This is a genomic window from Novosphingobium sp. UBA6272 (genome assembly GCF_002440635.1).
GTDB lineage: Bacteria > Pseudomonadota > Alphaproteobacteria > Sphingomonadales > Sphingomonadaceae > Novosphingobium.
Map to the genome: position 1 here is coordinate 1 of NZ_DJUW01000002.1, position 54,556 is coordinate 54,556.

55 protein-coding genes, 1 tRNA gene and 1 pseudogene (1 of these 57 cut by a window edge) are annotated in these 54,556 nt (G+C 64.2%); 26 read left to right on the top strand and 31 right to left on the bottom strand.

The window, feature by feature from the left end:
- Window positions 1-217, bottom strand: a pseudogene (locus B2V17_RS00630) (cold-shock protein); the annotation flags it as partial.
- Window positions 218-518: 301 nt separating this feature from the next.
- Here B2V17_RS00630 and B2V17_RS00635 point away from each other — a divergent pair.
- The 6 genes from B2V17_RS00635 to B2V17_RS00660 all read left to right on the top strand — a co-directional run bounded on the left by B2V17_RS00635 (window position 519) and on the right by B2V17_RS00660 (window position 5,605).
- Window positions 519-950 (top strand): TIGR01244 family sulfur transferase, encoded by a 432-nt coding sequence (locus B2V17_RS00635; protein WP_292994124.1) that lies wholly within the window; start codon window positions 519-521, stop codon window positions 948-950.
- Window positions 951-954: 4 nt separating this feature from the next.
- Window positions 955-1,368 carry a hypothetical protein gene (locus tag B2V17_RS00640; protein WP_292994126.1) on the top strand — a complete coding sequence of 138 codons (414 nt, stop codon included), beginning with the start codon at window positions 955-957 and terminating at the stop codon, window positions 1,366-1,368.
- Window positions 1,361-2,257, top strand: coding sequence for a sterol desaturase family protein (locus B2V17_RS00645; RefSeq protein WP_292994128.1), 897 nt, complete (start codon window positions 1,361-1,363; stop codon window positions 2,255-2,257). Before B2V17_RS00640 ends, B2V17_RS00645 begins: the two co-directional genes overlap by 8 nt.
- Window positions 2,258-2,315: 58 nt before the next feature.
- A complete protein-coding gene (locus tag B2V17_RS00650) occupies window positions 2,316-3,902 on the top strand; it encodes a GMC family oxidoreductase (RefSeq protein WP_292994130.1) in 1,587 nt (528 codons plus the stop codon).
- Entirely contained in the window at window positions 3,899-4,363 is a 465-nt protein-coding gene (locus B2V17_RS00655; protein ID WP_292994132.1) for a GreA/GreB family elongation factor, read from the top strand. The genes B2V17_RS00650 and B2V17_RS00655 overlap by 4 nt, the downstream gene beginning before the upstream one ends.
- Window positions 4,364-4,441: 78 nt before the next feature.
- Complete coding sequence (locus B2V17_RS00660) at window positions 4,442-5,605, top strand: hypothetical protein (protein WP_292994134.1); 1,164 nt, start codon at window positions 4,442-4,444, stop codon at window positions 5,603-5,605.
- A gap of 181 nt (window positions 5,606-5,786) precedes the next feature.
- Here the strand turns inward: B2V17_RS00660 and B2V17_RS00665 are convergent, their stop codons facing one another.
- The 5 genes from B2V17_RS00665 to glpX form a co-directional block, all read right to left on the bottom strand.
- On the bottom strand, window positions 5,787-7,523 hold the full coding sequence (locus B2V17_RS00665; protein ID WP_292994136.1) for a DEAD/DEAH box helicase: 1,737 nt from the start codon (window positions 7,521-7,523) through the stop codon (window positions 5,787-5,789).
- Between the two features lie 148 nt (window positions 7,524-7,671).
- Complete coding sequence (locus B2V17_RS00670; RefSeq protein ID WP_292994138.1) at window positions 7,672-10,077, bottom strand: TonB-dependent receptor; 2,406 nt, start codon at window positions 10,075-10,077, stop codon at window positions 7,672-7,674.
- 182 nt (window positions 10,078-10,259) lie between these two features.
- Window positions 10,260-11,042, bottom strand: a complete 783-nt coding sequence (locus tag B2V17_RS00675) for an inositol monophosphatase family protein (RefSeq protein WP_292994140.1) — start codon at window positions 11,040-11,042, stop codon at window positions 10,260-10,262.
- Complete coding sequence (locus B2V17_RS00680) at window positions 11,042-11,980, bottom strand: ribose-phosphate pyrophosphokinase (protein WP_292994142.1); 939 nt, start codon at window positions 11,978-11,980, stop codon at window positions 11,042-11,044. Before B2V17_RS00680 ends, B2V17_RS00675 begins: the two co-directional genes overlap by 1 nt.
- A gap of 214 nt (window positions 11,981-12,194) precedes the next feature.
- Entirely contained in the window at window positions 12,195-13,181 is a 987-nt protein-coding gene (gene glpX, locus B2V17_RS00685; RefSeq protein ID WP_292994144.1) for a class II fructose-bisphosphatase, read from the bottom strand.
- A gap of 138 nt (window positions 13,182-13,319) precedes the next feature.
- Between glpX and B2V17_RS00690 the strand changes: the two genes are divergently transcribed.
- Window positions 13,320-13,748 (top strand): hypothetical protein, encoded by a 429-nt coding sequence (locus tag B2V17_RS00690; protein ID WP_292994146.1) that lies wholly within the window; start codon window positions 13,320-13,322, stop codon window positions 13,746-13,748.
- Here the strand turns inward: B2V17_RS00690 and B2V17_RS00695 are convergent.
- Together B2V17_RS00695 and B2V17_RS00700 are read right to left on the bottom strand one after the other, a co-directional pair.
- Window positions 13,745-15,046: a homoserine dehydrogenase gene (locus B2V17_RS00695; protein ID WP_292994148.1), complete on the bottom strand. Its 1,302-nt coding sequence runs from the start codon at window positions 15,044-15,046 to the stop codon at window positions 13,745-13,747. The two genes, B2V17_RS00690 and B2V17_RS00695, sit on opposite strands and share 4 nt — an antisense overlap.
- A gap of 63 nt (window positions 15,047-15,109) precedes the next feature.
- A complete protein-coding gene (locus B2V17_RS00700) occupies window positions 15,110-15,958 on the bottom strand; it encodes a hypothetical protein (RefSeq protein WP_292994150.1) in 849 nt (282 codons plus the stop codon).
- A 360-nt stretch (window positions 15,959-16,318) separates the two neighbouring features.
- Between B2V17_RS00700 and B2V17_RS00705 the strand changes: the two genes are divergently transcribed.
- The 5 genes from B2V17_RS00705 to B2V17_RS00725 all read left to right on the top strand — a co-directional run bounded on the left by B2V17_RS00705 (window position 16,319) and on the right by B2V17_RS00725 (window position 19,554).
- A complete protein-coding gene (locus B2V17_RS00705; RefSeq protein ID WP_292994152.1) occupies window positions 16,319-16,981 on the top strand; it encodes an energy transducer TonB in 663 nt (220 codons plus the stop codon).
- 80 nt (window positions 16,982-17,061) lie between these two features.
- Window positions 17,062-17,820: a MotA/TolQ/ExbB proton channel family protein gene (locus B2V17_RS00710; protein WP_292994154.1), complete on the top strand. Its 759-nt coding sequence runs from the start codon at window positions 17,062-17,064 to the stop codon at window positions 17,818-17,820.
- A 106-nt stretch (window positions 17,821-17,926) separates the two neighbouring features.
- Entirely contained in the window at window positions 17,927-18,460 is a 534-nt protein-coding gene (locus B2V17_RS00715; protein ID WP_292994156.1) for an ExbD/TolR family protein, read from the top strand.
- 39 nt (window positions 18,461-18,499) lie between these two features.
- Complete coding sequence (locus tag B2V17_RS00720; protein ID WP_292994158.1) at window positions 18,500-18,964, top strand: ExbD/TolR family protein; 465 nt, start codon at window positions 18,500-18,502, stop codon at window positions 18,962-18,964.
- Window positions 18,965-19,110: 146 nt separating this feature from the next.
- Window positions 19,111-19,554 carry an ExbD/TolR family protein gene (locus B2V17_RS00725; protein ID WP_292994160.1) on the top strand — a complete coding sequence of 148 codons (444 nt, stop codon included), beginning with the start codon at window positions 19,111-19,113 and terminating at the stop codon, window positions 19,552-19,554.
- On the opposite strand, the gene B2V17_RS00730 is transcribed toward B2V17_RS00725, so the two are convergent.
- A complete protein-coding gene (locus tag B2V17_RS00730; RefSeq protein WP_292994162.1) occupies window positions 19,551-22,007 on the bottom strand; it encodes a ligase-associated DNA damage response DEXH box helicase in 2,457 nt (818 codons plus the stop codon). The two genes, B2V17_RS00725 and B2V17_RS00730, sit on opposite strands and share 4 nt — an antisense overlap.
- Before the next feature lie 76 nt (window positions 22,008-22,083).
- On the opposite strand from B2V17_RS00730, the gene B2V17_RS00735 reads away from it, so the two are divergent.
- Window positions 22,084-23,349: an MgtC/SapB family protein gene (locus B2V17_RS00735; RefSeq protein ID WP_292994164.1), complete on the top strand. Its 1,266-nt coding sequence runs from the start codon at window positions 22,084-22,086 to the stop codon at window positions 23,347-23,349.
- Here the strand turns inward: B2V17_RS00735 and pgmG are convergent.
- From pgmG to B2V17_RS00750, 3 genes are read right to left on the bottom strand one after another with little or no spacing between them, the layout of a single operon-like run.
- Complete coding sequence (gene pgmG, locus B2V17_RS00740) at window positions 23,346-24,749, bottom strand: phosphoglucomutase/phosphomannomutase PgmG (RefSeq protein WP_292994166.1); 1,404 nt, start codon at window positions 24,747-24,749, stop codon at window positions 23,346-23,348. The two genes, B2V17_RS00735 and pgmG, sit on opposite strands and share 4 nt — an antisense overlap.
- Window positions 24,746-25,042 carry a J domain-containing protein gene (locus tag B2V17_RS00745; protein WP_292994168.1) on the bottom strand — a complete coding sequence of 99 codons (297 nt, stop codon included), beginning with the start codon at window positions 25,040-25,042 and terminating at the stop codon, window positions 24,746-24,748. The genes pgmG and B2V17_RS00745 overlap by 4 nt, the downstream gene beginning before the upstream one ends.
- Before the next feature lie 12 nt (window positions 25,043-25,054).
- Window positions 25,055-25,879, bottom strand: coding sequence for a division plane positioning ATPase MipZ (locus tag B2V17_RS00750; protein ID WP_292994170.1), 825 nt, complete (start codon window positions 25,877-25,879; stop codon window positions 25,055-25,057).
- Between the two features lie 104 nt (window positions 25,880-25,983).
- Between B2V17_RS00750 and panC the strand changes: the two genes are divergently transcribed.
- The gene (gene panC, locus B2V17_RS00755) at window positions 25,984-26,832 is read left to right on the top strand and encodes a pantoate--beta-alanine ligase (RefSeq protein ID WP_292994172.1); all 849 of its coding nucleotides are present in this window, start codon (window positions 25,984-25,986) and stop codon (window positions 26,830-26,832) included.
- Window positions 26,833-26,981: 149 nt separating this feature from the next.
- On the opposite strand, the gene B2V17_RS00760 is transcribed toward panC, so the two are convergent.
- Entirely contained in the window at window positions 26,982-27,995 is a 1,014-nt protein-coding gene (locus B2V17_RS00760; RefSeq protein ID WP_292994174.1) for an AraC family transcriptional regulator, read from the bottom strand.
- Between the two features lie 124 nt (window positions 27,996-28,119).
- Here B2V17_RS00760 and B2V17_RS00765 point away from each other — a divergent pair, with 124 nt between their 5' ends.
- Genes B2V17_RS00765 through B2V17_RS00785 form a run of 5 tightly spaced genes read left to right on the top strand, consistent with a single transcriptional unit; the run spans window position 28,120 to window position 32,919 of the window.
- Entirely contained in the window at window positions 28,120-29,097 is a 978-nt protein-coding gene (locus B2V17_RS00765; RefSeq protein WP_292994176.1) for a quinone oxidoreductase family protein, read from the top strand.
- A gap of 11 nt (window positions 29,098-29,108) precedes the next feature.
- The gene (locus B2V17_RS00770) at window positions 29,109-29,957 is read left to right on the top strand and encodes a TauD/TfdA dioxygenase family protein (protein WP_292994178.1); all 849 of its coding nucleotides are present in this window, start codon (window positions 29,109-29,111) and stop codon (window positions 29,955-29,957) included.
- Window positions 29,958-30,005: 48 nt separating this feature from the next.
- Window positions 30,006-31,058 carry a 3-keto-5-aminohexanoate cleavage protein gene (locus B2V17_RS00775; RefSeq protein ID WP_292994180.1) on the top strand — a complete coding sequence of 351 codons (1,053 nt, stop codon included), beginning with the start codon at window positions 30,006-30,008 and terminating at the stop codon, window positions 31,056-31,058.
- Complete coding sequence (locus B2V17_RS00780; protein WP_292994182.1) at window positions 31,055-31,606, top strand: RBBP9/YdeN family alpha/beta hydrolase; 552 nt, start codon at window positions 31,055-31,057, stop codon at window positions 31,604-31,606. Before B2V17_RS00775 ends, B2V17_RS00780 begins: the two co-directional genes overlap by 4 nt.
- A gap of 26 nt (window positions 31,607-31,632) precedes the next feature.
- Entirely contained in the window at window positions 31,633-32,919 is a 1,287-nt protein-coding gene (locus tag B2V17_RS00785; RefSeq protein ID WP_292994184.1) for an MFS transporter, read from the top strand.
- Here the strand turns inward: B2V17_RS00785 and B2V17_RS00790 are convergent.
- A tRNA-Gly gene (locus tag B2V17_RS00790) sits at window positions 32,888-32,961 on the bottom strand. The two genes, B2V17_RS00785 and B2V17_RS00790, sit on opposite strands and share 32 nt — an antisense overlap.
- A gap of 158 nt (window positions 32,962-33,119) precedes the next feature.
- On the opposite strand from B2V17_RS00790, the gene aqpZ reads away from it, so the two are divergent.
- Complete coding sequence (gene aqpZ, locus B2V17_RS00795) at window positions 33,120-33,821, top strand: aquaporin Z (RefSeq protein WP_292994186.1); 702 nt, start codon at window positions 33,120-33,122, stop codon at window positions 33,819-33,821.
- Between the two features lie 78 nt (window positions 33,822-33,899).
- Here the strand turns inward: aqpZ and B2V17_RS00800 are convergent, their stop codons facing one another.
- From B2V17_RS00800 to pepN, 5 genes are all read right to left on the bottom strand, one after another.
- Complete coding sequence (locus B2V17_RS00800) at window positions 33,900-34,739, bottom strand: cytochrome c1 (RefSeq protein WP_292994188.1); 840 nt, start codon at window positions 34,737-34,739, stop codon at window positions 33,900-33,902.
- A gap of 27 nt (window positions 34,740-34,766) precedes the next feature.
- Complete coding sequence (locus tag B2V17_RS00805) at window positions 34,767-36,047, bottom strand: cytochrome b (RefSeq protein WP_292994190.1); 1,281 nt, start codon at window positions 36,045-36,047, stop codon at window positions 34,767-34,769.
- Window positions 36,048-36,058: 11 nt separating this feature from the next.
- On the bottom strand, window positions 36,059-36,622 hold the full coding sequence (gene petA / locus B2V17_RS00810; protein WP_292994192.1) for a ubiquinol-cytochrome c reductase iron-sulfur subunit: 564 nt from the start codon (window positions 36,620-36,622) through the stop codon (window positions 36,059-36,061).
- Window positions 36,623-36,840: 218 nt separating this feature from the next.
- Window positions 36,841-37,617: a peptidoglycan editing factor PgeF gene (gene pgeF / locus B2V17_RS00815; protein WP_292994194.1), complete on the bottom strand. Its 777-nt coding sequence runs from the start codon at window positions 37,615-37,617 to the stop codon at window positions 36,841-36,843.
- The gene (gene pepN, locus B2V17_RS00820) at window positions 37,610-40,195 is read right to left on the bottom strand and encodes an aminopeptidase N (protein WP_292994196.1); all 2,586 of its coding nucleotides are present in this window, start codon (window positions 40,193-40,195) and stop codon (window positions 37,610-37,612) included. Before pepN ends, pgeF begins: the two co-directional genes overlap by 8 nt.
- A 59-nt stretch (window positions 40,196-40,254) precedes the next feature.
- Between pepN and B2V17_RS00825 the strand changes: the two genes are divergently transcribed.
- Window positions 40,255-41,049 (top strand): SDR family NAD(P)-dependent oxidoreductase, encoded by a 795-nt coding sequence (locus B2V17_RS00825; RefSeq protein WP_292994198.1) that lies wholly within the window; start codon window positions 40,255-40,257, stop codon window positions 41,047-41,049.
- On the opposite strand, the gene B2V17_RS00830 is transcribed toward B2V17_RS00825, so the two are convergent.
- On the bottom strand, window positions 41,020-41,916 hold the full coding sequence (locus B2V17_RS00830; RefSeq protein ID WP_292994199.1) for a DMT family transporter: 897 nt from the start codon (window positions 41,914-41,916) through the stop codon (window positions 41,020-41,022). The two genes, B2V17_RS00825 and B2V17_RS00830, sit on opposite strands and share 30 nt — an antisense overlap.
- A complete protein-coding gene (locus B2V17_RS00835; RefSeq protein ID WP_292994201.1) occupies window positions 41,913-42,908 on the bottom strand; it encodes a threonine aldolase family protein in 996 nt (331 codons plus the stop codon). The genes B2V17_RS00830 and B2V17_RS00835 overlap by 4 nt, the downstream gene beginning before the upstream one ends.
- A 50-nt stretch (window positions 42,909-42,958) precedes the next feature.
- On the opposite strand from B2V17_RS00835, the gene B2V17_RS00840 reads away from it, so the two are divergent.
- Together B2V17_RS00840 and B2V17_RS00845 are read left to right on the top strand one after the other, a co-directional pair.
- Window positions 42,959-43,255 carry a GNAT family N-acetyltransferase gene (locus B2V17_RS00840; protein ID WP_292994203.1) on the top strand — a complete coding sequence of 99 codons (297 nt, stop codon included), beginning with the start codon at window positions 42,959-42,961 and terminating at the stop codon, window positions 43,253-43,255.
- Window positions 43,256-43,353: 98 nt separating this feature from the next.
- On the top strand, window positions 43,354-43,482 hold the full coding sequence (locus B2V17_RS00845; RefSeq protein WP_292994205.1) for a hypothetical protein: 129 nt from the start codon (window positions 43,354-43,356) through the stop codon (window positions 43,480-43,482).
- A gap of 12 nt (window positions 43,483-43,494) precedes the next feature.
- On the opposite strand, the gene virB11 is transcribed toward B2V17_RS00845, so the two are convergent.
- From virB11 to B2V17_RS00885, 8 genes are all read right to left on the bottom strand, one after another.
- Window positions 43,495-44,460, bottom strand: coding sequence for a P-type DNA transfer ATPase VirB11 (gene virB11, locus B2V17_RS00850; RefSeq protein WP_324474678.1), 966 nt, complete (start codon window positions 44,458-44,460; stop codon window positions 43,495-43,497).
- 2 nt (window positions 44,461-44,462) lie between these two features.
- Window positions 44,463-45,104 (bottom strand): TrbI/VirB10 family protein, encoded by a 642-nt coding sequence (locus tag B2V17_RS00855; RefSeq protein ID WP_292994207.1) that lies wholly within the window; start codon window positions 45,102-45,104, stop codon window positions 44,463-44,465.
- A gap of 398 nt (window positions 45,105-45,502) precedes the next feature.
- Window positions 45,503-46,186, bottom strand: a complete 684-nt coding sequence (locus B2V17_RS00860) for a TrbG/VirB9 family P-type conjugative transfer protein (protein WP_292994209.1) — start codon at window positions 46,184-46,186, stop codon at window positions 45,503-45,505.
- 23 nt (window positions 46,187-46,209) lie between these two features.
- Window positions 46,210-47,019 carry a virB8 family protein gene (locus B2V17_RS00865; protein ID WP_292994211.1) on the bottom strand — a complete coding sequence of 270 codons (810 nt, stop codon included), beginning with the start codon at window positions 47,017-47,019 and terminating at the stop codon, window positions 46,210-46,212.
- A complete protein-coding gene (locus B2V17_RS00870; protein ID WP_292994213.1) occupies window positions 47,020-48,237 on the bottom strand; it encodes a type IV secretion system protein in 1,218 nt (405 codons plus the stop codon).
- The gene (locus tag B2V17_RS00875; protein WP_292994215.1) at window positions 48,234-50,609 is read right to left on the bottom strand and encodes a VirB4 family type IV secretion/conjugal transfer ATPase; all 2,376 of its coding nucleotides are present in this window, start codon (window positions 50,607-50,609) and stop codon (window positions 48,234-48,236) included. Before B2V17_RS00875 ends, B2V17_RS00870 begins: the two co-directional genes overlap by 4 nt.
- Entirely contained in the window at window positions 50,588-50,821 is a 234-nt protein-coding gene (locus tag B2V17_RS00880) for a type IV secretion system protein VirB3 (RefSeq protein ID WP_292994746.1), read from the bottom strand. Before B2V17_RS00880 ends, B2V17_RS00875 begins: the two co-directional genes overlap by 22 nt.
- A 54-nt stretch (window positions 50,822-50,875) precedes the next feature.
- The gene (locus tag B2V17_RS00885) at window positions 50,876-51,193 is read right to left on the bottom strand and encodes a TrbC/VirB2 family protein (RefSeq protein WP_292994217.1); all 318 of its coding nucleotides are present in this window, start codon (window positions 51,191-51,193) and stop codon (window positions 50,876-50,878) included.
- Between the two features lie 147 nt (window positions 51,194-51,340).
- Here B2V17_RS00885 and B2V17_RS00890 point away from each other — a divergent pair, with 147 nt between their 5' ends.
- Complete coding sequence (locus B2V17_RS00890; RefSeq protein ID WP_292994219.1) at window positions 51,341-51,709, top strand: TrbC/VirB2 family protein; 369 nt, start codon at window positions 51,341-51,343, stop codon at window positions 51,707-51,709.
- 32 nt (window positions 51,710-51,741) lie between these two features.
- Here the strand turns inward: B2V17_RS00890 and B2V17_RS00895 are convergent, their stop codons facing one another.
- Together B2V17_RS00895 and folE are read right to left on the bottom strand one after the other, a co-directional pair.
- On the bottom strand, window positions 51,742-52,704 hold the full coding sequence (locus B2V17_RS00895) for an NAD(P)/FAD-dependent oxidoreductase (RefSeq protein WP_292994221.1): 963 nt from the start codon (window positions 52,702-52,704) through the stop codon (window positions 51,742-51,744).
- A 17-nt stretch (window positions 52,705-52,721) separates the two neighbouring features.
- On the bottom strand, window positions 52,722-53,336 hold the full coding sequence (gene folE, locus B2V17_RS00900) for a GTP cyclohydrolase I FolE (protein WP_292994223.1): 615 nt from the start codon (window positions 53,334-53,336) through the stop codon (window positions 52,722-52,724).
- 151 nt (window positions 53,337-53,487) lie between these two features.
- Here folE and B2V17_RS00905 point away from each other — a divergent pair, with 151 nt between their 5' ends.
- Complete coding sequence (locus tag B2V17_RS00905) at window positions 53,488-54,066, top strand: PAS domain-containing protein (protein ID WP_292994225.1); 579 nt, start codon at window positions 53,488-53,490, stop codon at window positions 54,064-54,066.
- A gap of 161 nt (window positions 54,067-54,227) precedes the next feature.
- A protein-coding gene (locus B2V17_RS00910; protein ID WP_292994227.1) for an ROK family protein crosses the window boundary here: on the top strand, window positions 54,228-54,556 show its beginning. 565 nt of this gene lie beyond the right edge of the window; the window shows 329 of its 894 coding nt (coding positions 1-329); its start codon is at window positions 54,228-54,230; its stop codon lies beyond the right edge, outside the window.

Below are 54,556 nucleotides of genomic sequence, written 5' to 3' on the forward strand. Positions count from 1 at the left end.
CGCCGCCGCCGAAGCCGCCGCGATCACCTCCGCCGAAACCGCCACGATCACCGCCACCGCCGTAACCGCCGCGCGAACCGCCGCCGAAACCGCCGCGGTCGCCACCGCCGCCGCCGAAGCGGTCACCGCTGCTGCCGGCGAATGGATCGAAACTGTCTTCTCCGAAACCGTCCCGCTTGTCGCGCCCGCGTCCGCGGCGCCCTCTGTCAAAACCCATAAACCTAGTCGTACCTTCGTTTCGCCCCACTCTAGACCCCCGATGGCGCGGACGAATCGCACCGGGCGACAGGGCGAACAACCGTCAGGCTCTCTCCTCTGCACTTTTCCACATAGCCGAATTGAATCGCCATGGCGAATCGAATCACGGGAACGCGTCGCCCCGCGCCGCAGTGTGACATTTCTGCACGTAAGAATGCATCACCAACTGCCGAAATGGCATTGCATTGCTGCGTCATGGCGCGCCAAGCTTGCCAGTCCTCACAAGCCTTGGCACAGCGCAGAGCGGGAGGACCCGGGGCATGTTCCGTCAGTTGTCGCAGCAAGTTTACGCCAGCCCGCAGATCGGTCTGGACGAAGTCGCCGAGGCGGCCCGGCTGGGCGTTGGGCTGATCATCAACAATCGCCCCGAAGGCGAAAGTGACGATCAGGTTCCGGGCGATGAAATCGCGGCAGCGGCCCGCGCAGCCGGGATGGACTATGTCGCCATTCCGGTCACCCACGCCGGCTTTTCTGAATCCCAGGTCAAGGCCATGGCCGCAGCGCTGGCCTCGACCAGATCTCCGATCCTGGCCTATTGTCGCTCGGGTACGCGCTCCACTCTGCTATGGGCTTTGGCCCGAGCCAGCGAAGGCGCAAGCCCGGCCGAACTTTCGGAAGCTGCCGCAGCGGCTGGCTATGACCTTGGTCCGATCCGCGCCCTGCTCGACATGCTGGCGGCCCGGCGGGACTGACGCCGTGGTCGATGCGCTAATTCAGCTGGCTGGTTCAGTTGTCGCGATCCTGGTGATCGCCCTGATCTGCTGGAAGATGGGCCTGGGCGGCGATGTCCGGATCCGCGACGAGGCTGAGGCCCGAAATCTGGCGGACCAGGCAATCTATGGGTTTGACGCGGTCGACTGCGCGCTGGACCGTGCCGGGATCGGGGCGCTGCTCCGCGACAGAGAGGGACGGATGATGCTGTTGCGGCGCCACGGTGCGCATTTTGCCTCGCGCCTGCTCGATAGCCACGCCTTCGCGCGGTTGGATCGGAATTTCCTGACCATCGGAACCGGCGAAGGCACATTCGGCCAGGTCACCCTTGATCTCGGTGACAAGGCACAGGTCTGGGCCAGCAGCCTGCGCCATATCGGGAGCCAGAACCGTGCCTGATTTCAATCCCGTAACCTACGCGGTGCCCGGCTTCATCGTGCTGATCCTGATCGAGATGATCTGGGCCAAGCGGCGCGCGCCGGAAAAGTACGAACCGCGCGACACATTGATATCGTTGGCCATGGGCACCGGCAGCACTGCCGCTGGATTGCTGACCGCCGGCCTGATCGCCTCGCTGACCGTCTGGCTCTATCAGTTCCGGCTGGTCGAGATCGGCTGGCAATGGTGGGCCTGGGCTTTGTGCTTCGTGCTCGACGACATGGCCTATTACTGGTTCCACCGCTTCGCCCACCGGGTGCGCTGGATGTGGGCCAGCCACGTCAACCACCATTCCAGCCAGCACTACAACCTGTCGACCGCTCTGCGCCAGACCTGGACTGGCACCATTGCTCTGGGCTTCATCTTTCGCCTGCCGCTGGTCCTGATCGGCTTCCACCCGGCGATGATCCTGTTCTGCGGCGGGATCAACCTGATCTACCAGTTCTGGTTCCACACCGAGGCGATCGACAAGTTCCCGCGCTGGTTCGAAGCGGTGATGAACACCCCCAGCCACCACCGCGTCCACCACGCCACCAACCCGCTCTATCTCGACCGCAATTATGCCGGAGTCTTCATCGTCTGGGACAAGCTGTTCGGGACCTTTCAGCCCGAACTGGACAACGAGCGCATCCATTACGGGATCGTCAAGCAGCTGGGCAGTTTCAACCTGCTGTGGGTCGCCTTCCACGAATGGATCGGGATCGCCAAGGACGTCTGGAACGCGCCCTGGGGCTCCAAATTCGGCTATGTCTGGCGCCCGCCCGGCTGGAGTCATGACGGCAGCCGCGACACATCGGAGACGATCCGTGAGCGCTGGCTTGCGCGGCATGGAGAGGCTCCTGCGGAATAGGATTGCACCGGTTTAAGCGCGCGCTTAATCCCGCCCGAAGTGTTACGGAGTCGGGTAGATGGATCAGTTCGATGTGGTGGTGATTGGCGGCGGCAGCGCAGGCAGCGCGGCGGCGGCCCGGCTGACGGCTGACGGCAAGCTCAAGGTCTGCCTGCTCGAAGCCGGCGGGGCCAACACCGGCCTGCCAATCCGCACCCCGGGCCTCTTGAGCTTCGCGCCCAAGGCCAGCAACTGGGCCTATGACACCGAACCGATGGCGGGGCTGAACGGCCGGACCGGCTACCAACCGCGCGGACGCGGGATGGGCGGGTCGAGCGCGATCAACGGCATGGTCTATATCCGCGGCAACGCGTGGGACTATGACAACTGGGCGGCGCTCGGCTGCACCGGCTGGGGCTGGGACGAGGTGCTGCCGGTGTTCTGCCGCCAGGAGGACAACCAGCGTGGGGCCGATGGCTATCATGGCGCAGGCGGACCGCTCCACGTCTCCGATCAGATCGCCCCCAGCCCGGTCGGCCAGGCCTTTGTCGATGCCGCGAGCCGGCTGCAATTACCGCTCAACGCCGACTTCAACGGCGCTCGGCAAGACGGCTTCGGGCTCTACCAGGTGACCCAGTACAAGGGCGAACGCTGGTCGGCGGCGCGGGCCTTTATCGATCCCTTGGCGGGCAAGCCCAACCTCAGCGTGCGGACCGGCGCGCTGGTTGAGAAGATCGTGATCGAGCAGGGTCGCGCCACCGGCGTCGCGGTGCGCTTCGGCAACAAGCGCGAAGTGATCAAGGCCAGTGGCGGCGTGGTGCTGTCGGCCGGGGCCTTCGGCAGTCCGCAGATCCTGATGCTGTCAGGTGTGGGCCCGGGTGCGCATCTGCAGGAGCACGGGATCGATGTGCAACTCGACAAGGCCGCGGTTGGTGCTGATCTGCAGGACCACTGCGATTACCTGGTCGGCTATGAGCTTGATGACCTCAGCCTGTTCGGCGGTTCCTTGCGCGGGCTGATGAAGGTCGCCGCCGCTTTTGTCGAACACCGCCTCAAGCGTACGGGCATGCTCACCACCAATTTCGCCGAGAGCGGCGGCTTCGTGACGATCCGCCCCGATGCCCCCGCGCCCGACGTGCAGTACCACTTCATCCGCGCGATCGTGCAGAACCACGGGCGCGACAAGCTTAAGGAGCACGGCTTCTCGCTCCACGCCTGCGTGCTGCGCCCCGAAAGCCGCGGCTGGGTGAAGCTGAAGTCAGCCGATCCGGCCGCCGCCCCGGCGATCAATCCCAACTTCCTCTCCGACGAGCGCGACCTCCACCTGCTGCGCGATGCGGCCCGGCTGATGTTCCGGATCGCCGAAACCCCGCCGTTGTCAGAGCTTGGCGCGAAAGAACGCAACCCGATCGACTGGCACGACGATGCGGCGCTGGAAGCCCGGATCCGCGAAGTGTCCGACACGATCTATCACCCGGTCGGCACCTGCCGGATGGGCGGTGATGAGGCCAGCGTGGTCGACCCCAGGCTGAAAGCGCGCGGGATCGACGGGTTGTGGGTCGCCGACGCCAGCATCATGCCGCGCCTGGTCTCGGGCAACACCAACGCCCCCAGCATCATGATCGGCGAGCGCGCGGGTGAGTTCGTTTCCGCAGCCCTCCAATGAGCGTCGCCTTCCGCCGCGAGAGCGACGAGGGACATCTCGAACCGAAGTTCGAACTGCCAATCCCGCCCGGCCCGAACCTGGTGACTGCGCGGGGACTGGCCCTGCTCGAAGCGAAAGTCGCCGAGCTGGAAGCCGCACTCCCCGCGATCGCCGAAGAAGAGCCGCGCAAGAAACACCTGCGCGACCTGCGCTATTGGCGCACCCGGCTGGCGACAGCTGAGCTGAAGGAGGCGCGGACTGATGGCGTGGTCGGTTTCGGCAGCCGGGTTGAGATGCTGATGGGCGGCAAGAAGCGCGTGATTGAGCTGGTCGGGCATGACGAGGCCGATCCTGCCGCGGGCAAACTGGCCTTCACCGCCCCGCTGGCCCGCGCGGTGATGGGGGCCGAGGTGGGGGATTTGCTCGATTTTGGCGGAAAAGAAGGGGCGGTTGAGGTGGTGGGGGTTGGTGGTCTGCAGTAAGGCTAATGTAGTGTTGCGCAACCAACATTCAGACTGTGGGTGGTCGCTAAAGAATAGCTTTTCGGATAAGCTACAAAGATGGACGAGATAGGACAGACTGAAGCTGCTGGAAATGACTTAGCCAAGCGCCGCGTGCCGTGCCTAATCGCGTACCTGAATCCGTTTCGTATGGTCGAGGCTGAAACCTTGGCGCCTTGGAACGCGACGATCGCCGACATAAATGGTCAATCCTGGGATTATTCTGCCCTTCACGAAATGGCAGGAGGCCTTGAGGTCGGCCTCAATTCACCATACCATCTCGTCGTAACACGCGACGGCGCCCTAGCACTCCCGCCAATAGATCAATTGAGGTCAGACCAAAGTGCGGTTGCCTTTTTCAATCGCTGTTTGGCTGCGCTTTTGATTGGGGGCGTCTACTGTGAAGCAGTGACCCCCGATGGACTCGATTTAGGTTCGATCATCGACTGGAAATATGTGCGTAGCCACAGATACGGGCTTGCAGCGTCCAATCGTTTCCATGAGCAAATCAGGTATGGCAAAGCGAGCGCAATTGAGGCGATCACGCTCTTTCGACCGCGAACCATTGCCTTTGCAACACTTCAAAATGCGATGAAGTCAGGCCTGGAAGTCCTGAATTTGCTGCCGACCCTTCAGGGCGAATATCTTTTGAAGGGGGGCACAGGCCTGGCCCGACGAGATTGGGGTGCTGCACTCGCCAATCTTTGGATAGTTACCGAGCAGCTCGTTTCAGGTCTCTGGGCCCGCGAGGTCGTGGAACCGACGCTCAAAGACAACCCGAGTACGGCCCGCCGAAATCAGCTGAACGATACGCGTACGTGGACCGTGTCAGCCCGCCTTGAACTGTTGTATCAGAAGGGAGTTATACCTGCGGAAACGTTTGGTGCTCTGGGCAAGGCGAGAAAGGCTCGAAATAGTCTATCTCACGAGGGCAAACACCCATCGGAGAGGGACGCATATGCATCATACGAAGGCGTTCGCGGACTTCTGTCGATCGCCCTTGACGGAATGCGCCCGGCCCTTTTCGACGTTGATCTAGCAGACCACTCATTGTCCGATCCGTTCGCGCCGCCCAAGCGGCTAGAAATGCAGCCAGAATTCTGGATGGAAATCCCGAAACTGCCCGGAGAACTTGAATTAGAAAGAGCTGAAGCAAAATCGCGCATTCTTAAGCGGCGTTCGCGGCACGAAGAAAAGCCTAGCCCCGGGTCAAGCCCGGGGTGACGGGATGAGGAGTGTGTTCCAACCAGATACTCCCCCTCTGGGGGAGGTGGATCGCGTAGCGAGACGGAGGGGGGTGGAGACAGGAAAGCCGCGGTAGCGGCTGCGCGCTGCCGCGCGCTTGCTTGTTCGCCCCCCTCCACCGCTTTGCGGTTCCCCTCCCCCGGTGGGGGAGGATCTGGAGTTAGGGCCTCGGCCCCTTGGGCTTGCCCTTGTGAAAAGTCCTTGGCCCCTTGGCCCCAGAACCACCCTGCCCACGATGCGGCTTGGGGGGTGGGCCGCCGCGGGCTCTGTGCGGGGCGCCGTGCTGCGGCGGGGCCAGGCTCTGTTCGATGGTGATCCCGCTTTCATCGTCGCCTTCCACACCGGCGGTGCGCTTCACCGCGTCGGCGAATTTGCGGGCGGCGGCAGTGGGGACCTGGAAGTGGGTTTCCTGCTGGCCGATCCGGATCGCGCCGACTTCGTTGCGGGTGATGTGGCCGCGGCGGCAGAGCAGCGGCAGGATCCAGCGCGCGTCGGCGTTCTGGCGGCGGCCGACGTCCATGCGGAACCAGACCACGTCGTCGAAGCCGGGGCGATGGCGCTCGACTTGCGCGGCGCGCTGGGCTTCGTGGGTGCCGGGGATCAGTTCTTCGGGCGCGGGCATCGCGGCGCGGTGGGCGCGAACGAGGGCGGCGGCGATATCTTCCGGGCTGCGTTCGGCGAGCAGGCGTTGGGCCAGTTCGCGGTCTTCCTCGTCGAATTCGGCCGGCGCGAGCAACGCGGTGATCAGGCGTTCGCGGTCATTGCGGCGGATATCGTCGGGCGTGGGGGCTTCGCGCCATTCGGCCTCGATCCGCGCGCCGCGCAGCATCGATTCGACCCGCTTGCGGCGCGGATAGGGAACCACGATTACCGCGGTGCCCTTTTTGCCGGCGCGGCCCGTCCGGCCTGAGCGGTGCTGGAGCGCTTCGGCATCGCGCGGGATTTCGACGTGGATCACCAGGCTGAGCGTCGGCAAGTCGATCCCGCGTGCAGCAACATCGGTGGCCACGCAAACGCGCGCGCGGCGATCGCGCAGCGCCTGCAGCGCATTGTTGCGCTCGCTCTGGCTGTGCTCGCCCGACAGCGCGACCGCAGCGAACCCGCGTTCGATCAGTGCGGCGTGGAGGTGCCGGACATTGTCGCGCGTGGCGCAGAACAGCATAGCGGTTTCTGCCTCGTGAAAGCGCAGCAGGTTGATCACCGCGTGTTCGATCTGGGCCGGGGCGACCGTGACCGCCTGATATGCGATATCGCCGTGGCCGCGATCCTCGCCCACGGTCGAGATCCGCAGCGCATCGCGCTGGTAACGCCGCGCAAGCGCGACGATCGGCTTGGGCATGGTCGCCGAAAACAGCAGCGTGCGGCGGGTCTGCGGGGTGGCGTCGAGGATTTCCTCAAGGTCTTCGCGAAAGCCCATGTCGAGCATTTCGTCGGCCTCATCGAGCACCACCGCGCGCATTGTCGACAAGTCGAGCGCGCCGCGTTCGAGGTGATCGCGCAAGCGGCCGGGGGTGCCGACCACGATATGCGCGCCGTGGCTGAGCGCGCGGCGCTCCTTGCTGGGGTCCATCCCGCCGACGCAGCTGGCGATCCGCGCCCCGGCCTTGGCATAGAGCCAGATCAGCTCGCGGCTGACCTGCAGGGCGAGCTCACGGGTCGGCGCGATTACCAGCGCAAGTGGCGCGCCGGGCTGGGGCAGCTTGCCTTCGGCCAGCAGCTCGTCGGCAATCGCGAGACCAAAGGCGACAGTCTTGCCCGACCCGGTCTGCGCCGAAACCACCAGATCGCGGCCCCGCGCTTCATGTTCGAGCACCTGGGCCTGGACGGGGGTCAGCGCAGTATAGCCATGCGCGGCGAGCGCTTCGGAGAGAAGCGGGGTTACATCGGGAAAGGACATGATGCGCTGCCCCCTAGAGGATAAGGGGGCGTTTGGCTTGTATTGTTTTGCACGGGCCCTGATCTGGGCCATTGCCACCCTGCAACTGCAAAGGGCCGAAGCGCTGTTTGCGCCCCGGCCCCTTGTCACTTGCCGATCGGTGGACCGATCAGAAGCTCTTGCGGACGGTCATCCCGATCTTGCGCGGGCTGCCGATGTTGTAGCCCAGCCGTGCCCGGCCGCCGCGCTCACGATCGAGCGAGAGCAGCGGGTTTTCGTCGAACAGGTTGGTGACATAGACCGTCAGCGACAAGCCGTTGTCCCATTCCAGCCCGGTCGACAGGTTGACCAGGTTGTAGCTCGGCAGCAGGTAGGATCCGAAGTTGTAGGCTCCGGTGCCAGCCGTATTGGATACCGAATTGTACCAGACCGAGTTGGTGAAGGTACCAGCACCAGCTTCCTGATCGGCCGGCTGGGTGAAGCGATTGCCAACATGCTGGAAGCTGCCGGTAAGGTTCCAGTCAAGCCCGTCGGACACGGTGGTCGTGTACGAAGCGGTCCCGGCAATCTGGAACTTGGGCACGGTCGGAAGGCGGTTGCCGTCGCGGATCCCGGTCGCGGCCGCAAGCGGCCCCGGCAGGGTGGTGTCGAACTGCGAATCGATCACACTGCCTGCCAGGCTGAATTCAAGACCCGGAGCAGGGCGCAGCCCGATTTCGGCTTCGACGCCGGTCGAGTGGGCCTTGGGCACGTTGAACGAGATACGCGACGAGCAGCTGCCCGCGTCCAGCGTGACCTGGAGGTTGCGGATATCGTTGTAGAAGCCAGCCGCGTTGAAAGTGAAGATCCCGCCCTGGGCCTTCACACCCACTTCATAGTTCCACAGCGTTTCGTCTTCGTAGTCCTGGAAGCCGCCAAACAGCGCCAGGTCAGCCGGAGTGCAGAGACCCGCATTGAGCGGATCATTAACCCCGCCAAGGCGGAAGCCCTTCGAAGCCTGGGCGTTGATCGTCACGTTTTCGTTGACATCAAAGCTGGCGATCAGGCGCGGGCTGAAACCGTCCGAGCTGGTCTTGTCACCCCGGAAGGTATCGCTGTTGGAGAAGATCCCGCCCGAAATGAAGTCACGCGTTTCACTGAAATCATAGTAGCGGCCACCGGCGGTAAATTTGAAACCACCGACCCGGATGCTGGCTTCACCAAACAGGGCGAACTGCTCAATGTCGTAGGGCAGATCGGCGTTGTAGGGCGAATTGAGCGGGAAGCCGTTGGCGACTGCGGTCGAGGTGCCGGCACCCAGCGCGGCATCGACAAAGGCGTCGTAACCGGGGGTTGGAAGCCGCTGGGCATAGGTGCGGTTGACGTTCGAATAGAACCCGCCGATCACCCACTGGAAGGGCGCATTGCCGGTCGAACCAATCCGGATTTCCTGGGTCCACTGCTGCAGCCCGGTGGTGTCCTTGAGGTTCGAAGGCAGATTGACCACCGAGGGGTTGATCCCAAGCCCGATGAACGGCGAAACCGAAACCGAACCGGTCAAGGCCGATGCATCACGGCTGACCAGAATGTCGCGGTCGATATAGCTCGAGACCCAGGTCAACTGGAAGTTGTCGGTAAGTTCGAAGTTGCCGGTCAGATCGAACAGCGTGGTACTGTCTTCAAAGCCTTCGCGCAGCTTGAGGTACTGGGTCCGCTCGGGGAAGATCTGGGTCGGGCTGATCAGGGTGTTGTAATAGAGGTTGTACTTTTCCTGACGGTTGAAGCCGTTGACGCGCACGTTCTGGTGAATGATGCGCGGGGTGATGACCATGCCTTCGGCCGGCTCCCAGCGCAGCGTAGCGCGGAAGCCCCAGCGGCGACCGTCATTGATGTTTTCACCCGCAGCCGGGCCGATCGCGTCGATGAAGCCGCCGAAATGCTCGCCATAACCGACCACGCGCAGCGCCATCTTGTCGCTCAGCGGCAGGTTGATCGCGCCCTTGACCGAGTAGCCCAGGTCACCCCCTTCGAGGACGTTGACGTTGCCCTCGATCGCCCCTTCGGTCCGGTCGCTGGTCGGCTGCTTGGTGATGTAGCGGACGGTGCCGCCGACCGAACCCGAGCCGAACAGTGTGCCCTGCGGCCCGCGCAGGGTTTCGACGCGGTCGAGGTCGAACAGGTCAAAATCGGGGGTGAACAGCGACAGCGAAATCACCGATTCATCAAGGTAGACGCCAACCTGCTCCTTCACGCCGGGTTGGTCGCGAACGATCTGACCGGCCGAGACGCCGCGGATTGAGACCTGGCTCTGTCCCGGTCCGAGGTTCTGCACGGTCAGGCCAGCGACGTTGCGCGACAGGTCTTCAAGGTTGGTCGACCCGTTCTTGCGCATCGCATCGGCAGTCTGCGCGTTGATCGAGAACGGCACGTCCTGGATCGTTTCGTTGCGCTTGGTGGCGGTGACGACGATTTCGTTGCCGATGATTTCTTCTTCCGCGGCATCTTGAGCCATCGCCGGTGCGGCGAGCGAAACGGCGGCGATGCCGGCCAGCAGGTGGATCCGGAATCCGAACTTGGTGATCGCGGAGCGGTGCATGTTTCCTCCTAGGACTTGTTTTGGTTCGATGCCCGCCGATTGGGGCGCGGCAACTGGGCGCTAGCTGGACTTTTGGACCATTCTCGGCAAGCCCGGACCGCCCCTAGGCGGGGCGAATTAACAAGCGGTGTAACGCTTTGGCCACACCGGATTCGGACCGGATTCCAAGTCGGAAAATTGGTTTAGTGATGGCACGCTAGCGCCTCGACCACATCTTCCAGCCGGGCCGGATCACCCAGCGCCAGAACGTGTCCGCTGCTGGCAGCATGGAGCGGCTCGCCGTTCCAGTCGGCCATGGTCCCGCCGGCCCCTTCGACCACCGGAACCAGCGCAGCCCAGTCGTGCAGTTTGAGATTGGCTTCGCAGACCACGTCGAGATGCCCCGAAGCGAGCATCGCGTAGTTGTAACAATCGCCGCCCATCACCATCCGCTTGTGATCGGTCTTGGCGGCAAGGCCCATGAAGTGCTCGCCGTCATGATCGTCGAAATAGTGCGGCCCGGTGGTGGCGAGCGCCGCATCGGCCAGCTCGCGGCAGGGCCTGGTGCGGACCGGCTGGCCATTGAGCGTGGTCGGCTTCCCGGTCACCCCCAGCCAGCGCTCACTCAGGATTGCCTGATCGATCACGCCAAGCACCGGCCAGCCTTCGGTCACTAGGGCGATCAGCGTGCCGAAGATCGGCCGGCCGGCCATGAAGGCAGTAGTCCCGTCGATCGGATCGAGCACCCAGGTCCGGCCCGATGTGCCAGTCTCCGCGCCGAATTCCTCGCCGTGGATCGCGTCGCGCGGGAACTCCGACTTGATCAGCCGCCGCATCGCTTCTTCGGCAGCGCGGTCCGCTTTGGTCACGTGGGTCCGGTCACTCTTGCGTTCACTCGATACCGGGGTGCGGAACAGTGGCCGGATCGCTTCGCGCGCTGCATCGGCCAAGCTATGGGCCAGGGCGATCTCCGCGTCGAGTTTCATCAGTCGAACAGGCTCGAGACCGAGCTTTCCTCGGCAATGCGATGGATCGCTTCGCCGACCAGCGGTGCGATCGAGAGGACACGGATCTTGCTGCCGGGGGCGAGAGCCTGCTCGCTCGGCTGGATCGAATCGGTGATCACCAGTTCCTTGAGCGCAGAGCCGTTGACCCGCTCTACGGCGGTGCCGGATAGGACCCCGTGGGTCAGGTAGGCGGTGACGCTGTTGGCGCCAGCCTCCATCAAGGCCCCCGCCGCATTGCACAGGGTGCCGCCCGAATCGATGATGTCGTCGATCAGGATGCAGTCCCAGCCCTTCACATCGCCGATGATGTTCATCACTTCGGACGAACCCGGCTTGTCGCGGCGCTTGTCGACGATCGAGAGCGGGGCATTGCCCACCCGCTTGGACAGGGCCCGGGCGCGAACCACCCCGCCAACGTCGGGCGAAACGACCATCAGGTTGTCGCCGCCGGTCCGCTGCATGATGTCCGCCGCCATCACCGGCGCGGCATAGAGGTTGTCGGTCGGGATATCGAAGAAACCCTGGATCTGCCCGGCGTGGAGATCGACCGCGAGCACCCGGTCGGCCCCGGCAGTGGTGATCAGGTTGGCGACCAGCTTGGCCGAGATCGGGGTACGCGGTCCCGGTTTGCGATCTTGCCGGGCATAGCCGAAATAGGGCGTGACAGCAGTGATCCGCGCGGCCGAAGCGCGGCGCAGCGCATCGATGCAGATCAGCAATTCCAGCAGGTTGTCGTTGGCCGGAGCGGAGGTCGATTGAATTACGAAGACGTCTTCGCCGCGCACGTTCTCGTGGATCTCGACGAAGACTTCGTCATCGGCAAAGCGCCGCACATCGGCGTGGGTAAGCGGCAGTTCGAGATAACCCGCAATCGCCCGCGCCAGCGGCAGATTGGAATTTCCGGCCAGGATCTTCATTTGGATCGCCCTTCCCCGCAAGAATCAGCCTTTCGCGGCCCTTGGCCAATGGCAGGCGGGATTGCAACAGGGGGCGACGTTAAAGGATGTGGATCAGCGTATATGCCTAGTATGCAACACCGGCCCGCTCCCCCGGCCCAACCACCCGATGAGGATAACCTGTGGGTGGTTGGGCCGGGGGAGCGGGCCGGTGTTGCAAGGCTTGATAATTGTCTCAGCTCTTGTTGCGGTGCTCGCCGGCAACCCAGCGGACCGTGCCGGAGCTGGCGCGCATCACCACCGAATGGGTCGTGATCAGGCCGTCCTTGAGCCGCTTGACGCCCTTGAGCAGCGAACCGTCGGTCACTCCGGTGGCGGCAAAGATGCAGTCGCCCTTGGCCAGTTCGTCGCGGGTGTAGATCTTGTGGAGGTCCTCGATCCCCCATTTGCGGGCGCGGGCACGTTCATCGTCGTTGCGGAACAGCAGCCGGCCGTTGAATTGCCCGCCGACGCAGCGCAGCGCGGCTGCCGCCAGCACGCCTTCGGGAGCGCCGCCCGAGCCCATGTAGAGGTCAATGGTCGTTTCGGGATTGGTCACCGCGATCACCCCGGCGACGTCGCCGTCACCGATCAGCACCACACCGCAGCCCAGCCCGCGCAGTTCGGCGATCAGTTCAGCGTGGCGCGGCCGGTCGAGCACGCAGACGATGATATCGCTGGGATCGACCCCCTTGGCGGCGGCGACAGCCTTGACGTTCTTGGTCGGGCTCTTGGCCAGATCGATGATGCCCTCGGGATAGCCCGGCCCGACCGCCAGCTTGTCCATATAGACGTCGGGTGCGTTGAGCAGGTTGCCTTCCTCGGCCACTGCCAGCACGGCCAGGGCATTGGGCCCGGCCTTGGCGGTGATCGTGGTCCCTTCGAGCGGATCGAGCGCAATGTCGATCTTTGGCCCGGTGCCCTGCGCCGAGCCGACCTTTTCGCCGATGAACAGCATCGGCGCCTCGTCGCGCTCACCCTCGCCGATTACCACGGTTCCGTCCATCGCCAGCTCGTTGAGCGCAGCTCGCATCGCCTCGACCGCGGCAGCATCGGCGGCCTTTTCATCGCCCCGCCCGACCAGCTTCGACGCCCCGATCGCCGCCGCTTCCGTCACCCGGACCATTTCGAGCACCAGGACGCGGTCGAGCACCTTGGAAGCGGGCGTGGTAGGCATGGTCATCGGGGCAATTCTCTCTGCTGCATAGGTATGGGGCGGCGCTTAGACGCGCAGGTCGCCGCTGTCGAGGGTCTGGCGTTCAGGGGGGATTAAGCGCAAGGGCCGTCCTTGCCGCAGCACTGTGCGGAAGGGGAGTGGCGCGTGCGAAGCCTGGCGCTGGGACTGTTGCTGATCCTGCCGGATGCGGCTTGGGCCCAGGCCGATCCCGATGCTGTCGATCGCCAGGTCGAGCAACGGATCGAGACCGCCAAGCAGCTTTACGGCGTGCCCGATCCGCGGCTGCGCTGTCGGCCCAAGCCGGGCAGCGATGAAATCGTGGTTTGCCGCGATCGCGGCGAGGACCAGCAGGTTGGACGCAGCGATCCCGATCCCAACACGATGGAGGGGCGCCGCGCGCTGGACGGCGGGGTGCCGCGCGCGCCGCAGTTCGACAAGGGCTATTGCAAGGAATGCCCGCACTTCGGATCGGTCCCGCCGCCGGTCTATTATATCGACGTCACCAAGTTGCCCGAAGCGCCGCCCGGGTCGGATGCCGACAAGATTGCCAAGGGCGAGATGGAAGCGCCTTAATCGCCCAGAATCTGCAGCACCAGTGGCGGTTCAGTCAGGCTCTCGGAGCCTTCAAGCAGTTCGACCGCCCGGGCAACGGCGCTTTCCGGCCCTTCGTGCGTCACCATCGCGACCATCACCGCATCGCCCGCGCGGCCCTTCTGGATCAGGCTTTCGATCGAAACCCCCGCATCGCGCAGCGCAGCAGTGATCTCTGCCAGCACGCCCGGGCGGTCCGCGACCATGAAGCGGACATAGGCCCGGCTCAGGCGGTGGCCGGTCTCGGCCGGACCCAGCGCCTCAAGCTCGCCGACCGGCATCGAGAAGGGATTGCTCAGCTCGCCCCGGGCGATGTCGATCAGGTCGGCAACTACTGCGCTGGCAGTCGGCCCGTCGCCGGCCCCGGCACCCTGGAACAGCAGCCGGCCCGAGAAATTGCCCTCGGCGACCACTGCATTGGTTGCACCATCGACATGGGCGAGCGGGTGATCGACCGGGACAAGGTGCGGCTGAACCCGCTGGAACAGCGCCTTGGCTCCGTTCAGTCCTTCGGTCTCGGCCATGCCGATCAGGCGGATGACATAGCCGAGCGCGCTGGCCTGGGCGATATCGGCGGCGCGCAGCCGGCTGATCCCGGCGGTGTCGACCGCGGCGAAGTCGATCTTTGAGCCGAACGATATAGCGGCCAGGATCGAGAGCTTGTGCGCGGCGTCCGTGCCTTCGATGTCAAAGGCCGGATCGGCTTCCGCAAAGCCCTTTGCCTGGGCCTCGGCAAGGACGTCGGCGAAGTCGCGGCCGGTATCTTCCATCACCGTCAGGATGAAATTGCAGGTTCCGTTGAGTATACCATAGACCCGCTCGATCTCGTTCGCGGCCGCGCCTTCGCGCAGACCCTTGATCACCGGGATGCCGCCGGCCACGGCAGCCTCGAACTTGAGCGCGACCTTCTGGGCTTCGGCCTTGCTCGCCAGTTCCAGCCCGTGATGCGCAATCATCGCCTTGTTGGCGGTAACCAGCGCCTTGCCGGCTTCGATCGTGGTCCGGGCCAGCGCCAGCGCCGGACCATCGGATCCGCCGACCATTTCGACCACCACGTCGACATCGTCGCGCTCACCCAGGATCACCATGTCGTCTTCCCAGGCATAGCCGGACAGATCGACGCCGCGGGCCTTGTTGCGGTCACGCGCGGAAACAACGGTAATCTGGATCGGCCGACCGGCGCGCCGGGCAATCAACTGGGCATTGGCCTCGACCAGCCGGATCACCCCGACCCCGACGGTTCCCAATCCGGCAAGCGCAATCTTCAGCGGTTCGGCCATTTTCGCCCCTTTCAGGGGCCGGGCCTTAGGCGGGCCGGTGTTGGGCGGCAAGCCCGAAAACCGCTATTTCCGGCTGCGCGGGCAGGGTCCGAGCTGCTCGATCACAAAGCGATAGTCGCGCACTGCTGCTGCCCGATCGGCCGCTGCGGTCGAGATATTGGCACCGCTTGGCAGTTGTCCGGGAAGGAAGCAGGCCAGGCGGTACCAGCCCAGCGAATCCCGCGCTGGCGGCGCGGCATCGCTCGATACGACTTCGGAAAACGAAACCGACCAGCGCGGCGCTTCTCCCGGCTTGCGGGCAACAGTAACGGCCGCAGGCTCGCCGCTTGCGGTCGACAGGAACAGCTGCGTCTCACCTTCTCCAGCCAAGTCGCCGCCGACGTGGATAGCCTCGCGCACGCCGGTCACCTTGTTTGGCGCTCTGGGTGCATATAGCTCCTTGAGCACGGCCCGGAGCCGCAGGTCGAGCGCCGGATCCCACAACAGCTGAGCGTCCGGCGCCACCAGTTGTAACTCGCCCGGCCTGGCCGGCACCGTTCGCGCGAACAGCACTGCGCTCTTCTTCTTGAACGGCACCGGCTTGCCCTTGGCATCAAGCGGCAGGTCGACCAGGTAACGCAGCACCGGCCCCAGCGGCTGGGTTCCAGCAATCACCCCTTCGGTTTTGGCCTCGACATAAAAACGCCCCCAGCCAGGGCGCAATCCGCGGGCCCGCTCGGGCTCGACCGGAACCACCTTGCGGGGCTGGGCGCGAATCACCAACGGGACCTGGTCCGCCAAATCGGCAAGGTCGGCATAGGTCAGGATTGCCGAGGGCGGCGGCGGCAAAGGCCGCGAATCGCCGAGCGCTGGGGTGGCCGCCAGACAAGCCAGCGTGACGGTAACGGCAGAACGAAAGCTAATGCGGGTCATTGGCATGGCCTATGTTTGAGCGCTTTGCCGCTGGCCTGCAAGGCCATAGGAGCGCGGGATTCAGGGACTTTCCCGTCCCTTCCATCTTAACACAGGTGAATCCTTGGTTAACCGGCTGGATGGCCGATAAAGCGTTGCGCGTGGCGGAAACGGCGGTTAAAGCACACGGAATTACGGGCCAAAAAACAACAACGGCTCACAATCCGGCCATGCGGACGTCGGGCGCCCGCTCGGTTTCCTGATTGACCCGCAGGGTGGAAATTAACAATCTGGCCGTCTGGCGCTTGCGATTCTCGCTTGCGTGAGGCGTCGGGTCCGGGCCTCGGCCCGGAGGGACTGTTTTAGGAGTGATGCGTCAGAATGGCTTACGCTGACCAAGAAGTTAGTGGCAACAAGATTGCCGCCTTTGTCGTCGTTGCCCTTTTGCACCTGGCCCTTGGCTATGCGCTGGTTACCGGCCTGGCCTATGAAGGGCTCAAACAGGTGGTCAAAAAGGTTACGACCGTAGACATCAAGAAGGACGAGCCCAAGAAGGAGCCGCCGCCGCCGCCCAAGAAGATGGCTGCTGCGCCTCCGATCGTGGCTCCGCCGCCGAAGATCAACGTGAGCAACGTCTCGCCTCCGGTCGAGACTGTGCAGACGGTGACGCCGCAACCGCCGCCACCAGTCTACGTCGCACCCCCGGCGCCCGTGGCCGCGCCTCCGCCGCCACCGCCCAAGTTCACGCCTAAGGCTGCTTCGCCCAAGGGTGCGTCGGGCAACTGGGTAACCACGAACGACTATCCGACCCGCGCCCTGCGCGAGGAGCGTGAAGGCGTGACTGGGTACCGGCTGTCGATTGGCCCGGATGGCAGGGTCACCGATTGCTCGATCACAAGCTCCAGCGGATCGCCCGACCTCGATGAGGCGACCTGCTCCAACCTTCGGCGGCGTGCGCGCTTCAACCCGGCTACTGACGGGGAAGGCAATCCCACTTCCGGCAGTTTCTCGGCACGCGTTCGCTGGGTCATTCCGAAGGAATAATTCGCAAATTGGGTTATCGGCCCCGGCGGCAAAATCGGGGTCAAAACGTTTCAACTAATTTCTCTTGAGAGGACTATCGCATGGTTTTTGAACTTCTCAACGCCGCAGCCAACGCGGCACCGCAGAACAAGTTCGGTTTCGCCGAAGCGCTCGAGCAGGGCGGTTTCATCGCCTATGCCACGGTTATCATTCTGGGCATCATGTCGTTCGGCTCGTTCTTCATCCTGATCACCAAATGGATCGAGCAGAACAAGATCCTCGGACAGTACAAGGCCATGCGTGGCAATTTCTGGCGCGCAGCCACCCTCAAGGAAGGCGCCGCAAAGCTCGACAAGAACAGCGCCTGGCGCCAGATCGTCGACGACGGCCTGTCGGCTGAAGAAGCCGCAGCCAAGATGAGCGACCAGACCGAAGCCCACGACTGGCTGCATGGTTCGCTGGCCCGTTCGGAAAACTCGATCAACGCCCGCCTCGCCGGCGGCCTGCCGTTCCTCGCCACCGTCGGTGCGACCTCGCCGTTCATCGGTCTGTTTGGGACCGTGGTCGGCATCTACCGCGCGCTGATCGCGATCGGCATCGCCGGTTCGGCCTCGATCGACAAGGTTGCGGGTCCGGTCGGTGAAGCTCTGATCATGACCGCGCTGGGTCTGCTCGTCGCGGTTCCGGCCGTGCTCGCCTACAACTACCTCCAGGCTCGCAACAAGCGGATTGCCGAACTTCTGACCGGTTTCTCGACCGATGTTCTCGCGAACATCAGCTCGAAGGGCGCCGTCAAGCCGGCCGTCGCTGCTGCACCGGCAGCCAAGCCCGCTGCTGCCGCTCCGGCTGCCAAGGCCTAAGATAACGCCAGGCCGGCGTCCGGGCACTGCCCGGCGCCGGTTCCTAGGCGGGCCAGTCAAACCCGTTTTGTCCAGTCCGCAGAATTGAAAAGATAGGAATTAGCCCATGGCGATTTCGATGGGAGGCGGCGGTCAGGAAAAACCGATGTCGGACATCAACACCACGCCCCTTGTGGACGTGATGCTGGTGCTCCTGATCATCTTCCTCATCGCAGTCCCGGTTGCCATCCAGACGATCCAGAAGCTCAAGATTCCCGTGCTCGTTTCACAGGAATCGAAGGACAAGGTCGAAAACCTCCTGCTTACCGTCAGCACGACCGATGCTGGTGGGCGCAGTGCGGGCGACCCGGGCTTCGAGGGTGCCTCGCTGGGTGGTGAATGCCGGATCTACTTCAACAACATCACCCCGGTGGATTCGACCGAGCTGCAGAAGCTGGCCTACAAGCGCCTTGACGCGATCGTTAAGCGTGCCGGTGGTCCGGAAGCACTCCGCGACAACCCCGAACTGATCCCGCAGGTCCACATCCGTGGCGACGTAGCTGCCCCATGGCGCTGCGTGGCCGGTGCGATCTACAACGTTCAGCTCGCCGGTTACCCGACTGTCGGCTTTATCTCGACCCCGGTCGATCCGAACGGCTGACCTCCGGGTCGACGCGAAACTATTCAGGAGTAACCCACCATGGCAATGTCAGCCGGCAGCGACGATGGCGAGCCGATGATGGAAATGAACACGACGCCGCTTATCGACGTCATGCTCGTTCTTCTCATCATGTTCATCATTACCATCCCCGTAGCCACCCACGCCGTGAACATCGACCTGCCGAACCCGGCCGCGCCGCCGCCTGATGTCATCATCAAGCGCGACAAGAACAAGGTCGTGATCATGCCGAATAACGACATCCTCTGGAACGGCACCTCGGTGAACGTGAACCAGCTCACCGGCTTGCTGAAGTCGACCCTGGCGATCAAGCCGGAGCCCGAGCTACAGTACCAGCCGGATGCCCAGGCGCCCTATGATACCAGCGTTACCGTGCTGAACATCATCAAGGGTTCCGGAGTTTCGGCCTTTGGCTTCGTCGGCAACGAACAGTATGCTGGCTTTGGCAAGGCCGCCAACGCGCCCAAGGTCGAAGGTCTCGACTAAGCAGCGCGAGCAGACAAACAGGAACAAGGGGCGGAGGAATCCGCCCCTTTTCTTTTGTCTCGATATCAGGATGACCTGCTCCTATTGACACCAAAATTGCATGTTATACTATCTCCTGTATTAAATGGTATTGAGGAGAGCATGCAATGGCCCAAACACTCATCGTGAATGACGGGCCTCTCGCCGAACTCAACACAACCCCGCTGATCGATGTCATGCTGGTGTTGCTGGTAATGTTCATCCTTTCGGTCCCGACCGCGCTCCACCAGACATCGTTCAACCTGCCTCGGTCGGACGGGACACCCCCCAAGGCTCCGATCCTGCCCGAGAACATGGTCTCGCTTACCTCGGTCGCGGAAATCCGCTGGAACGGACAGGCGGTCAGCGAAGGACAGCTGGTTAGCTTGTTGCAGGCTTCCACCCATCGCCAGCCGGAGCCCTTGATCCGTTTCGAACCCGAATCGGGTGCACCCTATGGCGCTTCGCTGCGGGTGCTAAACCTGATCCGGGCCACGGATCCGGCCGCCTTCGCATTTTCCGGCAACGAAAAATATGCCGACTTCGCGGCCGGGCCGAAACCGGCCCGCTAGGCGCGGTCATCCAGCCCGTCCGGGTCGCCGCGCATGGCCCGGCCCGCCAGGCTCTCCGCCTCGAACAGCAATTCGTCATCGGCCATGCCCTGCGGCAGGCTCTCGCGTCCGATCATCACCAGCACCGGTACCGCCAGCGGGCTGACCCGATCAAGGACAACGTGGCGTACTTCTCGCCCGGCCCGATCCAGCACCCCGGCCAGGCGCCCGATGTCGGTCATCCGGGCGCGGGCATCGGCCCAGGCTGCTTCAATCAAGACATGGTCAGGCTCATGCTTGCGCAGCACATCATATATCAAGTCGGTCGAGAAGGTCACTTGCCGCCCGGTCTTGCGTTTGCCCGGGTGCTGTCGCTCGACCAGCCCGGCGATCACCGCCACTTCCCGAAAGGCGCGCCGCAGCAGATAGCTGTCCTCGACCCAGGCGACGAACTCCTCGGCAAGGATATCGGGCGAGAGCAGTCCGGCGGGATCCCCCACCGCCTTCAGGCTCCACGCCGCCAGGGCATAATCGTTGGCGACAAAGCCCATCGGAGACAGCCCCAGCTGTTCCATCCGCCGGGTGATCAGCATGCCGAGCGATTGATGCGCCGGCCAGCCCTCGAAGCAGTAAAACACAGTGAAATGCTTGCCCTCATGCGGGAAGCTTTCAACCAGCAACTTGCCGGGCGCGGGCAGTTCCGAGCGCCAATCCTGCATTTCGAGCCATTCACGTACGTCGTCGGGGAAGCGGCTCCACCCGGCGCGGTCGTCCAGCAGCGCCTGGACCCGCCCGGCAAGGTGCGTGGTCAGCGGCAGGCGCTGCCCCATATAGCTGGGGATCTGTCCTGCCTTCTTCGCGGCACGCACGATCAGTTCGGTGTCGCGCATTGCCTCGATTTCGAGGTCGAGCCCGGCAAAGCGGATCGTGTCGCCGCTGCGCAGCGCCGCAGCAAAGCTCTCTTCCACCCGGCCGAGCGAACGACCATTGCGAAACCGGACGTCGACCATCTCGCTGTCAACGATGATTCCGGCGTTGAGTCGATGGCGCGCCGCGTGCTGGGGATGGGTCAGCCGCCACAATCCGTCGCGGCCCGCCGTAATCCGCTGGAACCGGTCATAAGCCCGCAGGGCATAGCCCCCGGTCGCGACAAAGCCGAGCACACGATCGAACGCCGCCGCATCGAGCCAGCGATAAGGCTCGGCCGACTGCACTTCGGCCAGCAGGTCATCCGCGCGGAATGGGCCGGCACAGGCCCGTGCCATGACATGCTGGGCCAATACATCGAGCGCACCGGGGCGAAACGCCTCGCCGTCGCGCTGCCCCTCGGCCACCGCTTGCTCGGCCGCCATCGCCTCGAGGAACTCAAACCGGTTGCCCGGCACCAGCATGGCCCGGCTGGCCTGATCGAGCCGGTGATTGGCGCGGCCGATCCGTTGCAGCAGCCGCGACGAACCCTTGGGCGCGCCCATCTGCACGACCAGATCGATATCGCCCCAGTCGACGCCCAAATCGAGGCTGGCAGTGCAGACCAGCGCCCGCAGCTCACCCCGGGCCATCGCCCCTTCCACCTTGCGGCGGGCCTCCTTTGACAGCGAACCGTGGTGGATGCCGATCGACAGCACGTCCTCATTCGCGGTCCACAGCTGCTGAAAGATGAACTCGGCCAGGAACCGGGTGTTGCAGAACACCAGGGTGGTCCGGTTCGCCTTGATCGCCCGATAGAGCTGGGGAACGGCCCAGGCGGCTGCATGCCCGCCCCAGGGGACCCTGGCCTCTTCGGGCAGGAGGATCGAAAGCTCCGGTTGCGCTCCTTGCTCTCCTTCAACGATCGAGACATCGGCCGCCGCCCCGTGCGGCGCAAGCCAAGCCGCAAAGGCCGCCGGATCAGCCAGTGTCGCCGAGAGCCCCACCCGCTGCAGACCCGGTGCGATAGCCTGGAGTCGTGACAAGGCTAACGCGAGCAAATCGCCACGCTTTGTCGGCGCAAAAGCATGGATCTCGTCGATCACCACCCGCTTCAGCCCCGCGAACATGGTCTCGGCTTCGGGATAGGACAGCAGCAGCGAGAGCGATTCGGGCGTGGTCAGCAGAACCTGCGGCGGTCGGACCCGCTGGCGGGCCTTGCGGTCCGACGGGGTATCGCCGCTGCGCACTTCGACCCGCATATCGAGCCCCAGCTCCGCGACCGGGGTCAGCAGGTTGCGCTGAACGTCATGCGCCAGCGCCTTGAGCGGAGAAACGTAGAGCGTGTGCAGCCCTTCTTCGGGTTTGCTTCCGCCCAGCCGCGACGGGCAGAAATCGGCGAGTGTGGGCAGGAAGCCGCCCAGCGTCTTGCCCGCCCCGGTATCCGCGACCAGCAAGGCGTGCCGGCCGGCCGCCGCCACTGCCAGCATCTCGGCCTGATGCCGCCGCAACCGCCAGCCGCGGGCGGAGAACCACTGTTCGAGTTCGGGAGGAAACAGATCCGACATTGCCAGCCAAGATGGGCGCAGATCGGCTGAGCACCAAGCCCTTCCTTCGCCGCACGGTCAGTGCCACAGTCCGTCGATGCAAGCGCTCGACTACCATGAACTCACCGCAATCGGGCTGGCCCTCGCGCTCGGCCTGTTGATCGGGGTGCAGCGCGGCTGGGCCAGCCGTGATGGCAAGCCCGGCAGCCGGTTTGCCGGGATCCGCACTTACGCGCTGTTCGGACTGCTCGGCGGGATTGCCGGAGCACTGCAATTGCGCGCCGCCGGCTTCGCCACCGTGCTGCTCGCCGCCGGGGCGGTGCTGGTCGTGCTGGGCTATTGGCGCAGCACCAAGGGCCGCGCCTCGATCAGCGGAACCGCCAGCCTGACCGGGTTGATCGCACTTGCCGCCGGATTCCTGGCGGGGAGCGGCGAATATGCCCTGGCCAGTGCCATGGCCGGATCGACCGTTCTGGTCCTCTCGCAGCGCAGCCGCTGGCATCACTGGCTCAGCCACGTCGAGGAGGCCGAGATGGTTGCGATCGCGCGCTTCGCCCTGATCGCGCTGGTGATCCTGCCGCTGCTGCCGAACGATCCGATCGGCCCTTATGGCGCGTGGAAACCGCGCCAGTTGTGGCTGGTGGTCGTCCTGGTATCGGGCTTTTCCTTTGCCGGATACGCCGCAGTCCGGCTGCTCGGCCCGGCACGCGGGGTGCTGGCAACCGCAGCCGCAGGCTCGATGGTTTCCTCGACGGCGGTCACCGCCTCACTGGCCGGGAAACTGCGCGACGGTTCGGGTAACACGATGCTGCTGAACGCCGGAGTCGCGCTGGCTAGCGCGACGATGTTCTTGCGGGTGACACTGCTGACGGCAGCCTTGGCGACATTCGCCCTGCCCGGCTTTGCCACTCTGGCCATGCCCGGCATGGTGGTCAGCTTTGCCGCCTGTTGGCTGATTTTGCGCCGCCGCGGGGATGGCGGCCCGGCCTATGAAGATGGGATGAAACTACGCAATCCGTTCGATCTGGGGCCGGCGCTGCTGCTGATGCTGCTGACCATGGCGCTGACGGTCGCGGCACGCTGGGTTCTGCAGCGCTATGGCGATTCGGGCCTGGCCACCGTGTTGGCGATTTCTGGCTCGGTCGATGTGGATTCGGCGATCATAACCATGGGCAACCTGCCAGCCGGCACCCTGACCGCGCGTGTTGCCGCACTGGTGCTGGCCCTGCCGGTCACGCTCAACACCTTGTTCAAGACCGCCACGCTGATCAGCATCGCCGGTTGGCGCAAGTCCTGGCCGGGGGCCAGCGCGATGCTGGCAAGCTTGGTGGCGCTGGGAGGCGGGGTGCTGACGGTCTACTAATGCCCCGCTTGCGGTCCACGCTGCAGTCCGCTTGCTGCCAGTTGCGCGTCAATCTGCTCCATCAGCCGATCAAGCCCGGCCTGGTCGCTGCTTTCGGCCCGGGCGACCAGCACGTCCTGGGTGTTGGAGGCGCGCAGCAGCCACCAGCCGTCTTCGGTCGAGACCCGCACCCCGTCGGTGGCGTCGACATCGGCCCCAGTAGCAGAGAGCCGCGCCTTGACCTCGTCAACCACGGCAAACTTGCGGCTTTCATCGACCTGAAAGCGCAGCTCCGGCGTATTGACCAGCGCCGGCATCGCCCCGCGCAGTTCGGATACAGTCCTGCCGAGCCGGGCCGAAGCCGCGATCAGCCGGATCGCTGCGTAAAGCGCGTCGTCGAAGCCGTAGTACTGGTGCGCGAAGAACACGTGACCGCTCATTTCGCCGGCCAAGGGCGCGCCAATTTCCTTCATTTTGGATTTAATCAGGCTGTGTCCGGTTTTCCACATAGTCGGCCGTCCACCAAGCCGAGACACCTGCTCGAATAGAGCGCGGCTGGCCTTCACATCCGCGATAATCGCGGCTCCGGGCTCCATCCGCAGGAGGTCTTCGGCGTATATCATGAGCAACTGGTCGCCCCAGATCACCCGGCCCTGCCCGTCGATCGCCCCGATCCGGTCGCCGTCGCCATCGAAAGCCACCCCGAAATCGAGCTTCTTGGCCGCGACCAGTGCCTTCAAATCGGCAAGGTTCTTCTCCTCGGTGGGATCCGGATGATGGTTCGGGAACGTCCCATCCACTTGGGTGAAAAGCAGATGGTGTTCGCCAGGAAGTTGCTGAGTCAGAAGTTCGAGCGCGGGGCCGGCGGCGCCGTTACCCGCGTCCCAGCCGATCCGCTGGCGGGCGAGCAGCCCGGCATCGATCCCCGCAAGCCCTTCGAGCATCCGCGCGACATAGGCATGGAGCACTTCGCGATGCTCATGGCTCCCCTGGCCTTCGGCCCAGTCGCCGCCCTTGGCCATGACGCCAAGCTGCTGGATATCCGCGCCAAAGAACGGCCGGCCCTGGAATACCATCTTGAAGCCATTGTAATTGGCGGGATTATGGCTGCCAGTTATCTGAATGCCGCCCTGCACATCTTCGGCTGAGGCCTCGGCATAATAGAGCATCGGGGTGGGCCCCATGCCGACCCGCACCGCATCGAGCCCGGCATCGTTGATCCCCTTGACCAGCGCCTCTTCGAGCATCGGCGAAGAGGTCCGCCCATCATAGCCGACCGCGATCCGCAGTCCCCCGGCCCGGCCCAGCAGGGTCGCGAAACCGCGCCCAATCGCATAGGCATCGGCCTCGCCCAGGGTTTCGCCAATGATCCCGCGAATATCGTATTCGCGCAGCACGGTGGGGTGGAACTGGTGGCTCATGATTTCTCCGTTTCGCTGCGGGCGATCCGCGCCAGCAACAGGTCGCGCGCGGCGTTGGCCTGATGGACCGCTTCGTTGCTGCCGCCGCGATCGGGATGAACCCGAACCAGCAGCCGGCGGTGCGCGTCGTTTATTTCGGCAGGAGTTGCATTTCGGTCAACGCCGAGCAGGGTTCGCGCCTGTGCCTCGGCTTGCGAGCGCTCGGATGCCCTCCACAGGTCCCACGGCCATTTGCCGGTGGCCATGCGCAGCACCAGGCAAGCGATCAACGCGAACAGGATCAGGCGGCCCATCGCCGCGCCCTATCAGGCCGAGGCGGCAAGCGCCAGTTCCGGCTCGCGGCTGCCGGGCATTGGCAAGGCCAGCGCGGCGATCAGGCTGCGCAGTTCCTGACGGGCGACCAGGTGGCTGGTGCCAAGCTCACCCAGGTGGCCCTTGTCGAGCAGGGTCAGGCCCGAGGGAAACAGTTCGCGGTAGATCACCCGTTCGCTGAGGCCGCTGGCGATCCGGAAGCCGACCCGTTTCGAAAGCTCGGTCAGGGCCTGATCGAGCCGCTTCATGTTGCGGGCTTCGGTATGCTGGGTGCGGTTGCGGACCACCACCCAGTCCATTTCGCGGCGCTTTTCCTTGATCGTGCTCATTGCCCGCTTCTTGCGCGCTTCCCAAATCAGTTCGGCATAGAACGAGAGACGGCGGACCTTGAAGGTTTCGGCGTCGACCTGGCCGATCAGATCAAAATCGACGAAACTGTCGTTGAGCGGGGTGACCAGGGTATCGGCCTCGGTCGCAACATGGCGAGCAAAGGGATCGTCGCGGCCCGGGGTATCAAAGATCAGGAAGTCCATCCCCTCGGAAAGTTCCGCGACCTGGGCATCGAGTTCCTCGATCGTCGATCCGGTGAACACTGCAAATCGGGCATTGGGCAGAACAATCGTCCGCCGCCGCTCGGTCTCCGCGCGGTTCTCCAGATAGCGGTGCAGCGTGCGCTGGCGCGGGTCGAGATCGAGCGCCGCTACCTTCGCACCCTGGTAGGCCAGCGCGATCGCGGTGTGAACCGCGGTGGTCGACTTGCCGGTGCCGCCCTTCTCGTTGGCGAAGACAATACGGTGCGGGGCGGGATGTGACGACACTTTGCTGATCTGACCTGCGTTTGAATGGTTGCCGCATGTTGCAGTGCAACGTAATGCGGGCGGGCTCTGGCCGCCCAGCGGTCTTACTCCAAGGGATCCGGTCCGTGCAAACCCACCATCAGCTTGATCCACTGCGCCGTGCAGTGGATGCCCTGAAGCAGGACGGCCCTCTGGCGCTGGTGCCGACCATGGGCGCGCTGCATGAAGGCCATCTGACGCTGGTCCGCGAAGCCCGCAAGCGCGCCGCCCACGTCGCGGTGTCGATCTTCGTCAATCCGCGCCAGTTCGGCCCGAACGAGGATCTGGCCAAGTATCCACGCCAGCTGGAGCGCGACAGCGAACTGCTGGCGGCCGAAGGGGTCAGCCTGCTGTGGGCCCCCGATGCCGAGGCGATGTATCCCGACGGCTATGCCACCACGATCAATGTCGGCGAAGTCAGTGAGGGGCTGTGCGGCGCGGCCCGGCCCGGTCATTTCGACGGGGTGGCCACGGTCGTCTGCAAGCTGTTCAACCAGGTCCGCCCCGACCTTGCTGTGTTCGGCGAAAAGGACTGGCAACAACTGGCGGTGATCCGCCGGATGGCACGCGATCTCGATCTGCTGTTGCCCACGGCCGAAGCGATCCACGGCGTGCCAACCGTGCGCGAGGCCGATGGCCTCGCGATGTCGTCGCGCAATGCCTATCTTTCCGCCGACGAACGCGTCCAGGCCGCCGCCCTGCCGCGCGCAATGCAGGCCGCCATCGCAGCGATGCGCGGCGGCGTGCCGGTAGAGTCTGCTCTCGAGGCGCTCAGGGCCAGCCTGCTGGAAGGCGGGTTTGCGTCGGTCGATTATGCCGAAGTTCGCCACGCCGAATCGCTGGTGCCGCTTGTCGCGCTGAGCGATGCTCCGGCCCGGCTGCTGGTCGCGGCCCGGATCGGTCCGGCGCGACTGATCGACAATATGGCGGTCTGACCCTGCATTTGGCGGGTTTGTCCAATACCCATCCCGCGAATCGTGACAATCACCGTACAGGCACGGAGCGCTGGTCCGCTCGCGCCGGGGGCAGGGCGGGCTTGCTGAGGCAGGCCCGCCCGACTGCATTTTGAGCCGATGCACTGCAATCAGCGAACTTGGCCCTGGGTCTTTCCGCTGCGCCGGGGTGGCTTTCCGAACGCGCTGCAATGCCAGCGGGTGAAGGCCCCAATCGAACCATAGCCAAGAATCTCGGCCACATCGGTCACCCGCATCCGCGGATTGGCCAGAAACTCGACCGCCAGTTGCATTCGGGCCCGATTGAGCAGCTGGCTGAAGCTGGTGCCATCGGTGTCGAGCAACCGCTGCAAGGTCCGGACGCTGTGCCCCAGCGAGGCGGCGCAGGTCTGGATTGAGGCCCGGCCCGAGGGCAGCAGAAGCCGGATCAACTGGTCGACATGTTCGGCCGTGGTGCTGGCGGCGGGACGCATCGCCGTATCGAGCAGCTGCCGGGCATGGCTGGCGAGATGGGTATCGGCACGGGCATTAGCGCGATCGAGATCGGCGGTAGCCACAACCAGGCCGGTGAATTCGCTGTCGAACTGCAGCGGACAGCCAAACATCCTGGCGAAAACGGCACGGTCGGCAGCCGGCGGCGACGGATGCGTAAAGCAGGCCAGTTGCGGAGCCCAGCCGGGGCCCAGCACCGCTGCGCAGAGCCGGACCAACACCGCCAGCACCAGGTTTGCGGACTGCCGCGCCGGTTCGGGCCGGCTGAGGATGAAATCTTCGCGCAGGATCACCACGTCGCGGCGCTCCTCAACGTTCAGCATCAGCGTGGAGTTGATCCGGCCGCGAAATTCGATCAGCGCGGCCAGCGCCGCGCGCAGGTTGGGCTGGTGCGCAATCAGCAGGCTGGTCGCCCCAAGATTGGCAAGCAGCCGCCCCTCGGCCATCCGCAGCCCCAGCGTCATGCAGCCGGCGGCCTCAGCGCTGCGTTCCAGCAACCGCACAGCCGCGCGCGCCGGAATCAGTTGCTCGGGATTGGCCAGAAGCGCCGCATCGAGGCCTTGCTCACTCAGCAAGGGTCGAGGATTGATCCCGAAGCTGTGCATGGTTTCGAGATAGCCGGTCAGGGCAGCCACGCGGACCAGTTCAGCCATTGCCGCACTCCTGTCTTGCTGCCCAGCCTGGCACGAAATGCAAAAAGTTTGGCGTCAAATGTGAAAAATGGCAAGCGGCGATCGCTTATCCAAGAGCCAAGAAGAGTTGGGAGAGGATGTCACGATGGCAAAAGCCGTCCGTTTTCACCAGGCCGGTGGGCCCGAGGTCTTGCAGGTCGAACAGGTCGAAGTCGGCAAGCCTGGCCCGGGTGAAGTCCTGTTGCGCCACCATGCGGTCGGCTGCAATTTTGCGGATACCTATTTCCGCTCCGGGCTCTACCCGGTCCAGCCCCCGTGCGGGATTGGGGTCGAAGCGGCGGGAGAGGTGCTGGCGCTGGGCGAAGGCGTGACATCGGTCGCAGTCGGCGACCGCGTCAGCTACAACGGCGGGCCGCTGGGTGCCTATGCCACCGAGCGGGTCATGCCGGCCGCGCCGCTGTTCAAATTGCCGGACAATGTCGATTTCGAGACCGCCGCGGCATCCACCATGCGCGGACTTTCGGCGACCTATTGGCTCAAGAAGGCCGACCCTCGGCTCAGGGCTGGCGACACGATCCTGCTCCACGCGGCCGCCGGCGGGGTCGGGCTGCTGGCGATCCAGGTCGCCAAGCTGCTGGGGATCCGGGTAATCGGCACGGTCTCCAGCGAGGAAAAGGCCGAGGCCGCCCGCGCGGTCGGCTGCGACGAGATCATTTTCTATCGTCGCGAGGACGTGCCGGCCCGGGTCAAGGAACTGACCGGTGGCGAAGGCGTGCAGACCGTGTTCGACGGGGTCGGCAAGGATACCTTCGAAAGCTCGCTCAAGTCGCTGCGGCGGCGCGGGGTGCTGGTCGGCTGCGGCACCGCATCTGGCCCGATCCCCCCGATCGACGCCTTCCAGTTGATGCTGCAGGGCTCGGTCTATTTCATCCGCCCGGCCTTCATGGATTTCTACGCTGACCCGGCCGAACGCGCCGAATTGTCGTCGTGGTGGTTCGACCACCTCTCCGCCCGACGGATCAAGGTCAGGATCGACAAGCGCTACGCCCTTGAAGACTGCGTTCAGGCCCACCGCGACATCGAAGCCGGGCAGGCGATCGGCTCGTCGATTTTCGTGATCTGAAGGAACAGGCGATGCGGATCGAGAAGCTTACCTGCAGTATCGGCGCCGAACTTACGGGCGTGAACCTGGCCGAGGCAGCGCGTAACGACGATCTGTTCGGCGCGATCCGCGCTGCACTGCTGGAACACAAGGTGCTGTTCCTGCGCGATCAGGATATCTCTCGCGCCGATCACGTTGCCTTTGCCGAACGGTTCGGGCCGCTGGAGGACCATCCCGTCGCCGGCAGCGATCCCGAGAATCCGGGGCTGGTGCGGATCTACAAGGACGAAAACTCACCGCCCGATTTCTATGAGAATTCGTGGCACGCAGATGCGACCTGGCGCGAGGCGCCGCAAATGGGCGCGGTGCTGCGCTGCGTCACTTGCCCGCCGGTCGGTGGGGACACGATGTGGGCCAACATGGAACGCGCCTATGAGGATCTGGCCGACCACATCAAGGAAACGATCGCGCCCCTGAAGGCCCGTCATTCGATCGAGGCGAGTTTTGGCGCGCGGATGCCCGACGAAAAGCGCCTGGCGCTGAAGGCCCAGTTCCCCGATGCAGAACATCCGGTGGTGCGGACCCATCCTGAAACCGGCCGCAAGGCGCTTTACGTCTGCGGCTTCACCACCCATTTCACCAATTTCCACACCAGTGCCAACGTCCGCTATGGCCAGGATTATGCGCCGGGCGGGGCGGCCTTGCTGCACTACCTCATCGGCCGTGCGCAGATCCCGGAATACCAGGTCCGCTGGCGCTGGCGGCCCGGCTCGATGGCGATCTGGGATAACCGCTGCACCCAGCATTACGCCGTGATGGATTACCCCCCCTGCGTCCGCCAGATGGAGCGCGCCGGGATCATTGGTGATCGACCGTTTTAGCTAAGCCCCTCCCCTAAAGGGGCGGGTGAGAAAAATAGGAGAAGTGACATGCAATTCTTCGACGAAAGCCTGCTTCCCGAAAACCAGGACCCGCTGGTGATCCAGGTTGCACCCTATGCCCCGAGCTTCATGCCGCAGGATAGCGACGACATTCCGGTGAGCTATGCCGAACAGGTCCAAAAGGCGGTTGATTGCTACAACGCCGGTGCGACCGTGCTGCACCTTCACGTGCGGGAACCCGACGGCACCGGGTCCAAGGATCTCGACCGCTTCAACGAAATGCTCGACCGGCTGCGCACGGCGGTACCCGACATGGTGCTGCAGGTCGGCGGCTCGATCAGCTTTGCCCCGAAGAGCGACAGCGCCGCAGCTGAATGGCTGGACGACGATACCCGCCACATGCTGGCCGATCTCAAGCCCGTGCCTGATCAGGTGACGCTGGCGGTCAATACCAACCAGATGAACGTGATGGAACTGATCACCGAGGATGACGCGAAGGGCACCACGATGTGGGACGTCTACCGCGAAGCCTATACCGAGATGTATTACGATGCCGGGCCGGCCTTCATGAAGGAACACATGAAGCGGCTCACGGCTTCGGGAATCCAGACGCACTTCCAGATCGGTTGCGCGCGCGATCTGGAAACGGTCGAGCGGCTGGTCCGGAATGGCCATTACATGGGCCCGCTGGTCTGCAACTGGGTCGCGATCGGCGGCGGGCACGATGGTCCCAACCCGCGCAACCTGATGGAATTCATCAACCGGCTGCCGCAGAATGCGGTCTGCACGGTCGAAGGGCTGATGCGCAGCATGTATCCGCTGATCACCATGGGCATCGCGATGGGCCTGCACGTCCGGGTTGGCCAGGAAGACAACCTGTGGGGCCGCAAGGGCGAACGCGCCACCTCGGTCCAGCAGATCGAAAAGGCAGTGCGGATTTCCGAGGAGCTGTGGCGCCCGATCGCTTCGGGCAAGGAAGCCAGGGAAATCTACCAGATCGGTACCTTCTATTCGAGCGTCGAGGAAACGCTGGAGAAGAACGGCTGGCTGCCCGGCCCCCGCCCGGGACGGCGCACGGCCCGGCTCAGCGCCGCTGCATGAGCGCAACGGTCCTCTTCGTTCCCGGCCTTCGGGACCATGTCGAGGATCACTGGCAGACTCACGCAGCCCGCTCGATACCGGGTTCGGTGACGGTTGAACCGCTCACCGAAGACCGGTTGTCGCGGGCAGCGCGGGTCGCCGCGCTCGATGCCGCGCTGCGCGTGATCGAAGGCGAAGTCGTTATCGCGGCGCACAGCGCCGGGTGCCTGATGGTCGCGCACTGGGCGCTAACGCCCAGCCGGGCGATCAAGGCGGCATTGCTGGTGACTCCGGCCGATGTCGAACATCCGCTGCCGCCTGGCTACCCGGCCTTTGACGATTTGGCCGCGAACGGCTGGATCCCGATCCCCCGCGCACCTTTGCCTTTTCCGGCCACGGTCGTGGCAAGCCGGAACGATCCGCTCGCCGGGTTTGCGCGGATCGAGCGGCTCGCGGCCGATTGGGGCGCCGGGCTGCACGATGCCGGCGCGGTCGGCCATCTCAATCCGGCGGCGGGTTACGGACCCTGGCCGGATGGCCAGCGCCTGATCGAGCAGCTACGACAGTGACCCGATCGGGGAGAGGATAGCAGGACATGGCCGGACACATACCGCAGGGCATTCCGGCCGACGGAGGACCGCAACGCGCGACCGTCTATGCCTGGCTGGTCTTCGCGCTGAGTTTTGGCCTGCTGATGTCGGACTATATGGCCCGGCAGGTCCTCAACGCGGTCGGGCCGCTGCTCAAGCAGGAATGGTTGCTCAGCGATACCCAGGTCGCTTCGCTAGCCAGCGTGGTTTCATTGGCAGTCGGCGTGCTGACCCTGCCGTTATCGCTGCTGGCCGATCGTTTCGGCCGGGTCCGCAGTCTGGTCGCAATGGCGGTCCTGTGGAGCCTGGCGACCTTGCTGTGCGGCTGGGCCGAAAACTACCCGCAATTGCTGGCTGCGCGCCTGCTGGTCGGGGTCGGCGAGGCCGCCTATGGCTCGGTCGGGATCGCGGTCGTGATCTCGGTCTTTCCGGTATCGATGCGCTCGACCCTCGCCAGCGCGTTTCTGGCCGGCACAGTGGTCGGCCAGGTCCTGGGCGTAGCGATCGGAGCGCAGGTTGCCGCGACGTACGGCTGGAGGGTCGCCTTCGTCGTGATCGGGCTGTCCGGGCTGGCGCTGGCGGCGATATATCCGCTGGTCGTGCGCGAAAGCCGGTTGGGAGTGCCGCCCCCGCGCGAACCGTTCAACCTGCGGGTACTGACCCGGCAGGTCCTGGGCAGCCGGGTCCTGCAGCTGAGCTATTTCGGCAGCGGGATCCAGTTGTTCTGTACCGGCACCCTGGCGGTGTTCCTGCCGCTGCTATTTACCCGGCACTACGCCATGGCGCTGGCGCAGGCCGGGCAGGCAACCGCGATCGCGCTGCTGATCTGCGCGGTCGGCATGGTCTGCTGCGGAATGCTGAGCGACCGGATCGCGGTAAGGCGTCCTCACGCCTTGCCGTTCGCCGCGATCGGTTTTGCCTTGGTTTCAGCGCTGCTGTTCGCCCTGGCCTTTGCCGCGCCGCCGGGCGCATTTCAGCTGGCGATGCTCGGCGGCGGTCTGCTGGTCGTGGCCGGGGTGGCCGGAGTGGCCGGGGCCATGGTTGCCAACCTCACACCCAAGGCTGTTCACAGCACCGCCATGGCCACGCTGGCCCTGGCAAACAATCTGGTAGGACTGGCCCCTGGCCCGCTGATCACCGGATGGCTCGCCGATCGCAGCGACCTGCTACATGCCCTGATGATCCTGCCACTGCCTTGCCTGCTCTCGGCCCTGGCATTCGTCCTCGCGCGGCGCGGCTATCGAAATGCGTTGGGAGGAGTGGAGCGGGTAGCGGGAATCGAACCCGCATAGCCAGCTTGGAAGGCTGGTGCTTTACCACTAAGCTATACCCGCATGGCCCCAAGGGCTTGCTGCCCGCCCTATGCTTCAAGGTCGCCGCGCGGTCAATCCGCTTGGACCTGAGCCTGTAGCAAAATCCAGCTTTACCGGTCCGGCGGATCGGAGCAGCCTGCCCTTCCCGGCGCATCATGACGCCGGGAAAGGAGGGGATAATGACCGATTTGAGAAAGCTGTGCGCCGAGACTTTCGGCACGTTCTGGCTGGTGTTCGGCGGCTGCGGCAGCGCGATCTATGCCGCCGCCTATCCAGGGCTGGGTATAGGCTTTGCCGGGGTCAGCCTGGCCTTTGGCCTGACCGTGCTGACCATGGCCTACGCCGTGGGCCACATCTCGGGCGGACATTTCAATCCGGCGGTGACGGTCGGGTTGTGGGCCGGCGGGCGCTTTGCCGCAAAGGACGTAGCGCCCTATGTGGTGGCCCAGGTGGTCGGTGCGATAATCGCCGCCTTCACGCTCTACTGCATCGCCAAGGGTGCGCCCGGCTGGGAACTGGGTGCCGGCAAGCTCGCCAGCAACGGCTATGATGCGGCCTCGCCCGGCAAATTTGGGCTGGGCACGGCCTTCCTGGTCGAGGTGCTGCTGACCGCCTTCTTCCTGCTGATAATCATGGGTTCGACCGACCGGCTCGCCACGGCCGCAGCGGCACCGATCGCGATCGGCCTGGGCCTGACGCTGATTCACCTGATTTCAATCCCGATCACCAACACCTCGGTCAACCCGGCGCGCAGCACCGGGCCGGCGCTGGTCGAGGGCGGGGTCGCGCTCCACCAGCTGTGGCTGTTCTGGCTGGCGCCGCTGATCGGCGGCGTGCTGGGCGGTCTGGCTTATCGGACCTTGCTGGCCGAGCCCGACTGAGCGAGGGGCCTGCAAAGCAAAAGCCCCGGCACCGCAGGGTGCCGGGGCTCTTTGTTGGTCCGGTCCGGACGAGAGGGATCAGTGCCCCTTCTTGTCGGCCCAAATGTTGCGGTAGGACATGTAGCCCAGCACGGTGGCGAACAGCATGAAGCCCATCCACACAAACCCGGTCTGGTGGCGCTGCTCAAGCTCAGGCTCGGCAGTCCAGACCAGGAAGGCGGCCACGTCCTTGGCCATCTGGTCAACCGTTGCCGGGGTCCCGTCCGAATAGGTTACCTGGCCCTCCGCCGTCAGCGGCGGCGCCATCGCGATGTTGAGGTTCGCGAAGTACGGGTTGAAATGCAGCCCGTCGGGAGTCTTGGCATCGGGGAACTCCTTCAGCAGTTCCTTGCCTTCGTGGTTCTTGTAACCCGCTTGGTTCGCGTAGCCCGTCAGCAATGAATAGACATAGGCCGCGCCGCCATGCCGTGCCTTGGTGATCAGCGAAAGATCGGGCGGATGGCCGGCACCGGCATAGACCACCGGCGGGAACTTGTCGGAAGGCTGGCCCGGACGGTCCTTGAACTCACCGGTCAGCGGATCGGCAGCATTGATCGTCGCCTTGGCGGCGATCGCCTTAACCTCTGCCTCATTGTAGCCAAGCGCGGCAAGGCTGCGATACGATACGTGCTTCAGCGAATGGCACGAAGCGCAGACGTTCTGGTAGACGGCAAAGCCGCGTTGCAGCTGGGCTTCGTCGAACTTTCCGAACACGCCGTCACTGGCAAGATCGAGTTTCTTCAGGTCATGCTTGACGAAGGCCTTCTCGACCGTGTGCGGCAAGCCGTCCTTGCCGAGCTGGATCGTATCCCAGAGCAGCGACCAGAGCAGCGCGGCCGCGAAGAACAGGCCGGTAAGGATGGAGATGATGCGGATCATGGGTCTCTCTTTCCGTCTGTCCGGGACTTAGCCCTGAGCTTCCAGCTTGGCGGCGCCATCGCTGCCCAGAACGCTCTCGGTGATCGAGAAGGGCAGCGGATCGGGCCGTTCGATCGAGGATACGATCGGCACAATCACCAGGAAGTGCAGGAAGTAGTAAATCGTCGCGAGCTGCGAGATCAGCACATAGGGTTGCTCGGCCGGCGCACCGCCGAGATAGCCGAGGATCAGCACGTCGATCACCAGCACCCAGAAGAACTTGCGGTACAGCGGGCGATAGGTGGCCGAGCGGACCGGCGAGCGATCGAGCCAGGGCAGGAAGAACCACACCAGGATCGCCGCGAACATTGCCAGCACGCCCAGCAGCTTGGCATCGAAGATCAGGAAGTTCTGCGTGAAGCTGCGCAGGATCGCGTAGAACGGCCAGAAATACCATTCGGGCACGATGTGCGCCGGCGTCTGCATCGGGTTGGCCGGAATGTAGTTGTCCGGGTGGCCCAGCGCGTTCGGCATGAAGAACAGGAAGGCGCTGTAAATCAGCATGAACAGGCCGATCGTCCAGCCATCCTTGCCCACGTAGTAAGGATAGAACGGCACGGTATCGCTTTCGCTCTTCACTTCCACCCCGGTCGGGTTCGACGAGCCGGGGATGTGCAGCGCCCAGATATGCAGGATCACCACGCCCAGGATCACGAAGGGCAGCAGGAAGTGCAGCGAGAAGAAACGGTTTAGCGTGGCGTTACCCGGGGCAAAACCGCCCAGCAGCCATTCTTTCAGCGGATCGCCGACCAGCGGGATCGATCCAAACAGCCCGGTTATGACCTGCGCGGCCCAGTAGGACATCTGGCCCCACGGCAGCACGTAGCCCATGAAGGCGGTTGCCATCATCAGCAGGAAGATCACCACGCCGAGCAGCCAGATCATCTCGCGCGGGGCCTTGTACGACCCGTAATAGAACCCGCGGAAGATGTGGAGATAGACCACCGCGAAGAAGGCCGCTGCGCCGTTGGCGTGGCCATACCGCAGCATCCAGCCCCAGTTGACGTCACGCATGATGTGCTCGGTCGAGTTGAAGGCAACCGAGGTATCGCCGCCGTAATGCATCGCCAGGATCACCCCGGTGACGATCTGGATCACCAGGCAGAAGCCGGCCAGGAACCCGAAGTTCCAGAAATAGTTGAGGTTGCGCGGCACTTCATAGCCGCCGCCAACCGCATTGTAGACCAGCCGCGGCAGCGGCAGCCGCTGATCGAACCAGACCATCAGCGGGTGGCTCGGCTTGTATTCGTTTGCCCAGGGGAAGCTCATGATGGTCTACCTCAGCCGATCTTCACGACAGTGCCGGCGATTTCATATTCCGGCACGTGCAGGTTCTTGGGAGCGGGGCCTTTGCGAATCCGCGCCGCCGTATCGTAGTGCGAGCCATGGCACGGGCAGAAATAGCCGCCGAACTCGCCCTTCACTTCGCCAACGCCGGCGCCTTGCGGCACGCAGCCCAGGTGGGTGCAGACGCCCATGGTGATCAGCAGGTTCTCATGGCCTTCCTTGGTCCGTTCCTTCAGGGTCTGCGGATCGCGCAGCGTGGAAACGTCGACCTTGTTGGCGGCCTCGATTTCAGCCGGGGTCAGGTTGCGGATGAACACCGGCTGCTTGCGGAACACGGCCTTGATCGCCTGCCCGGGCTGGACCGCGGCGATATCGACCTCGGTCGAGCTTTCCGCCAGCACGTCGGCCGAAGGGGCCATCTGGCTGATCAGCGGATAGACAATCGCAACCGCGCCGGCACCAGCCGCGCTGACCGCTGCAATATTGATGAAATCGCGCCGCCGCACACCCTCGCCGTCCGTGACGGCCGGAGTGTCGATGCTCGCATCTTGTGCCATGGTCGAACCGATCCTGTCGTTCCGGTCGCCCCCGCCCGCGCATGATGCGCCTGCTTGAACGACCCCCTCAAAAACTGCCTTTGGCAAGCCCCTATGCGAACCGCACGGTTACCGCAAGATGCAGCCTGACCGGACGGTTTGGCGCGCCTGATAGACGCGAAGCATGGCGCTGCCAACTGCCAAAATGTGCAGGGGTGTTGCGGAATGCGAAAGCGCGCTCAGGCCAGGCCGATCAGCGAGATTTGTCGACCATAATCAGGTTCATGACGATGAGTCGCGCGGCGAAACGAGAAGAATCGGGCTTCATCGGCATAGGTATCGAGCGAAAGCCGCTCGACTGTGCCGATGCCCGCCCGCTCAAGCCGCGCCGCGACATAGTGCTCGAGATCGAACTGGAAGTGCTCCGGCCGGCCTTCGGCAAAAAACCGGGCATTGGCGGGATCCTCGGCCAGAAACCGCTCGCGAAACCCGGCCTCGACTTCGTAGCTGGCCTGGGCAATGCAGGGACCAATCGCGGCGGCGACGTTTTCCCGCCGCGCGCCGAGCCGCTCCATCGCCGCGATCGTGGAATCGGTCACCCCGCCGACCGCGCCCTTCCATCCGGCATGGGCCGCGCCGACCACTCCGGCTTGGGGATCGGCGAAAAGCACGGGGGCGCAATCGGCGGTCAGGATGCCGAGCAGCACGCCAGGCCGGTTGGAAACCAGCGCATCGGCTTCGGGCCGCTCGCCTTCGCTCCATTCCCCGGCCTCGACGCAGACCGCGCCGTGAACCTGATAGACCCCGACCAGCGAAGCGCCGGGCAGGACCGCCTCGGCCGCACGGCGGCGATTCTCATGCACGGCTGCCAGCGCCGGATCGCCTGAATCCATCCCGCGCAGGCCGGTATCCAGCCCCGCGACCAGTCCGGTCGAAACGCCCCCGCGCCGGCCGAGGAAGCCGTGCGGCACCCCGGCCAGCGCCCCGGCACGGATTACCTCGACCGGTTCAGCCAAGGCTCTTGCTCGCCTGCTCGAAGGTGTCCTTCGACAGGTTTGGAGCCGCGACGATCCGTTCCAATTCGGCCCGCATCAATGCCGCGCGGCCCGGTTCAATCCGCCGCCAGCGCCCCAAGGGGGCAACAAAGCGCGCCGCGGTCTGCGGGTTGATCGGATCGAGCGCCAGGATCAGATCGGCGATCAGGCGGTAGCCTTCGCCCGAAACGACATGGAACGCCCCGGCATTGACCGCAGCCGCCATGTAGAGTGCACGGGCCCGGTTGGGGTTGTTCAGGGTGAAGTCGGGATGATCGGCCAGCGCCCGGACATGCGCCAGGACATCGGGATGGAGCGATCCGGCCTGAAGCGAGAACCACTTGTCGATCACCAGCGCATCGCCGGCGTGGCGGGCATGGAACGCAGCCAGCTTCTCGGCCCGCAGCGGCGTATCGAGCCCGCACAGCACCATCAGCGCGCCTTGCCGGTCGGTCATGTTGTCCGCCGCATCGAACTGAGCAGCGGCCAGCCGCGCCGCCTGTTCAGGGGCACCAGCCGCCAGCAGGACCAGCGCCAGGGTCTTGACCTTGCGCGCGCCGCGCGCGGCGGCGGACAAGCTGTAGGGCACTGCCGAGGCGCGGGCATGTAGCGCCAGCAGATCGTCATGCAGCGCCGCAGCCAGCGCGGCCTTCAGCCCTTCGCGCGCAGTCCGGATCGCGCCGGGATCAGCCTGTTCAAACTGCTCGGCCAGATAGGCCTCGCCCGGCAGGGTCAGCAGTTCGCCCCGCATCAGGTCATCCAGCGCCGGATCGGCGATCACTTTGCGCAGTGCCGCTGCAATAGCCGCAGCTCCGTCCGCGTCGGCAGCGCCCTTGATCACGGCCAGCAGATGCTGCACCGCCAGTTGCTGCAAGGCTTCATAGCGAGCGAAGGGATCGTCGTCGTTGGCGGCGAGGAAGACCAGATCGTCGCGGGTCGTATCCGCATCGATCGCCACCGGCGCGGAGAACCCGCGGTTGAGCGACAGCACCGGGCGCGCGGCAAAGCCGGGGAAGGCAAATTCCATCTCGGCCCGGTCAAGCACCACCAGCTTCTCGCCGTCGTGGCGACCGGTCGCAGGATCGAACAAGGCCAGCCGCAGCGGAATGACCATCGGCTGCTTTTGCGGCTGACCGGGGGTAGTGGGCAGGTCCTGCCGCAACGTCAAGGTGGCGACATCGCCATCGTGGCTGAGCCGCGCGGAGACCTTGGGGGTGCCGGCCTGGCTGTACCACAGGCGAAACTGCGACAGGTCGATCTCCGCCCCGTCCTCGATCGCCTTGACGAAATCCTCACAGGTCGCGGCCTCGCCGTCGTGGCGATCGAAGTAGAGGTCGGTGCCAGTCCGGAATCGCTGCGGCCCCACCAGGGTCCGCATCATGCGGATCACCTCGGCCCCCTTGTTATAGACCGTGGCGGTGTAGAAGTTGCTGATCTCCTGATAGGAATCGGGCCTGATCGGGTGCGCCAGCGGGCCCGAATCCTCGGGGAACTGGGCCCCGCGCAGCACCCGCACGTCCTCGATCCGCTTGACCGCCTCGGACCCCATATCCTGGCTGAACAGCTGATCGCGCAGCACGGTGAAGCCTTCCTTCAGGCTTAGCTGGAACCAGTCGCGGCAGGTAACGCGGTTGCCCGACCAGTTGTGGAAGTATTCGTGGGCGACCACGCCCTCGATCCCGTCGTAGTCCATGTCGGTAGCGGTATCGGGATCGGCCAGGATGTAGCGGGTGTTGAAGACGTTGAGACCCTTGTTCTCCATCGCCCCCATGTTGAAATCGCTGACCGCGACGATGTTGAACAAGTCGAGATCATATTCGCGGCCGAACACCTCTTCGTCCCACTTCATCGAATCCTTCAGCGCCTGCATCGCATGATGGGTGCGGTCCTGATCGCCCTCGCGGACCCAGATATTGAGATCGACTTTGCGGCCCGAGCAGGTGGTGAAGCTGTCCGAATTGGCGACCAGATCGCCCGCGACCAGCGCGAACAGGTAGCTCGGCTTGGGCCAGGGATCATGCCATTCGGCCCAGTGGGCGCCATTCGCACCTTCGCCCGATGCGGTGCAGTTGCCATTGGACAGCAGCACCGGAAACGCCGCCTTCGACCCTTCCATCCGCACCGAATAGACCGACAGCACATCGGGCCGATCGGGGAAGAAGGTGATCCGGCGGAATCCCTCGGCCTCGCACTGGGTGCAAAGCATGCCGTTCGAGGCATAGAGCCCCATCAATTGCGTGTTGGCCTTGGGATTGATCTGGGTGGCAATCGCAACTTCGTGCACCTCTTCGGGCAAAGCGACCAGCAGGTCATCCCCGTCCATCCGCCAATCGTTGCTGAGCTGGCCATCGACCATCACTGCTTCGGCGGCGATCCCATCGCCGTTCAAGCGCAGGGTCCGGCCCGCGCCGTTGCAGCGCACCTTGAGCGTGGCGACCACCCGGGTCTGCTCAATCCCGAGATTGAAGGCCAGGGCTACTTCTGGGACCAGCCATTCGGGCGGCTGGTAATCTTCGCGGCGGATGATTCTCGGGGCGGGCGGTGCTGCTGAAATGTCCATGCCCCCTATCTAACCATGCCGCTTCCGATTGCCAGCGCCGCGGACTATGGAGCAGGGCAATGCACCGCATTTTCATCTTCGGACTGGGCTATACCGCCGCCCGCGCCGCCTTGGCGCTCGAACGGGCCGGCTGGGAAGTCGTCTCAACCGGGCGGTCGGGAACGCTGCGGTTCGACGATTCGGGATCGGTACGCATGGCGCTGGCGGATAGCAGCCACGTGCTGTCTTCGGTCCCGCCCGAGGGAACCGGCTGCGATCCAGTGCTCGATGCCTATGGCGACGCGCTGAACGGCAAGAGCCTGATCTATCTCTCCTCGACCGGGGTCTATGGCGATACCGGCGGGGCCTGGGTCGATGAAACCGCCCCGACTGGCACAGGCCGCCGCACTGCCCGGGCAGAGGCCGACCGCGAATGGCTGGCGCGCGGCGCGCAGGTGCTGCGGCTGCCAGGAATCTACGGCCCCGGGCGCTCGGCGCTGGAACGGGTCGAATCTGGGGCAGCCCACCGAATCGATCTTGCCGATCAGATCTTCAGCCGGGTCCATGTTGACGATATCGTCTCGGGCTGCCTCAAGGCGCTCGACGCTCCCGCAGGAGCCTACAACCTCGCAGATGACCTGCCGTGCAGCCAGAACGCCGTGGTCGATGAGGCCTGCCGCCTGCTGCGGCGCGAGCCGCCGCCATTGCAGGCGATGGATGACGCCAGCCTCTCGCCCATGGCCCGCGCCTTTTATGACGAGAATCGCCGGGTTGCGAACCGCAGGGCCAAGCGGGTGCTGGGCTGGCGGCCAATCTATCCGACTTACCGCGACGGGCTCGCCGCGCTATTTGCGGCCCGACAGCGCGATCAATAGCCCGGACATCGCCAGCGCCGCGCCGCCCGCAGCAAGCGCGGTCCAGCGATAACCTTCGAACACGGTTGAGAGCGCCATCGCCACAACTGGCACGGCCACGCTGTTGTAGGCCGCACGGCCCGGGCCCCAGTCGCGGATCAGCTGCGAATAGAGCGGAAACGTCAGTGCCGACCCGGCCAGACCGAGATAGGCAATCCCGGCGATGTAGCCAGGACGCGGATCGAACTGCGGCAGGCCGATAAAAAACAAGGCATAGGCCGCGCTGAGCCCGGTGCCCCAGATCATCCCCCAGGCCATCAGCGCCACCACCGGCACCCCGCGCGCGGTCGGTGTGGCCTGGAGCAGATTGCCGACCGAGACCGAAAGGATTGCCAGTGTCACGAGCAGGGTCCCGGTCAGGACCCCGCCGTCGGGCGGCGCGATCCGGTATTCGTGGATCATCAGCATGGCGATTCCGGCCAGCGCGATTCCCGAACCGGCCAGAAAGCGCCCGCTCATCGGATTGCCCAGCACCAGCCGGCCCAGCACGGCATTGGGAACGATCATCAGGGCAAAAACCACCGCGACAAGTCCCGAAGTGAGGTAGTGCTCCGAGCGGTAGATCAGCTGGAAGTTGAGGCTGAACTGGAACAGCCCCATCGCCGCGGCCAAGGCCTGTTCGCGGCCGCTCAGCCGCATCCGCTTGCCGCGCAGCAAGGCCAGGGCCGCCATCGCCGCGGCCGCCAGAACGAAACGCCAGACCACTGACCAGGCCGGCGGAACAAGGCTGATCTGGTCCTTGATCACCAGCCAGGTCGAGCCCCAGACCAGCGCGAGCAGGATGAAGACCGCGATCGAGCGCGGAGTAGGCGCGGTCTGTCCGCTCACAGCTGGCGGATCGCGCTGGCCAGCTTGGCAACGTGCGCGGGATCGCTGTTCCAGGCCGTGACCAGCCGCGCCGCATCAGGGCCCCAATCATAGAACGAGAAACCCTGGCCGCGCAGCGCCTCGCGCTCAGCCGAAGACAGCTTCAGGAACACCTCATTGGCCTCGACCGGGTGGAGCAGCCGATCGGCAGCGGCACCCGCCAGCTCGGCAGCGGCGGCATTGGCGGCGCGGGCATTTTCCAGCCACAGCCCGTCCTCCGCCATCGCGAGCAATTGTGCCGCGAGGAACCGGCCCTTCGATTGGAGGTGTCCGGCCCGCTTGCGCCGCAGTCGGGCCAGATCCGCCAGCCCTTCGTCGAAGAAGATCAGCGCCTCAGCGCTCATCCCGCCATTCTTGACGCAACCGAAGCTGAGCGCGGCCGCGCCCTCGCAGGCCTGCCAGGGCTCACAGCCGAGGAAGGCCACCGCATTGGCAAAACGCGCCCCGTCGACAAGGAGCGCCAGCCCGTGGGCATGGGCCGCCGCCGCAACCGACGCCATTTCCGCGGGGCTGTAGCAACGTCCGTATTCACTGGCCTGGGTAACCGAAACGGCCTGCGGCTGGACCTGATGCACGTCTTTGCGGATACCCGCCATCACCGCGTCGATCGCAGCGGGACTGAGCTTCGCGCCCTCGCCATCGGCCAGCAGCAGCTTGGCACCGTGGGTGTAGAACCCAGGCGCGCCGCACTCGTCGGTTTCGATGTGCGCCTCGCGGTGGCAGATCACTCCGCCGTGCGGCGGGACCATGCTGGCGAGCGCCAGGCTGTTCGCCGCCGTCCCCGTCGCCACCCACAGCACCGTGCAGGGCCGGCCGAACAGATCGGCAAAAACCGCGTCGAGCGCCAGACTCAGGCCGTCGTTATCATAGGGCGGCTGCGGCGCATCGGCGGCGCGCATCGCTTCCCACAGCTTGGGGTGCACGGCAGCGGCATTGTCGGATAGGAACTGCATCACCATCTTGCCTTATGCGGCCCGGCCCGCGCGTCAAGCAGGAGAACCCGATGGATCAGGTCACAATTACCCGTCACGGCGGCGGCAAGGCCGGCGAATATCACGCCCATGTGGCGGGCAGCAGTGCAATCGGACGGCTGACCTGGGTGGCGAACGGCCATGCCAGGGTGGCCGAACATACGCTGGTCCCGCCGGAAATCGGCGGGCGCGGGGTCGCGGCCAGGCTCGTCGAGGCGCTGGTCGCCGATGCCCGGGCCGAGGGTTTCCTGATCGAGCCGCAATGTTCCTACGTCGCCGCCGCCTTTGCCCTGCATCCCGAATGGGGCGATCTGCTCGGCACCAGCTGAAACATGGCTAATTCCGGGTTACCACAGCCCGTCACGCGCCGTTCACTCCCGCAGCGCAAATTCGCCCTCGACCAGGGGATCGGTCAAGGGAACGATCCATGCGCTATGTTCTGTATGCCTTCGCGATCGCCGCTGCCGTGATGGTCTGGACCCAGACCACCGACAAAGGCCGCAGTGTGAAACGCCAGCTCAGCAGTCATCCCGTGGATGATCGCTGGTCGCATTGAATTTTCGCTGCATTATTCTGGCTGCGTAATCCGCAGCTGGGCAATTCGGCGCACGCCCTCTGACCGGTCGAGCTGGACGATCACGTCGATCGAGCGCGCGATATAGCGCACCACATCATCCCAGCTGAGCCGGCTGCCGGCCTGCAGCACCAGCAAGGCGAGCTGGTCGATCGCCCGCTCGGGGCTATCGGCGTGGATCGTGCTAAGCGATCCGGGGTGGCCGGTATTGACAGCGCGCAGGAAGGTGATCGCCTCAGCCCCGCGGATTTCGCCCAGAATGATCCGGTCGGGCCGCATCCGCAGCGCCGCGATCAGCAGGTCATCCGCGTTGACCTCGGCCTCGCCCTGGTTGCCACGCGCCGCGATCAGGCCGACTGCATTTTCATGCCGCAGCTGCAGTTCGGCAGCATCCTCGATCAGGATCAGCCGCTCACGCTGCGGCACTTCGCGCAGCAGGGTGTTGAGGAAAGTGGTCTTGCCGGTGGAGGTGCCGCCAGAAACCAGGATATTGCGCCGATCCCGTACCGCATGGCGCAGGAAGGCAATTGGATCGCCGCGGTGCCCCACCCCGAACCGGCCAGAGGTGCCGAGCGGTTCGATCCGCAGGCCTTCGGCAGCGCCGCGATAGGATTCGAGGTCAAGATCCTGCACCACATGACGGCGGATTGCGATCGCCACTTCGCCGCGGGTGGCCGGGGGCAGCACCACCTGGACCCGCGAGCCGTCGGGCAGGCTGGCCGCGAGCAGCGGGCTTTCGCGGTTGATCCCCTGGGCATTGGCGGCGGCGATCTGCCGGGCCAGGCGAAGCAGCGCGGTGCGATCGAGGCCGGGCGTTTCGTGCCGCTCGATCCCGCCGCCCAGCGTTTCGGCCCAAACTTCGCCGGGGCGGTTGATATAGATGTCGGTAACATCGTCACGGCCCAGCCACTGCGCGAGCGGGGCAAGGTAGCTGTCGAGATAGAGATGCTGGGCCAGCACGGTCAGCGTTCGACGTCGCTGAAATCGAGGTCACGGGCGACGAACACCGATACCGGGCTGCCCTGGGCAACCCGCAGCGTGGGCTCGAAAACTTCGGTTTGGGTCGGGTTGATCTTCACAGAACTGCCGGGGAGTCCCAATACTACGGTTCCGCCTGCCGCTTTGCTGGATCCATAGCTTACCCCGAAATCAAGAATTGACTGGAGTAGCGCGTTTCCGAAGCGGGCCAGAAAGTGCGTGTTGACCTTGCCCTTGACACCGGCCCGACCCAAGGGGTCGGCGGATGGTGAATCGAGCGCAATGACTACGCCGTCGGGCCGCATCAACCGGGTCCATTGAATCATGGCGCGATTCTCGCCAATGGCGAGGTCGGCTTTGTATTCACCATACAGGCGGCTGCCACGTGGGACCAGGACGCGCGTCCCATCAAAGCTTCGTACATCGCGAGAAACGATCGCGCGGGCGGCTCCGGGGCGCGTCGAATCCAATGCTGTTTCGAGGACCGCCTGGATTACCGCGCCTTGTGGAATGGTCATGCCGGGATTTGAAAAGCGCGCCGCTTTTACCCGATCAGGCGAATTTGAGCTTGGCTCAGGTGCTGGCGCAGCGACAGCCGGCGGACCCTGGTAGACCGGATCGGTCATTACCGGCCCAGGTTGAGGAGGCGGCTGGAAAACAGGCGGGCCAGGGGCATAAATCACTTGCGGGCTTCGCGATGGCCGTCGAGGTTCACCCGGCGGGGGCCCAACCATGATTCTGGGTTGTTCGGGCCACGGGGCCGCCGCCAATCTGTCAGACTGCAACATCGCTGGATCGTCCAGCGCCAGGGGAGGCGGTGGCACAATCATGCCATCGCCTTGCATTTGCTTTGGTTTCAACGGGTCGATGTCACGATCCGATCGGCGTGACTCCAACGCTGCGAACAACATTGTTGCCGCCAGCGCCACTCCCGCGGCAAACACCCATACTCCGCGGTTGGACGTGTGTCCTGCCACCAGCGGTCGAGCGATGCCCGGTTCGGGCGGATCGAGCTTGGGTTGGCTCATTCAAGCCTCCGTTTTTTCGCAACCTGGCGTTCGGCTTGAGCTTTGAATTTTCCGATTCGGAAAACCAGGCGCGGATAGACCCTGTCGATCACCATCAGGCCATTGCGCATGTAGGAATCAACGGTTTCCTCGTCTCCCAATGCATTCAGCGCAAATACCGCCGGGAGGGTCTGGTCTGGTGCCCATTCTATGTAGGTTCGCAACCCATCATCGCTGACCTGCAGCGGGCGCAAACTTGCCAAGCCTTTGAGGGAGTAGCGGTTGGTTGCCTCGGGGGGCATTGCCAGCGGAGCGTCTCCGGCTGGCGCAGAAAGTCCGCTCGGCCCCGCCGAAGCAATGCTGAACCGAACGGCATAGACTACGTCGTTGGCTGGCCCAACCAACAGGCGGAATCGGTAGCTGCGCAAGTGGGTTCGCACGTCCACCAGATCATTGCGCGGTGCCTGCTGGGTCCTGAGCACAAGCGAGTCCGCTTGCGGTGCCACCAAGACCTGAATAGCTTGGGAATCGCCCACCACGACGCTCTGGACAATCTCACCCGGCGCAAAGATCACAGTGAGTGCACCGCCCAGGGTGGTCCGCATCGGAATAACGGCACCCTCGCGCCATTCGACCGTTTCAAGGCGCGAATCCGAATCAAGCGGGCGGGCCGGCAGGGCTCCCAGCGGCGCGGCGAGCAAGGCGAAGATGATGGCGAAGCGCCTCACCTTTCGGGACCTCGCGACGGGCCAGGCCTGCCAGGTGCTCCGCTTGAAGGAGACGCCGGTGCAGGCATCGGATTAACTGGCTGGAGCGGAACCGCTTGATCAAGGGGCGCTTCGGGAACCGGGCTAGGCGGGATCTCGGCCGACTTCGAATAAGAACTAACCTGAAAGCCCAGCGGATTGATCAGGCGGCTCTCTGCACTCATGCCTGCGGCCGAAAAACGGTATTTGATAACTGCGGCCCAGATTCCCTGCTGCGCCGGAAGCCCGCCCTGATCATTGCGCATGGTGGCAAAACGAACCAGCGCCGTATCTGGGCCAAGCGGCGAAATCGAACGGATTTCAGCCGTTATCACAGTCGTACGAGGCAAGGTGGCAAGCGGACTGGTCGGGTTCGAAGTCTGCATTGCGGCGATGTATTGACTGCGGGCTTCGCCTGTCGACCACAAGGCAACCTTCTTGTAGCTGTCCTGCAGCGCAGCAGCATTGAAGCCTTCGCGGTTGGTGACATACTGGGCCAGCATCGAATGAATCAGCGCCTGATCCGGATTGATCGCCTGGCCCTTGGTCAGGTTAAGCGGCTGGACGAAACCGGTCTGGCGATCGACCATGACCGCATAGGGTTCGACTTGCTTGAGCGGGATCAACAAGACCAGGGCCAATGCTTCGAACAGAGCGATAGCAGATGCCACCCCGGCCAAAATCCAGGCCAAGCGGCGAGAGCGGCGATCACCCTCGTATCGATCCTCGGCCCAGCTTTCAGCGGCCCGATAATAGTCGACCAGCGCCGGATCTTCGGGCTTGTTCATTCAGGAATTGTCCCTTCTCGCAGCGGCAGATGACGAACGGCGGCTGTTGCGGCGGTAAGAGTTGCCGAGCACCTCGACCCGAGCCACGCCCGATTGCGCAGCAGGGGCCGGCCCTTGATTGGAACTCTTTGCGCCGAGAAATCCATCACCGATCCTTCTGGCCCGTTCCGCCATTCGTTCTTCACGCTGCATGGTTTGCGAGACTGCGTCCGCCACTTGTTGCGCGCGCGGCAGTGTCGTTGCCATGGCGAGCGATGGTCCCGCCTGTGCAAAAACCTGCTTGGAATCGCCCTGAATCGAAACGCCTGCTGCTTCAGCTGCCTGTTGCCATCCGGGCGCGGCGAAGAATACGACCCGCACCGCAAGCGCCAGCCCACCCCAAGCGACGGCAGCGAATGCCAATGCAATCACGGTTAGCTCGGTTGGCACCGCAGGAACCAGGACATTGGCATCGCGCTGGGCCAAGGCATTGGCAAGCCAACCTTCAAGAATACTCAGCTCGACCCCGTAAAGAAGCGAAAGCACTAGGGCACCGAGAGCGCAGGCGCCCAGCCCTCGCAACCAGCCGAAGAAGATATCGCGGGTTCCGCCAAACAACAGCAAAGCGGCCATTAAGGGCGCCAAAGCGAGCAAGATCCCGGCAACCAGGCGAACGATCGCAATCGGACCAATCGTGCCGACCAGGAATGCAATCCGGCCCCAGGCGAAGCCGGTGCGGTCGGCCAGCGCAATGCCGCGCGAGATATCCCCCTGGTCGGACTGGCCAACAACCCCTCCGGTCATGCGGCCCGTTCCCCAAGCCGTCAGTGCCACGATCCCCTGGTCTGCATTGTCGAGCCGATAGTTCAAGTCGCCATGGTTGCCAGGAAGACCCGCACTGAGTCCAATCTGGGAGGCAATCTGGCTCGGCCCGTCAAGAACCGCGTTGTAAGCCAATGTCCGCCAAGCGGGCCAACTGCTTGCCAGGGTTAGCACGATCCCAACCTTGATCAGGTTGCCGATCAGATCACGCCCGCCCGGAGCCTCGCCAAACATCAGCCGCAATCCGAACAGGGCAATGAACAAGGTCAACGCAGCAAGCAGTAGCGCTGCAACCGGTGAATTGGGGTCGGCCAGCGCGCCATAGCCGTACGCACCTATTGCCTTGGCCTGACAATCAACCTGGGCGAGCATGCCGCCGAGGAAATTGCTGCCCGACTGAACCGGAGCGCAGCTCATGGCGCACGCTCCAGCAGCGGCTTCATCCAAGCGGTCGGATCTAGGCCGGTACCTGCCGAAAGCTCATCGAACAACCGCACTGTCGCCTCACGGCCCGACAGGATCGTCAGCAGATCCTTTTCGCCCGAAAGATTGAGCCGCGCCACAACGCTCTCATTGCCGTGCTTGATCAAGAAACAGTGCGACGAATCCGGAAGCGTCCGGACCAGTTCATACTCGTGCGGGGTCAGTCCAAATCCATCGACATAATCTTCGGCCCGAGCCTTGGGATTGATCATGAAGATCTGGGTCGCGGCCTGCTCGACGATCGCGCTGGCGATCTTGCTTTCCAGCGCGTCCTGCGCGCTCTGGGTCGCAAAACCGACGATCCCGTTGCGCTTGCGGATAGTCTTTTCCCAATCCTTGATCCGCCGCACGAAAACTTCGTCGTCGAGCGCCTTCCAGCCTTCGTCGACGACGATGATCGATGGCGTGCCGTCAAGCCGGTCCTCGACCCGGTGGAAAAAGTAGAACAGCGCCGGGGTCCGCACGGCCGGATCGTCGAGCAGCGCGGTCATGTCGAAGCCAACGGTCGATGCCGTCAGATCGGTCAGGTCTTCCGCGTTGTCGAACAACCAGGCCCGTTCGCCCTCGCCCCACCACGGTCGCATCCGGGCATAGAGATCGCCGGCCTTGGGACGGGTCGCACCGCGCAGCAGCTGGACCAGATGGCTCAGTCGGCGGAGCGGGCGGGGTTGGGCGAAATTGGCATCGACCGCGTCCTTGATCAGCTCCAGCTCGCCCGGATCTGCCCCGCCGGCCAAAAGCACCAACCAGTCGATCAGGAACTGGCGGTTGGTCGGGTGATCGTCCATCTGCAGCGGATTCAGCCCCGATGGCTCGCCCGGCCGAAGCCGATCGTACTGTCCGCCAACTGCACGGATGAACAATTCGGCGCCGCGGTCCTTGTCGAAAAACACGATCCGCGGGGCGAACTTGCGGGCCTGGGCCAGCAGGAAATTGAGCACCACCGTCTTGCCCGAACCCGACGGGCCGATCACCGTGAAATTGCCCAGATCGTTCTGGTGGAAGTTGAAGAAATAGGGTCCCGCCGCCGTGGTTTCAAACAGGGTGACCGCATCGCCCCAATGATTGCCGCGAGCCTGCCCAACCGGGAAATTGTGCAGCGAAGCAAGCCCCGCGAAATTCGCGGTCGAAACTAGCCCTTTGCGCGCGATATAGCGAAAATTGCCGGGAAACTGCGCCCAGAATGCCGGTTCCAGCGCGATATCCTCGCGAACCGCGACGATCCCCAAATCGGCGAGCGCCGCGACAACCTCGGCAACCTGGCCGTTAAGCGCCTCGATGCTGTCGGCATGAACCGCGATGGTGGTGTGGTGCTCGCCGAATCCGGCGCGTCCTGCGGCAACGTCGTCCTTGGCGCGGGTCAGCTCGTCGCGTAGCGACAGCGCCTCGTCCTCGGCAGAGCGCATCCGTCGCAAAACAAGGTTCATCCGGTTGAGCGCTTCTGCCCGTTCGACAAAAGCAAAACTTTGCGACACCGTCATCTCGAACGGCATCCGGTAAAGTTCGTCGAACATGCCGGGCAGCGTTTCGGACGGATAGTCCTTGATCGAAACGAGTGCCCCGAACCGGCGCTTGCACGGCCCCGCAGCCCCCAACTCGTAAGCCTCGGCACCAAAGCTGGCTCTGCGGAAAGGGAGGTGTTCGCCCAAGTCGCCATGCGGCAGCAGGACTGGACGCATCTCACCGTTGAAAAGGTAGGACAGAAACTCAAGCGACTCGCTGCAGTAACCATCCTCGCCCTGATAGACCGACAGCAGCCGCGGCCGATAGGCGCCGAGCGCGGCCATCACCGCATCGCTGGCCGCATCGAGCGCGCGTTTCTCTTGGGCGAAATTGGCGGCTCGATCAGCCGCCGTGCGCGCAGCCAAGCCGCGCAACCAGTCGAGCAACCCGACCCGGCCCTGCAACGGGCGGCGCACGATGGTCAGGAACAGCTCGTTGACATACATCTCGCGTGCAGCCAGCCGCTCGCGCCAGCGTGCATCAAGATGCCGGGAGAACTCGTCCTGGAATCGGGAATCCAGCGTTACTTCTGCCTTGCGGCGGATGACATGGTGATAGATCGCAAACCGTGATGATCCCACGGCCTTAAGCGTCGCGTCACGCAGCTCGGCGCGATAGTTGATTTCATCGGTGTCGGCGGTCTCGAACAGCAGGCCGCCAAGACGCACGGTCTGAAACAGCAGCCCGTCGCGGGTCTCGATCGTCACATCGTCGACGTGGCGCGCGAACGGCAGGTGTTTTCCTGCGGTTTGCTCACGCCCTATCACGCGCGGATCATTGGTCAGGGCCGGTAAGAGTTGCATCCCCACAACCGATAGTTTTTGACGCGAGGACAGCGGCTGACCCTGGCGATCCACAGATCAAAGAAGCGTGGCTCGCGCAAACAGGCGACCATGCCGACTCCATGGACCAAGGCGGCAATTGCCAGCGCCCAGAAGCTCTTGAAGATCAGGAAAACCTCTGCAGCGAGGATCGCATTGAACACAAAATAGCTATAGGTTACCCCGCCGAACATCTGCGGCCGGGTCAGCGCTACAAAAACGGAATTGTGGTTAAGCCCGGCCAAGCTTCAACCTCCGGCCGAGGCACGGATGCCGGCAACTATGCTGGCCGCGCCAAACAAAATGAAACAGCCCAGGATTACGATCGCCCCACGCCGCCAGTCAATCCTGCCGGTAAGCATCATGAACCCAACCGAAGCTATTGCGATTACTGCCGCGACGGTCGCCACCGTACCAAGCAGGGTGCCTTGCAACCAATTCAGCGCACCGATAATCGGGCCCGATCCTTCAGGATCGGGAGCAACCGCAGCCAAGGCTCTTCCCGGTACGGCAAAGAGTCCGGCAAGTGCATAAAATGAAACAATAAGCCGACGGCCCAAAATCATACTCCCTCCAAATGGAATCGCGACGGGAATGCCATGTCTGGCATGAACTGGGCTGGCTTGCCATAGTCTTCGCCCTGAATAGACGAGAAAACAGACACGCGCGGCTGGACCATTGCATTGGCCGCCTTATCTGGCAATGATCGCGCAATGATGCAGGTGCCAAACGCTCTTGTCCTGATTCAATCCGGCAGTGCACCCTTCGCTGCCGCGGGCTGGATGGAACGCTTGCTGATCGGACCAATTGGAACCAGCCTGGCAGTGATTGCCGTCGCCTGGTTCGGGCTTGGCATGCTGAGCGGACGTCTGGCCATGCGGCGCGGCGCCTTGCTGGTGCTGGGCTGCTTCATTTTGTTCGGAGCGCCGGTCATTGCCAGAGGGTTGTTGAACCTGGCGGGGGAAACGGGCGGATCCCGTCCGGCTCCTGTGGCCTTGACTATAACGCCACCGCCACCGGCGGTTACTGCGCCCCCAGCCTTTGATCCCTATGCCGGAGCATCGGTACCCCAAGGCAACTAACCGATCCCGCTGGATTGGCGCTTGCCTGGCGGTCAACCGCGCAAACTGACACGATCGGGCGCTTGCGCCAGTAGCGAGGCAGCGACCCGGTCGGCCAGATCGGCCCCCGATTGCCAGGCCGACTCGATTTGACCGGGAAGGCACCAATCGCCGCAGGCTCCCAGCGACAAGTTATCATTCCACAAAACCTTGCCGACCTGACCGTATGCCAAGGCAAACCGCCAACGATGCGCCTTGATGAAATTTGGTGCTGGCAGGTCGATGCCGATTTGGCTCCCGAACAGATCAAGCAGTCGCTGCGCGACTGCTTCTTGATTGCATTCGAGATTTCGTTGCGACCATTCCGCCCCGGCTTGGATCACCCAGGCTTCACCGCGCGCGCGCGCGGGCTTGGAATTGTTTCGCGCGGCCCAGGCGATCGGACCAATGCCTGCGAAATGATCGGGCAATCCCTGCAAGGGCTGGTCAAACCCGGCCATCACCGACCAGCACGGCTTGGATCGCGTCGCGGCCAGCTCGCGCGCCAGGACAAGGTCATGCAGCGACAGCAAAGGTGCCGCCTGTTCAGCCGGGACCGCAAGTATCAATGCTGCAAACGGCCCCTCGCACAGGCCCGGGCCGGACACAAACCAGCTCAGCCCGTCGCTTTCGATCCGCTGGACCAAGGCGCCAAAGCGCACCGCATGCCCAGCGCATTGCGCCTCGATCAAGCTGGCCATGGCCGGCACCCCGACAAGCGAACCAGCAGGGCCTCCTTGCCATGGGGCCAGCAACCCGGCGCGCCGCCAGTCTTCGACCTGCACGGCAAATGCACCTTGGCCCGCAGTCAGAAACTGTGCGCCAAAATCCCAGCTCCAGTCCTCAATTCGCAGGGTTGATAACCTGCCACCCGGACGCTTGCCTTTGTCGAATAACACGGACTCGATCCCACGGGCTCTCAGACCTGTCGCACAGGACAGTCCGGCAACCCCGGCTCCTACTACTGCAACCCGCATCGATCTGCACTTTCGGCCTAGCCGTGGCCCATCAGCGAGAGCACTTCCTTGCGGCTGCTGGGATCGTCACGAAAGCAGCCGAGCACCTTGCTGGTGACCATATCGACCCCGTGGGTTCGAACGCCCCGGCCGGTCATGCAGCCGTGCTGGGCCTTGATCACCACGGCAACGCCCAGCGGACTCAGATGATCCCAGATGCACTGGGCGATCTCTGAGGTCAGCCGCTCCTGAATCTGCAGGCGCCGGGCATAGCCGTGCAGCACCCGGGCCAACTTGGAAATGCCGACGACGCGGTCGGTCGGCAGGTAGGCGATCGAGGCCGTACCGACGATCGGGGCGAGGTGGTGCTCGCAATGCGAATGGAACGGAATGTCGCGCAGCAGCACGACCTCGTCATAACCGGCCACTTCCTCGAAGGTGCGTTGCAGGTGAACGGCAGGATCCTCGGCATAGCCAGCGCAGTATTCGCGCCAGGCCCGCCCGACCCGTGCCGGTGTGTCAATCAGCCCTTCGCGCTCCGGATCGTCACCGGCCCAGCGCAGCAGGGTTCGTACCGCTTCCTGGACCTCGGCCGGAACCGGGGGTTTGCTGTCAGCCGCAGCTGGCACGAATTGGCCGTGCATGACGTTCATCGGGTAAACCCCTGTGCTGGAGAAAACTTGCCGGCCGCCGACGGGAGGGGGGATGGGCGTTGCGACGACCGGCAGGTTCCATCTATGTTTTCGCTTCAGGTTCTGCGATATGCCCATACGGGTAGTGGTTGGGGGAAATGCCGGAGTGCCGATGACACCTGAATCCCTTATTGCTGCAAGCAAGGTCGCCGCCGTGGTCAGCGACCCGCGCCAGGCGGACAATCCGATCGTCGCCTGCAATGAAGCCTTCATGCAGCTGACCGGCTATTCGCGCGAGGAAATCCTCGGCCGCAATTGCCGGTTCCTGCGCGGCGAGCGGACCGAGCCGGAGCAGACCGCGATGCTGCGCGAAGCCGTGGCGGAGAGCCGCCCGGTGATGGTCGAGCTGATCAACTACCGCAAGGATGGCAGCGCCTTTCGCAACGCGGTGATGATCGCGCCGCTGTTCGACGAGAAGGGTGATCTTTCCTATTTCCTCGGTTCGCAGATGGCGATCGATGACAGCGGGGCCAGCCGCCACGAGCAGGCCCGCGCGCGGGTTGAGGCGCTCAGCCGCCGCCAGCGGCAGATCCTAGAGGCTTTGGCCAAGGGCCGGCTCAACAAGCAGATCGCCTGGGAACTTGATCTGACCGAGCGGACCATCAAGATGCACCGCGCCGCAATGCTCCGCGCGCTGGAAGTTCGCACCGTCGCCGAAGCGATCCGGATCGCGATCGAGGCCGGGCTCTGATCCAAAGCTGAGGCTTGCGGCCCGCGCGACCGGCCTGAACGGGCAGTCTTTTCCGCTGCCTCGCGGATGAAATCTGCCCGCTGCAAAATTCGTATGCAAAGGATTGCGGTTTCGCCGCCAAGTTGGGATCAGTGCCAGCCAGAACCAAACGGAGAGATGCAATGCAGCGGCTGATTGGCGCGATAGAGGCCGGCGGAACCAAGTTCGTGCTGGCCCTGGCGCGGGAAGACGGAGGCGTACTCGCCGAAACCCGGATCGCGACCCGCACTCCGGCGGAATGCTTCCCCGAAGTTGCCGCATTCTTTGAGCAGGCTGCAGCCGCCCACGGCCCGATTGCGGCCTTCGGCGTGGGCAGCTTCGGGCCGATCGATATCGATCCGGGCTCGCCCGGTTACGGCACCTTCACCACCACACCGAAGCCGGGTTGGGCTGGCGCAAGCTACCGCGATGCCCTGGGCCGGTTCGGCGCGCCGATCGTGGTCGATACCGA

What these genes read in the sequence shown, in the direction of transcription:
- B2V17_RS00895 (WP_292994221.1), bottom strand. Translation starts at nt 52,704, where the DNA reads ATGCGGGTTGCAGTAGTAGGAGCCGGGGTTGCCGGACTGTCCTGTGCG.
- B2V17_RS00650 (WP_292994130.1), top strand. Translation starts at nt 2,316, where the DNA reads ATGGATCAGTTCGATGTGGTGGTGATTGGCGGCGGCAGCGCAGGCAGC.
- B2V17_RS00805 (WP_292994190.1), bottom strand. Translation starts at nt 36,047, where the DNA reads ATGAGCTTCCCCTGGGCAAACGAATACAAGCCGAGCCACCCGCTGATG.
- B2V17_RS00785 (WP_292994184.1), top strand. Translation starts at nt 31,633, where the DNA reads ATGGCCGGACACATACCGCAGGGCATTCCGGCCGACGGAGGACCGCAA.
- B2V17_RS00765 (WP_292994176.1), top strand. Translation starts at nt 28,120, where the DNA reads ATGGCAAAAGCCGTCCGTTTTCACCAGGCCGGTGGGCCCGAGGTCTTG.
- petA (WP_292994192.1), bottom strand. Translation starts at nt 36,622, where the DNA reads ATGGCACAAGATGCGAGCATCGACACTCCGGCCGTCACGGACGGCGAG.
- B2V17_RS00890 (WP_292994219.1), top strand. Translation starts at nt 51,341, where the DNA reads ATGATGCAGGTGCCAAACGCTCTTGTCCTGATTCAATCCGGCAGTGCA.
- B2V17_RS00715 (WP_292994156.1), top strand. Translation starts at nt 17,927, where the DNA reads ATGGCGATTTCGATGGGAGGCGGCGGTCAGGAAAAACCGATGTCGGAC.
- folE (WP_292994223.1), bottom strand. Translation starts at nt 53,336, where the DNA reads ATGAACGTCATGCACGGCCAATTCGTGCCAGCTGCGGCTGACAGCAAA.
- pgmG (WP_292994166.1), bottom strand. Translation starts at nt 24,749, where the DNA reads ATGAGCCACCAGTTCCACCCCACCGTGCTGCGCGAATACGATATTCGC.
- B2V17_RS00775 (WP_292994180.1), top strand. Translation starts at nt 30,006, where the DNA reads ATGCAATTCTTCGACGAAAGCCTGCTTCCCGAAAACCAGGACCCGCTG.
- B2V17_RS00870 (WP_292994213.1), bottom strand. Translation starts at nt 48,237, where the DNA reads ATGAGCTGCGCTCCGGTTCAGTCGGGCAGCAATTTCCTCGGCGGCATG.
- B2V17_RS00825 (WP_292994198.1), top strand. Translation starts at nt 40,255, where the DNA reads ATGCACCGCATTTTCATCTTCGGACTGGGCTATACCGCCGCCCGCGCC.
- B2V17_RS00680 (WP_292994142.1), bottom strand. Translation starts at nt 11,980, where the DNA reads ATGAAGATCCTGGCCGGAAATTCCAATCTGCCGCTGGCGCGGGCGATT.
- B2V17_RS00700 (WP_292994150.1), bottom strand. Translation starts at nt 15,958, where the DNA reads ATGACCCGCATTAGCTTTCGTTCTGCCGTTACCGTCACGCTGGCTTGT.
- B2V17_RS00885 (WP_292994217.1), bottom strand. Translation starts at nt 51,193, where the DNA reads ATGATTTTGGGCCGTCGGCTTATTGTTTCATTTTATGCACTTGCCGGA.
- B2V17_RS00835 (WP_292994201.1), bottom strand. Translation starts at nt 42,908, where the DNA reads ATGCAGTTCCTATCCGACAATGCCGCTGCCGTGCACCCCAAGCTGTGG.
- pepN (WP_292994196.1), bottom strand. Translation starts at nt 40,195, where the DNA reads ATGGACATTTCAGCAGCACCGCCCGCCCCGAGAATCATCCGCCGCGAA.
- B2V17_RS00695 (WP_292994148.1), bottom strand. Translation starts at nt 15,046, where the DNA reads ATGGCCGAACCGCTGAAGATTGCGCTTGCCGGATTGGGAACCGTCGGG.
- B2V17_RS00845 (WP_292994205.1), top strand. Translation starts at nt 43,354, where the DNA reads ATGCGCTATGTTCTGTATGCCTTCGCGATCGCCGCTGCCGTGATGGTC.
- B2V17_RS00760 (WP_292994174.1), bottom strand. Translation starts at nt 27,995, where the DNA reads ATGGCTGAACTGGTCCGCGTGGCTGCCCTGACCGGCTATCTCGAAACC.
- B2V17_RS00720 (WP_292994158.1), top strand. Translation starts at nt 18,500, where the DNA reads ATGGCAATGTCAGCCGGCAGCGACGATGGCGAGCCGATGATGGAAATG.
- B2V17_RS00670 (WP_292994138.1), bottom strand. Translation starts at nt 10,077, where the DNA reads ATGCACCGCTCCGCGATCACCAAGTTCGGATTCCGGATCCACCTGCTG.
- B2V17_RS00875 (WP_292994215.1), bottom strand. Translation starts at nt 50,609, where the DNA reads ATGCAACTCTTACCGGCCCTGACCAATGATCCGCGCGTGATAGGGCGT.
- aqpZ (WP_292994186.1), top strand. Translation starts at nt 33,120, where the DNA reads ATGACCGATTTGAGAAAGCTGTGCGCCGAGACTTTCGGCACGTTCTGG.
- B2V17_RS00770 (WP_292994178.1), top strand. Translation starts at nt 29,109, where the DNA reads ATGCGGATCGAGAAGCTTACCTGCAGTATCGGCGCCGAACTTACGGGC.
- B2V17_RS00800 (WP_292994188.1), bottom strand. Translation starts at nt 34,739, where the DNA reads ATGATCCGCATCATCTCCATCCTTACCGGCCTGTTCTTCGCGGCCGCG.
- glpX (WP_292994144.1), bottom strand. Translation starts at nt 13,181, where the DNA reads ATGACCATGCCTACCACGCCCGCTTCCAAGGTGCTCGACCGCGTCCTG.
- B2V17_RS00725 (WP_292994160.1), top strand. Translation starts at nt 19,111, where the DNA reads ATGGCCCAAACACTCATCGTGAATGACGGGCCTCTCGCCGAACTCAAC.
- B2V17_RS00705 (WP_292994152.1), top strand. Translation starts at nt 16,319, where the DNA reads ATGGCTTACGCTGACCAAGAAGTTAGTGGCAACAAGATTGCCGCCTTT.
- B2V17_RS00635 (WP_292994124.1), top strand. Translation starts at nt 519, where the DNA reads ATGTTCCGTCAGTTGTCGCAGCAAGTTTACGCCAGCCCGCAGATCGGT.
- B2V17_RS00880 (WP_292994746.1), bottom strand. Translation starts at nt 50,821, where the DNA reads ATGTTCGGCGGGGTAACCTATAGCTATTTTGTGTTCAATGCGATCCTC.
- B2V17_RS00665 (WP_292994136.1), bottom strand. Translation starts at nt 7,523, where the DNA reads ATGTCCTTTCCCGATGTAACCCCGCTTCTCTCCGAAGCGCTCGCCGCG.
- B2V17_RS00840 (WP_292994203.1), top strand. Translation starts at nt 42,959, where the DNA reads ATGGATCAGGTCACAATTACCCGTCACGGCGGCGGCAAGGCCGGCGAA.
- B2V17_RS00735 (WP_292994164.1), top strand. Translation starts at nt 22,084, where the DNA reads ATGCAAGCGCTCGACTACCATGAACTCACCGCAATCGGGCTGGCCCTC.
- B2V17_RS00855 (WP_292994207.1), bottom strand. Translation starts at nt 45,104, where the DNA reads ATGACCGATCCGGTCTACCAGGGTCCGCCGGCTGTCGCTGCGCCAGCA.
- B2V17_RS00865 (WP_292994211.1), bottom strand. Translation starts at nt 47,019, where the DNA reads ATGAACAAGCCCGAAGATCCGGCGCTGGTCGACTATTATCGGGCCGCT.
- B2V17_RS00660 (WP_292994134.1), top strand. Translation starts at nt 4,442, where the DNA reads ATGGACGAGATAGGACAGACTGAAGCTGCTGGAAATGACTTAGCCAAG.
- B2V17_RS00780 (WP_292994182.1), top strand. Translation starts at nt 31,055, where the DNA reads ATGAGCGCAACGGTCCTCTTCGTTCCCGGCCTTCGGGACCATGTCGAG.
- B2V17_RS00905 (WP_292994225.1), top strand. Translation starts at nt 53,488, where the DNA reads ATGACACCTGAATCCCTTATTGCTGCAAGCAAGGTCGCCGCCGTGGTC.
- B2V17_RS00730 (WP_292994162.1), bottom strand. Translation starts at nt 22,007, where the DNA reads ATGTCGGATCTGTTTCCTCCCGAACTCGAACAGTGGTTCTCCGCCCGC.
- B2V17_RS00675 (WP_292994140.1), bottom strand. Translation starts at nt 11,042, where the DNA reads ATGAAACTCGACGCGGAGATCGCCCTGGCCCATAGCTTGGCCGATGCA.
- B2V17_RS00655 (WP_292994132.1), top strand. Translation starts at nt 3,899, where the DNA reads ATGAGCGTCGCCTTCCGCCGCGAGAGCGACGAGGGACATCTCGAACCG.
- B2V17_RS00745 (WP_292994168.1), bottom strand. Translation starts at nt 25,042, where the DNA reads ATGGGCCGCCTGATCCTGTTCGCGTTGATCGCTTGCCTGGTGCTGCGC.
- B2V17_RS00710 (WP_292994154.1), top strand. Translation starts at nt 17,062, where the DNA reads ATGGTTTTTGAACTTCTCAACGCCGCAGCCAACGCGGCACCGCAGAAC.